Below are 56583 nucleotides of genomic sequence, written 5' to 3' on the forward strand. Positions count from 1 at the left end.
CGGCGACCGGCAGCGGCTCGACCAGGGCGACCAAGGTCCAGCCCGACTGCGGCGTGAGTGGGTTGTCCGGGCTCGCTACATGCACCCAACCATTGGTGTCACGGGCGAACAGCAGGTGCGCGCGGTCGCCATGCAGTGCCTGATAATTTTCCCAGTCGAAGCCCTCGGTCAGGTGGGTGCTGTACAGCTCGGCGCCGCGGTGCAAGTGATTCGCCAGTTGCTGGTAGGTCATCGCGCTTGAACCGAGCAGGTGGCCGCGGTGCTCCTCGCTGGCCCGGTGCTTGTCACTGCGCTGTTTCTCCAGGCCGCTGGCGAGTACGAACAGGCGGCTGTGGCCGAAATCATGGCGAAAGCGGGCGCAGGCCAAGGCGTTGATCTCGCCGGCCGGCGACAGCCCCAACAGGTGGCCGAGGCCGACCAGGTCCAGGTGTGCATCGGCATGCTGCGAGGCGGGGTTGCCAAAGTAGGTCGGCAAGCCGTCCATGCGCGCGGCGCGGATGTTTTCCCAGCTCGAATCGGTCAGCAGTACACGGCAACCCAATTGCTGCAGGGCTTTGCCGAGGGTGCGCGCAGGCCCGTTGGCGCCGACGATGAGAAAGCCGCTGGGGGCGGGCTCGGCGACCTTGAGCAGGCGCGCCAGCGGCCTTGCCGTGGCGCTCTGCAGCACCACGGTGCCGATGATCACGGCGAAGGTCAGGGGCACCAGCAACAGCGCATCCTGATGGCCGGCCTCGTGCAGGCGGATCGCGAAGATCGCCGATACCGCGGCGGCGACGATGCCGCGCGGGGCGATCCAGGCCAGCAAGGCCCGCTCGCGCCAGTTCAGCGAGGAGCCCAGCGTCGACACGAAGACGTTCAGCGGCCGTGCCAGCAACTGGATCACCAGCAGCAGCGCCAGCACCGCCGGGCCCAGCCCGAGCAAGGCGTGCAGGTCGAGGCGCGCGGCCAGCAAGATGAACAGGCCGGAGATCAGCAGCACGCTGAGGTTCTCCTTGAAGTGCAGGATCTGCCGCACATCCACCCCGCGCATGTTGGCCAGCCACATGCCCATCAGCGTCACCGCCAGCAGCCCTGATTCGTGCACGATCTGGTTGGCGGCGATGAAGATGCCCAGCACCGCTGCCAGCGACGCCAGGTTGTGCAGGTACTCCGGCAGCCACTGTTCGCGCATGACCTGGCCCAGCAACCAGCCGCCGGCAGCGCCCAGTGCAGTGCCGCAGAAGATCACCCCGGCAAAGGTACCCAGGCTCTGGATCAGGCCATTGCCATCGGCACTGGCAATGATGAAGCTGTACACCACCACGGCCAGCAGCGCGCCAATCGGGTCGATGACGATGCCTTCCCAGCGCAGGATATTGGCGATTGTCGCCTTTGGCCGCACTACCCGCAGCATGGGCACGATCACTGTCGGCCCGGTGACCAGGGTCAAGGTGCCGAACAGGATCGCCAGCGGCCAGTCGAACCCCAGCAGCCAGTGGGTCGCCAGCGCGATCACCAGCCAGGTCGACAGCGCGCCAACGGTGACCAGGCGGTGCACCACGCTGCCGATATCGCGCCACTGCGACACGTGCAGGGTGAGGCTGCCCTCGAACAGGATCAGCGCCACGGCCAGGGACACCAGCGGCATCAGCAACGGGCCGAACAACGCCTGCGGGTCGAGCCAGCCGAGCAGCGGGCCGACAGTGATGCCGGTCAGCAGCAGAAAGAGGATGGCCGGCAGTTTCAGGCGCCAGGCGAGCCACTGGCAGGCCAGGGCGGCGGCGCCGATGCCACCGATGCTGAGAAGGATCTGCTGTTCGTTCATGCGGGCTCCCTATGCTGGCGCTGTTATGAAAGACTAAGCGTCATTTCGTCGTTTGCCACCGAGTTTTCATGCCCGCCCTAGACCACCCCCTTATTGACCAGTTTCTTGATGCCCTGTGGCTGGAAAAAGGCCTGTCGGACAACACCCGGGTCTCCTATCGCAGCGACCTGGCGCTGTTCAACGGCTGGCTCCAGGAACACACCGTGGCCTTGCCCGACGCCGGTCGCGAGCTGATCCTCGATCACTTGGCCTGGCGCCTCGACCAAGGCTACAAACCGCGCTCCACCGCACGCTTTCTCTCTGGCCTGCGTGGCTTCTTTCGCTACCTGCTGCGCGAAAAGCTGGTGGCGATCGACCCCACCTTGCAGGTGGAGATGCCGCAGTTGGGCCGGCCTTTGCCGAAATCCTTGTCCGAAGCCGACGTCGAAGCACTGCTGCAAGCGCCGGACCTCGGCGAAGCCATCGGCCAGCGCGACCGCGCCATGCTCGAAGTCCTGTATGCCTGCGGCCTGCGGGTTACCGAACTGGTCAGCCTGACCCTCGACCAGGTCAACCTGCGCCAAGGCGTATTGCGGGTCATGGGCAAGGGCAGCAAGGAGCGGCTGGTACCGATGGGTGAAGAGGCAGTGGTGTGGCTGGAGCGCTACCTGCGCGATGGCCGCAGCGAGCTGTTGAACGGCCGCCCCAGTGATGTGCTGTTCCCCAGCCTGCGCGGCGAGCAGATGACCCGCCAGACCTTCTGGCACCGAATCAAGCACCACGCACGGGTTGCCGGTATCGACAAGGCGTTGTCACCCCACACCTTGCGCCATGCCTTCGCGACCCATCTGCTCAACCACGGTGCCGACCTGCGCGTGGTGCAGATGCTGCTGGGCCACAGCGACCTGTCGACCACGCAGATCTACACCCACGTGGCCAAGGCCCGTTTGCAGCAGCTGCACGCCCAGCATCACCCGCGTGGATGAATGATTTTCATGTTCCGCCGGCCGGTATCCGCAGACCCCTTCAACGGTGGTGTGATGTGGTAGGCTTGAGCGGTTTGCACCAAGGGCCGCACGGTCACCGTGTTTTTTTGCAGGTGACGCCCTCCGGCCCCTGTCCGCCTTCAGGAGTTCCCATGCGTTTGACCCAGATTTTCGCCGCCGCCGCGTTGGCGCTGGCCAGTACCTTTGCCGTTGCCGCGGCAACCGACAGCAATGCCGGTGCCGAGCAGGCCATCCGCAAGTCGTTGCAGAACCTCGAACTGGAAGTGCCCGTAGAAAGCGTTGCCAGCAGCCCGCTCAACGGCCTGTATGAAGTCAAGCTGCAGGGCGGCCGTGTGCTGTACGCCAGCGCTGACGGCCAGTTCGTCATGCAGGGCTACCTGTACCAGATCCAGGACGGCAAGCCGGTCAACCTGACCGAGAAGACCGAGCGTCAAGGTGTCGCCAAGCTCATCAATGGCATTCCAGCCGCCGAGATGGTGGTTTATCCTGCCAAAGGCGAGACCAAGTCGCACATCACCGTGTTCACCGATACCACCTGCCCGTATTGCCACAAGCTGCACGCCGAAGTGCCGGAGCTGAACCGTCGCGGTATCGAAGTGCGCTATGTCGCCTTCCCGCGTCAGGGCCTCGGTTCGCCGGGTGACGAGCAGTTGCAGGCAGTCTGGTGTTCCAGCGACCGCCGCGCGGCGCTGGACAAGATGGTCGATGGCAAGGAAATCAAGGCGGCCAAGTGCGCCAACCCGGTCAGCAAACAGTTCCAGCTGGGCCAGTCGATCGGCGTCAACGGCACGCCGGCGATCGTCCTTGAAAGCGGCCAGGTGATCCCGGGCTACCAGCCGGCGCCGCAAGTGGCCAAGTTGGCCCTGGCCGGCCAGCAGCAAGCAGCCAAGTAATCTATTCAGTACGCCGTCGTCATGGGGTGACGGCATGTTTCACGGTCGGCGCAGGTGCCGGCCGTTCAATGGGGAGTTCACAGTGAAACCGGTCAAAGTAGGCATCTGTGGGTTGGGGACCGTCGGTGGCGGAACCTTCAATGTACTTCAGCGCAACGCCGAGGAGATTGCCCGCCGTGCCGGGCGCGGTATTGAAGTGGCCCAGATCGCCATGCGCTCGCCGAACCCGAACTGCCAGATTACCGGTACCCCCATTACCGCTGATGTGTTCGACGTTGCGAGCAACCCGGAGATCGACATTGTCATCGAGCTGATCGGTGGCTATACCATCGCCCGTGACCTGGTACTCAAGGCCATCGAAAACGGCAAGCACGTGGTCACCGCCAACAAGGCGCTGATCGCCGTGCACGGCAACGAAATCTTCGCCAAGGCCCGCGAGAAGGGCGTGATCGTCGCCTTCGAAGCGGCGGTTGCCGGCGGCATCCCGGTGATCAAGGCCATCCGTGAAGGCTTGTCGGCCAACCATATCAACTGGCTGGCCGGCATCATCAACGGCACTGGCAACTTCATCCTCACCGAAATGCGCGAGAAGGGCCGTGCCTTCCCGGACGTACTGGCTGAAGCCCAGGCCCTGGGCTATGCCGAAGCCGACCCGACCTTCGACGTCGAAGGCATCGATGCTGCGCACAAGCTGACCATCCTGGCCTCCATTGCCTTTGGTATCCCGCTGCAGTTCGACAAGGCCTACACCGAGGGCATCACCCAGCTGACCACCGCTGACGTGAACTACGCCGAGGCCCTGGGCTATCGCATCAAGCACCTGGGTGTGGCACGCCGCACGGCCGAAGGTATCGAGCTGCGCGTGCACCCGACGCTGATCCCGAGCGACCGCCTGATCGCCAACGTCAATGGCGTCATGAACGCAGTCATGGTCAACGGCGACGCCGCTGGCTCGACCCTGTACTACGGCGCCGGTGCCGGTATGGAGCCGACCGCTTCGTCGGTGGTGGCCGACCTGGTCGACGTGGTCCGCGCCATGACCTCCGACCCGGAAAACCGCGTGCCGCACCTGGCCTTCCAGCCCGATTCGTTGTCGTCGCACCCGATCCTGCCGATCGAGGCCTGCGAAAGTGCCTACTACCTGCGCATCCAGGCCAAGGATCACCCCGGTGTTTTGGCCCAGGTGGCCAGCATCCTGTCGGAGCGTGGCATCAACATCGAATCGATCATGCAGAAGGAAGCCGAAGAACAGGATGGCCTGGTGCCGATGATCCTGCTGACCCACCGCGTGGTCGAGCAAGGCATCAACGACGCCATCGTCGCTCTGGAAGCCCTGCAGGATGTGGTTGGCAAGGTCGTGCGCATCCGCGTCGAACAGCTTAATTAACGAAGAGTGCCGACGGGCCGCGCCAGCGGCCCCGGCCCCAGTCTCGAAGGTTTGCACCATGCGCTATATCAGCACCCGCGGCCAGGCACCGGCCCTGAACTTTGAAGATGTGCTGCTGGCTGGCCTTGCCAGCGACGGCGGCCTGTACGTCCCTGAAAACCTGCCACGCTTCACCCAGGAAGAGATCGCCTCCTGGGCTGGCCTGCCTTACCACGAACTGGCCTTCCGTGTGATGCGCCCGTTCGTTGCCGGCAGCATCGCCGATGCCGACTTCAAGAAGATCCTCGAAGAAACCTACGGCGCGTTCGCTCACGCGGCCGTGGCGCCGCTGCGCCAGTTGAATTCGAACGAGTGGGTCATGGAGCTGTTCCACGGCCCGACCCTGGCCTTCAAGGACTTTGCCCTGCAGTTGCTCGGCCGCCTGCTCGACCACGTGCTGGTCAAGCGCGGCGAGCGTGTGGTGATCGTTGGCGCCACCAGCGGTGATACCGGTTCTGCCGCCATCGAAGGTTGCCGCCGTTGCGACAACGTCGACATCTTCATCCTGCACCCGCACCAGCGTGTGTCGGAAGTACAGCGTCGGCAGATGACCACGATCTTCGGCGACAACATCCACAACATCGCCATCGAAGGCAACTTCGACGACTGCCAGGAGATGGTCAAGGCCAGCTTCGCCGACCAGTCGTTCCTCAAGGGCACCCGCCTGGTGGCAGTCAACTCGATCAACTGGGCGCGGATCATGGCCCAGATCGTCTACTACTTCCACGCAGCCCTGCAGTTGGGCGGGCCAGCCCGCTCGGTGGCGTTCTCGGTGCCTACCGGTAACTTCGGCGACATCTTCGCCGGTTACCTGGCGCGCAACATGGGCCTGCCGATCAGCCAGCTGGTGGTGGCCACCAACCGTAACGACATCCTGCACCGCTTCATGAGCGGCAATCAGTACGTCAAGGAAACCCTGCACGCGACCTTGTCGCCGTCGATGGACATCATGGTGTCGTCCAACTTCGAGCGCCTGCTGTTCGACCTGCATGGCCGCAATGGCGCTGCCATTGCCGAGCTGATGGCAAACTTCAAGCAGGGTGGCGGCTTCAGCGTCGACGAAGACCGCTGGACCGAGGCGCGCAAGCTGTTCGACTCGCTGGCCGTCAGTGACGAGCAAACCTGCGAGACCATCGCCGAGGTGTTCGCCAGCACCGGTGAAGTGCTCGACCCGCATACCGCGATCGGCGTCAAGGCCACCCGTGAGTGCCGCCGCAGCCTGGACACGCCAATGGTGGTGCTGGGTACTGCGCACCCGGTCAAGTTCCCGGAAGCGGTAGAGAAGGCCGGTGTGGGCAAGGCGCTGGAGTTGCCTGCGCACCTGGTCGACCTGTTCAGCCGCGAAGAGCGCTGCACGGTGCTGGCCAATGACCTGAAGGCCGTTCAGGGCTTTGTCAGCCAGCACGGTAACCGCGGCAAGCCGCTTTAACGCCAGGGCCGCCACATAACCTATCGCCGGCAAGCCGGCGATAGGTCGCGCAGCAGCATCGTTCTGCTGCTGTCTCCTTGCGCTGTTTCAGACTTTTCCTATTTAAACCGCTCGACGTCTTGCCTAGATTTGTGGGTCCTTCCTTCAGGAGCGGCTCATGTCCAGGCCTTACGTGCTGATTCACCAGGCACGCCCTTCCCACCAGATTCTTCTGCATCAGGCCTTCAACGCCCAAGGCATATTCGACGTGCGCATCATCGAGGACGCGGGCGACCTGCGCGCCTGCCTGTCCGCTGGCCGCTGCCCTGACTTGCTGATACTTGACCACGCGATGCCCACAAAGGCAGGGCATGCCGTATTGAAACGCCTCGCCGGCATGCCTGCGTTGCGCGCCTTGATGTTCGTGGGGCAGGCAGCACCCGACCAGCACAATCTTGCCCTGGAGGCCAAGCGACGGGGGCTTTGGGTGGTTGCCGAGCTGCCCTGGCCGCTGTCCATGACGCACCTGCAGCGTGCGCTTCAGTGTCTGGGCAGGCGTACTCAAACTGTCACGTCTGCACCGCATGCTCACTGAAACAGCGCCGGCGTCTCGAACTTTAGGCTGCGCTTGTTGGTCAGTTTCTCTATAGCCCACCACGCAGCGAGTGATCCGGATGGAAAGAATCTGCAGACTGCTCAACGAAGCCCTGACCCCTTATCAAACCCACCTGGGCATCGCCGATGCCAATGGCAATCGTCAATTGACCGTGTTTGACAGCCTTGCAGGCATCACCCTGCAGCGCACGGTAAGCCTGCGCCAGTTGCAGGAGCAGCGCCTGCTGATTGACGTGGTGGATGGTCTGCACCGTGATCTGCAGATTGCCGAAGGGCGATTGCAGCCTTGTGTCATTGCTGCGTTGCAACAGCGTCAGCAACCTCAGGGAACCTTTGCCTGACCCGGCTTTCAGACACAGTAAGGGCAGCCAGCCAGCGCTTTGCTCCGGTGTTGGCAGGCTGTTCCGGGAAGTCTCCAAGGAATTTCGATTGGCCCCGGGCGTCCTCCCCAGCGTCCGGGGTTTCTTTTTTTTGCGTGATTCACGCCGGCATGGGCAAAGGCCTATTCGCCTTTGAAAAACTGCTTGCTCTGCTCCAGGTAGTCTTCCTGCAACTGCGGGTCCAGCCACCGTGCATACAGCCCCGGCAACGTGTCCCGACGCAGCGTGGGCAGCAGCTGGTCGATGTGCGCAATGGCCTCGCGCCCCAGTGGCGAGTTCGAGCAACCCACATGCAGAAACTGGTAAGGGTTCACGCCTTGCACAGGGTGGAAGTGGTAATCCGCCAGTAACCCGCCTTGCTGCTGGATCAGGTAACGCACCTCTGGCCAGTACCCCATCACCATGTGCAGGCGGCCCAGTCGCTGCATCTGCAGTTGGTTGGCAGTGGCATCGTTGCCATAGTGGCGGCTGAGCGACGCGTCTGGCAGCTGACGCAAAACCTCATCGATCTGCGTGCCATAGCTGCGCTCGGCGACGATACCGAGCTTCAACGAGGTCTGGTTCAACAGCCCTTGCAAATCGACTTCGTGGCCTGTGAGAAACGGCGCAAGCAGTGCCTCGTCTTCCTTGCGGACCACCAGCCCGCCGCTCATTACACCCAGTAACGGCATGGAAAAATGCACGTATCCGGCACGTTCCTGCGTCCACAGCAGGGTCGGGTCGCAGGTGAAGCTGCTGGCGTCCTGAAGCATCTGGATACCCCGCGCGCGGTTGACCCGGACGATGCTGTGATCGTATTCGGGCATCTGCGCGATCAACTGCGGCAGCAGGCGATCAACCACCCCCTGGCCTTTCTCCGGGCCTTCGAAAATGGTGAACGGCGGCAGGTCTCGAACCAGCCACCAGATACGCTCCTTGGCCGCGGCGGGTAATATGGCCAGTGCGGGCAGTAGCCCGCACAGCAGGAGCAGGGGGCGCAACCAGCGGGCAACTCGCATCGGCGGCAGCAGAGGTCAGACCGCGCCTGCTGCGCGCAGGCCGGCGATGGCGGCTGCGTCGTAGCCCAGGGCAGCGAGCAGTGCTTCGGTGTGTTCACCCAGCGCCGGCCCGACCCATTCGGTGGAGCCGGGCGTTTCCGAAAGCTTGGGCACGATGCCTGGCATCTTGAAGGGTTTGCCGTCTGGCAGGCGTGCCTGCAGAAACATCTCCCGTGCCAGGTATTGCGGGTCATTGAACATGTCTTCGGCCGAATAGATGCGGCTGGCTGGCACTTCGGCGGTGGTGAGCACCTGCATGAGCTGGTCCAGCGGCTGGCTGTTGGCCCAGCGGTCGATTACCCCGTACAGCTCGTCCCGGCGCAGGTCGCGGCCATCGTTGGTGGCCAGCGTGGGGTCATCGGCCAGGTCGGCGCGGCCGATGGCCTGCATGAAGCGCTTGAAGATCGCATCGCCGTTGGCGCCGATCTGCACATGCTTGCCATCGGCACTGGTATGGATGGAGGAGGGGGTGATGCCCGGCATGATATTGCCGGTGCGCTCACGGATGAAACCAAAGACGTCGAATTCCGGGACCATGCTTTCCATCATGGCGAAGATCGCCTCGTACAGCGCCACGTCCACTACCTGGCCCTGGCCGCCGTTGACTTCCTGGTGACGCAAGGCCATCAACGCGCCGATCACTCCCCACAAGGCGGCAATCGAGTCACCGATGGAAATACCCGTGCGCACCGGCGGGCGGTCATCGAAGCCGGTGATGTAGCGCAGGCCGCCCATGGACTCGCCCACGGCGCCAAAGCCCGGCTGGTCTTTCATCGGCCCGGTCTGGCCGAAACCGGACAGGCGCACCATGACCAGGCGCGGGTTGAGCGCGTGCAGCACGTCCCAGCCCAGGCCGAGTTTTTCCAGCACGCCGGGGCGGAAGTTTTCGATCAGGATGTCGGCGTCGGCCAACAGGCGTTTGAGGATATCGAGGCCTTCCGGGTGCTTGAGGTTGAGGGTCAGCGACTGTTTGTTGCGCGCCTGCACGAACCACCACAGCGACGTGCCTTCGTACATCTTGCGCCATTTGCGCAGCGGATCGCCGCCATCGGGGGACTCGACCTTGATCACCTCGGCGCCGAACTCGGCACAGATACGCGAGGCGAACGGGCCAGCGATAAGGGTCCCGAGTTCGATGACTTTAAGGCCGGCGAGGGGTTTGCTGGGCGTAAGCATGGGGCATCCGTGGCAACTGGGCAGAGCCGTGGTTTTATCATAGCTCCGAAGCCGCAGATACTGCCGCGGCGCAACGAAGGGCAGGATCGGTTAGACTGTGTCACTTTTCTTTGCGCAAGAAGCCCGTCGACCATGGCCCAGCCGTCCACCACCTACAAATTCGAACTGAATCTGACCGACCTCGATCGCAGCGTGTACGAAAGCGTCAAGCAGACCATTGCTCGTCACCCGTCGGAAACCGAAGAGCGTATGGCGGTGCGTCTGCTGGCTTATGCGCTTTGGTACAACGAGCAGCTGTCGTTTGGTCGCGGCCTGTCGGATGTCGATGAGCCGGCATTGTGGGAAAAGAGCCTGGACGATCGCGTTTTGCACTGGATCGAAGTCGGCCAGCCGGACGCGGACCGCCTGACCTGGTGTTCCCGCCGCACCGAGCGCACCAGCCTGCTGGCCTACGGTAGCCTGCGAGTGTGGGAGAGCAAAGTGGTACCTGCGGTCAAGAACCTGAAGAACCTGAACATTGCCGCTGTGCCGCAAGAGGTGCTGGAGACCCTGGCCACCGACATGCCGCGCAGCATCAAGTGGGACGTAATGATCAGCGAAGGCACAGTGTTCGTCACCGATGACCGTGGCCAGCACGAAGTGCAGCTGCAGTGGCTGCTTGGCGAGCGCGGCTGAGCCGAAGCCCTTATGCGTATCGAACCTCGCCCCCTGCCGTCGACCCTGCCATTTCTGGGTAACCTGCCACCCTTGCTGACCCGCCTGTATGCCGCCCGCGGCGTGCAGAGCGAGGCCGAGCTGGACAAGAGCCTGGCGCGGCTGCTGCCGTACCAGCAGCTCAAAGGCATCGAGGCGGGGGTAGACCTGCTGGTCGAAGCGCTCGACCAGCGCCAGCGCATCCTCATCGTTGGCGACTTCGATGCCGACGGCGCCACCGCCAGTACCGTGGGTGTGCTGGGCCTGCGCTTGCTGGGCGCGGCCCACGTCGACTACCTGGTGCCCAACCGCTTCGAATTCGGCTATGGCCTGACCCCGGAGATCGTTGAGGTCGCGCTGCAGCGCCAACCGCAATTGCTGATCACTGTCGACAACGGTATCTCCAGTGTCGACGGCGTGGCGGCAGCCAAGGCAGCGGGGCTCAAGGTGCTGGTCACCGATCACCACTTGCCGGGCGAGCAGTTGCCCGACGCCGATGCGATCATCAACCCGAACCAGCCGGGCTGCGACTTCCCGAGCAAGTCGTTGGCCGGGGTCGGGGTAATCTTCTATGTGCTCATGGCCTTGCGCGCACGCTTGCGCAGCCTGGGGCGCTACCAGAACCAAGCACAGCCGAACATCGGCGAGCTGCTCGACCTGGTGGCGCTGGGCAGTGTCGCCGACGTGGTGCCGCTGGACGCCAACAACCGCATTCTGGTGCACCAGGGCCTCGAGCGCATTCGTGCCGGCCGCGCACGGCCGGGGCTCAAGGCGATTCTGGAAGTGGCCCGCCGTGACCACCGGCGCATCACTTCGACTGACCTGGGGTTTATCCTTGGCCCGCGTTTGAACGCGGCCGGGCGCCTGGACGACATGAGCCTGGGCATCGAGTGCCTGCTGTGCGAAGACGCGGCCTTGGCCCAGGACATGGCCCAGCAGCTGGACGATCTCAACCAGGACCGCAAGTCCATCGAGCAAGGCATGCAGCGTGAGGCGCTGGCCCAGCTGAAGGATTTGCCGGTCGAGTCCATGCCGTATGGCCTGTGCCTGTTCGACGCCGACTGGCACCAGGGCGTGATCGGGATTCTCGCCTCGCGCCTGAAGGAGCGCTATCACCGGCCGACCATCGCCTTTGCCGATGCTGGCGACGGCATGCTCAAGGGTTCGGCGCGCTCGGTGCCCGGTTTTCATATCCGCGATGCGCTGGATGCGGTGGCGGCGCGTTATCCGCAGCTTATCAGCAAGTTCGGCGGCCATGCCATGGCAGCGGGGTTGTCGCTGCCTGAGGGCAACTTCCCGGCCTTTGCCGAGGCATTCGACGAAGAAGTACGGCGCCAGCTTTGCGAAGACGACCTCACTGGCCGATTGCTGTCCGATGGCAGCCTGGCGGTGGAGGAATTCCACCTCGACCTGGCCAAGGCCCTGCGCCATGCCGGGCCTTGGGGCCAGCACTTCCCGGAGCCGCTGTTCCATGGTGTGTTCCAGTTGGTCGAGCAGCGCGTAGTGGGTGAGCGGCACCTGAAGGTGGTGCTCAAGAGCGAGTGCGGTTCGGTGCGGCTCGATGGCATTGCCTTCGGCGTCGACCGCGAGGTGTGGCCGAACCCGACGGTGCGCTGGGTGGAGCTGGCGTACAAGCTGGATGTGAACGAGTTTCGTGGCAATGAAAGTGTGCAACTGATGATTGCCCACATGGAGCCGCGTTGACGGCAAGGTGCTTGCCCTCCAAAGCCATGCCTCAGTCACCTCACAGCAAATCCCACGGAACCTCCCCCCCACCCAATCTGGTCTAGTCTGAACATAGACCGGACCCGGGCCACGGACGTGTAATTGAGTGCCCGGGCCGGATCACCATTGGAGTCCTTGGGAGGTGCCCTCATGAGCTTGCTGCTCGAGCCTTACACCCTGCGTCAGCTGACGCTGCCCAACCGCATCGCGGTCTCGCCGATGTGCCAGTATTCCGCCGTCGATGGCCTGGCCAACGACTGGCATCTTGTCCACCTGGGCAGCCGCGCCGTCGGTGGCGCCGGCCTGATCATTGCCGAAGCCACAGCGGTAACCCCTGACGGGCGTATCACCGCCGAAGACCTCGGCCTGTGGAATGACGAGCAGATAGCCCCACTGCAGCGCATCACCCGTTTCATCACCGCCCAGGGCGCCGTGCCAGGCCTGCAACTGGCCCACGCCGGGCGCAAGGCCAGCACCCATCGGCCCTGGTTGGGCAAGCATGGCAGCGTAAAAGTCGAAGAGGGCGGCTGGCAGCCGGTCGGGCCGTCGAAGATCGCCTTCGACCCTGAACATGCGGTGCCTCACGAGCTGTCGCCAGGGGAGATCGCCGGCATCGTGCAGGCGTTCGCCGACGCCGCCCGGCGCGCCCTGACAGCGGGGTTCAAGGTGGTCGAGGTGCATGCGGCGCACGGCTACCTGCTGCATCAGTTTCTCTCTCCGCTGAGCAACCAGCGGCGTGACGACTATGGCAGTTGCTTTGAAAACCGTATCCGCCTGACCCTCGAAGTCACCCAGGCGGTGAGGGACGTCTGGCCTGCCGAGCTGCCCGTGTTCGTGCGGGTATCAGCGACCGACTGGGTCGAAGACGGCTGGAACCCGGACGAAACCGTAGAGCTGGCCCGTCGTCTGCGGGCGCTGGGGGTGGACCTGATCGATGTTTCCTCCGGCGGCACGTCGGTCAACGCCGAGATCCCTACGGGGCCTGGCTACCAGACCCGCTTTGCCGAGCGTGTGCGCAAGGAATCGGAGATTGCCACTGGCACGGTGGGCATGATCACCGAACCGGCGCAGGCCGAGCATATCCTGCGCACCGGGCAGGCCGATGTCATCTTCCTGGCGCGCGAATTGTTGCGTGACCCCTATTGGCCGCTGCATGCCGATGATGACCTGGGGGGCAACAAGGCCACCTGGCCGGCGCAGTATCAACGGGCTACCAGCCGGGCCAACCCGATCCATGAGTCGGATTTACGGGACTGATAATGACCCCCGTGGCAGCGGGCTTGCCCCGCGAACACGGGCGCAGCCCGCGCCATCCTTCGCGGTGCTTGCTTCGCGGAGCAAGCCCTCTCCCACAGGCTCCTGCTAACGCCGCGGTGGTCTCAATGCTTGATCATCACATGCCGCACGCAGGTGTAGTCCTCCAGCCCATACACCGACATATCCTTCCCATAACCCGAATGCTTCTGCCCGCCATGGGGCATTTCGCTGACCAGCATGAAATGGGTATTCACCCACGTGCAGCCATACTGCAGCCGCGCCGCCAGGCGATGAGCGCGGCCGGTGTCGCTGGTCCACACCGATGATGCCAGGCCATAATTGGAGTCATTGGCCCATTCCAGCGCTTGGGCCTCGTCAGTAAAACGGGTCACCGACACCACTGGGCCGAACACTTCGTTGCGCACGATCTCGTCATCCTGCAGGGCATCGGCCAGTACGGTCGGCTCGAAAAAGAAGCCGTCGCCGTCAATCGCCTTGCCGCCGGTCACCAGGCGGATATGTGGCTGGGCAATGGCACGCTGCACCAGCCCGGCAACCTTGTCGCGGTGTTGCGCGCTGATCAGTGGCCCCAGCTCGGTGTCCTCGGCATCCTGCAAACCGTGCTTGAGGCTGGCGACGGCGTCGCCCAGGCGCTGCACGAACTGCTCGTAAATACCCTCCTGCACATACAGGCGGCAGGCTGCAGTGCAGTCCTGGCCGGCGTTGTAGAAGCCGAACGTGCGGATACCGTCGATGGCGGCGTCAATGTCGGCATCGTCGAACACCAGCACCGGCGCTTTGCCGCCCAGCTCCATGTGCATGCGTTTCACGCTGTCGGCCGTGGCGCTGATGATGTGCGCGCCGGTAGGGATCGAGCCGGTCAGTGACACCATGCGCACTTTCGGATGGGTAACCAGTGGCGTGCCGACTGTCTGGCCGCGGCCGAAGAGAATGTTGAGCACGCCGGGCGGCAGCAGGCCCTGGGCCAGTTCGCCCAGGCGCAGCGCGGTCAGCGGCGTCAGTTCGGACGGTTTGATTACCACCGTGTTACCGGCGGCCAGTGCCGGTGCGACCTTCCAGGCCAGCATCATCAGCGGGTAGTTCCACGGCGCGATCGAGGCGACCACGCCCAGCGGGTCGCGGCGGATCATCGATGTGTGCCCCGGCAGGTACTCACCGGCCGCCGAGCCGCCCAGGCAGCGCGCTGCGCCGGCAAAAAAACGGAAGACATCGGCGATCGCCGGTATTTCGTCATTCAGTGCCGCGCTGAAAGGCTTGCCGCAATTCTGCGATTCGAGCCGGGCCAGTTCTTCGCCATGCTGCTCGATGGTGTCAGCCAGCGCCAGCAGCGCCAGGGAACGGTCTTTGGGGCTGGCCTGCGACCAGCTGTCGAAGGCCAGGTCGGCGGCACGCACGGCGCTGTCGACCTGGGCCTCGGTGGCCTCGTTGATCTGCGCCAGGGCGCTGCCCAGGGCGGGGTTGAGCACGGTCCAGGCCGGCCCGTCGCCAGCTACCAGGCGACCGTTGATCAGCATGTGCGTTTGCATGAGGGACTCCTCCAGGGTCATTTGCCGCTGCCCGCCACGCTTTCGCCGCCGCGGGTCAGGTAATAGGCGCCAAGGATCGGCAGCATGGTCACCAGCATCACCAGCATGGCGACCACGTTGGTCACCGGCACGTCGCGTGGGCGGCTGAGCTGGTTGAGCAACCAGATCGGCAGGGTGCGTTCGTGGCCGGCGGTGAAGGTGGTAACGATGATTTCGTCGAACGACAACGCGAAGGCCAGCATGCCGCCTGCCAGCAGCGCCGAGCCGAGGTTGGGCAGGATGATGTAGCGGAAGGTTTGCCAGCCGTCTGCGCCAAGGTCCATCGAGGCCTCGATCAAGCTTTGCGAGGTCCGCCGCAGACGGGCGATGACGTTGTTGTAGACGATCACCACACAGAAGGTGGCGTGGCCGACCACGATGGTGAACAGGCCAGGCTCGATGCCCAGGCGCTTGAACGCCGAGAGCAGGGCGATACCGGTGATGATGCCAGGCAGGGCAATCGGCAGGATCAGCATCAGCGAAATACCTTCCTTGCCAAAAAAACTGCGCCGGTACAGCGCTGCCGAGGCCAGGGTGCCGAGCACCAGGGCGATCAACGTGGCCAGGCAGGCGACCTGCAGCGACAGCTTGATGGCTTCGAGCACGTCGGGGCGGGCGAAGGCCACGGTGAACCACTTCAGGGTGAACCCCTTGGGTGGGAAGCTGAACGCTGCGTCTTCGGTGTTGAAGGCGTAGAGGACGATGATCAGGATCGGGAAGTGCAGGAACAGCAACCCGCCCCAGGCCGCCAGGCGCAGACCCATTGATGCATGTTCAGAGTGCATCGAATGCCCCCAGGCGCTTGACGATGGAGAGGTACAGCGCAATCAGCACGATGGGCACCAGGGTGAACGCGGCGGCCATCGGCATGTTGCCGATCGCCCCTTGCTGGGCGTAGACCATGCTGCCGATGAAGTAGCCGGGCGGGCCGACCAGCTGCGGCACGATGAAGTCGCCCAGGGTCAGCGAGAAGGTGAAGATCGAGCCTGCGGCAATACCGGGGATCGACAGCGGCAGGGTCACCTGCCAGAAGGTTTGCCCGGGCCTTGCCCCCAGGTCTGCCGAGGCCTGTAGCAACGATGGCGGCAGACGCTCCAGCGAGGCCTGGATCGGCAGGATCATGAACGGCAGCCAGATGTACACGAACACCATGAAACGCCCCAGGTGTGATGTCGACAGGGTGCTGCCGCCAATGCCTGGCACCGTCAACAGCGCCTGCAGCAGGCCATCCAGGTGCAGCAACTGGACGAACCACTGGGCCACGCCGCCCTTGGCCAGCAGCAGGGTCCAGGCATAGGTCTTGACGATGTAGCTGGCCCACATCGGCATCATCACAGCGATGTAGAAGAATGCCTTGGTTTTGCCGCTGGTGTAGCGCGCCATGTAATAGGCAATGGGGAAGGCCAGTACCGCGCTGGCCAGCGACACCGCCACGGCCATGCCCAGGGTGCGCAGGATGATGTCGAAGTTCGACGGGTTGAACAGCGCAGCGAAGTTGCCCAGGGTCAGGTCCGGGGTCACCGCCATGGTGAAGTCGTCGAAGGTATAGAAGCCTTGCCACAGCAGGTTCAGCAACGAGCCCAGGTAGATCGCCCCGAACCAGGTCAACGGCGGGATCAGCAGCAGCGTCAGGTAGAGGTTGGGCCGCCGGTACAGCAGGTTGGCAAAGCGGCGCAACGGGCCTGGGTTGGCAAGACGCGCGTTCATCTCAGCGGCCCTCGTCGAGCACGGTTTCCAGCAGTGCCGTCATCGCTTCACGGGGCCAGCGCGCCTGCACCCGCTGGCCGGCCTGCCAGGTTTGCGCGTGGGCCTGCCAGCGGTCGTTGGCCTGGCTCACCGTCAACAGCTGGCCGCTGTCCAACTGCAGTTCGAAGCGGGTGGCGCTGCCCTGGTACTGCACATCGTGCAGCAGGCCGCTGACCTGCACCTCATGGCTGTCGGCGGCTTGTTCACCCAGGCGGATATGCTCGGGGCGGATGGAAAACGGCGCAGGGCTGCCGTTGAGCTGCTCGGCCAGCTCGCCACGCACCACATTCGAGGTGCCGACGAATTCGGCGACGAAGGTAGTAGCCGGCTGCATGTACAGGTTGCGCGGGGTGTCGACCTGTTCGATGCGGCCGCGGTTGAACACCGCCACGCGGTCGGACATCGACAGGGCTTCGGTCTGGTCGTGGGTGACGAAGATGAAGGTGATGCCCAGCTGGCGCTGCAGCTTTTTCAGTTCGCCCTGCATCTGTTCGCGCAGCTTCAAGTCCAGCGCCCCCAGCGGTTCGTCGAGCAGCAGCACCCGTGGGCGGTTGACCAAGGCGCGGGCGAGGGCGACGCGCTGGCGCTGGCCGCCGGACAGCTGCGCCGGTTTGCGCGCACCGTAACCGGTCAGCGCCACCATGGCCAGGGCCTCGTCGGCGCGGGCATGCCGTTCGGCCTTGGCCACGCCTTTGACCTTGAGGCCATAGGCGATGTTGTCGCGCACGTTCATGTGCGGGAACAGCGCATAGTCCTGGAACACGGTATTGACGTCGCGTTGGTAGGGCGGCACCCCGGCGGCTTCCACGCCATGGATGCGAATCGAACCGTTGTCGGGGTGCTCGAAGCCTGCGATCAGGCGCAGGCAGGTGGTCTTGCCCGACCCGGAGGGGCCGAGCATGGAGAAGAACTCGCCATCCATGATGTCGATGCTGACCTGGTCGACGGCCTTGACCTCGCCGAAGGTGCGGGAAACCTGGGTGAACTGGACTGCTAGGGGCATGGCCGGTACTCAGTTGTTGCTGTGTTGCCTGTACCGGATCTTTCGCGGGGCTGCAGCGCGAATAGGCCGGTACAGGCTCAATCGACCTCAGCGCCCGCCCATGATCGCGATGTAGTCCTGCGTCCAGCGGCTATAAGGCACGAACTTGCCGCCCTGCGCCTGCGGCGTCTTCCAGAAGGCGATCTTGTCGAAGTTGTCGAAACCATTGGTCTTGCAGCCTTCGGCGCCCAGCAGTTCGCTGCCGGTGCAGGCCGCCGGCACCGCTGGCAATGAGCCGAACCAGGCGGCCACATCACCCTGCACCTTCGGTTGCAATGACCAGTCCATCCACTTGTAGGCGCAGTTGGGGTGTTTGGCCTCGCTGTGCAACATGGTGGTGTCGGCCCAGCCCGTGGCGCCCTCCTTGGGTATGGTAGAGGCCACCGGCTGGTTCTCTGCTTTCAGGCCGTTGACCATGTAGCCCCAGGAGCTGGAGGCGGCCACGCCTTCGTTCTTCACATCGCTCATCTGCACCGTGGCGTCATGCCAGTAGCGGTGGATCAGCGGCTGTTGCTGGCGCAACAGTTCGAGCACGGCCTTGTACTGGGTTTCGTTCAGTTCGTAGGGGTCCTGGATACCCAGTTCCGGCTTGGCCGACTTCAGGTACAGCGCCGCATCGGCGATGTAGATCGGCCCGTCGTAGGCTTGCACGCGGCCTTTGTTCGGCTTGCCATCGGGCAGGTCCTGCGGCTCGAAGACCACACCCCAGCTGGTTGGCGCCTGCTTGAACACCTGCGTGCTGTACAGCAGCACATTCGGCCCCCACTGGTATGGGGTGCCGTAGGCTTGCTTGTCGACCACGTACCAGCCACCGTTTTGCAGGCGCGGGTCGATGTTCTTCCAGTTGGGGATCAGCGCAGTGTTGATCGGTTGCACCCGCTTGCCGGCGATCAGCCGCAGCGACGCATCGCCCGAGGCCGTGACCAGGTCGTAGCCGCCCTTGGTCATCAGGCTGACCATTTCATCAGAGGTGGCGGCCGTCTTGACGCTGACCTTGCAGCCGGTTTCCTTTTCAAAGCCGGTGACCCAATCGTAGGCTTTGTCGCTTTCACCGCGCTCGATGTAACCGGGCCAGGCGACGATATCCAGGCGCCCCTCGCCGGCCCCCAGGGCCTTGAGCGGTTCGGCGGCCTGCAGGCTGGCGCTGGCCAGCAACGCGCCGGTCAGGGCGCCGAGCAATGCGGTGTTGTGCGCTGACATGGTGTTCCCTCTTATTGGAGATCTTGGTCGGGGCAGTCATCAAGCAAGCCGTGAAACGCTTGTTATAAGCGTAGTGCGATTGTGCGAGGTATTGGCGATATCGAGTCTAGTTGGCTTTTTGCTGGCCAATGCAACATCCGGAAGCAAATCCCCCCGTGGCGATCGCTCGGGCAAGGCTTAATCTGGCTGTCCTTTTGCAACGTCTGGAGGCACTTCAATGAACACCCGCGGACTGCTCGATCAACTGCTCAAGTCTGGCCAGCAACTGCTCGACAGCCAGGCCGGCAAAGCGGGCTCAGGCAAGCCAGGCGCGGGCGCCGGCGGCCTCGGCAGCCTGTTGTCCGGTGTCGGCGGCGGCGCTTTGGGGGCAGGGGCGCTGGGCCTGTTGCTGGGTAACAAGAAGGCCCGCAAATACGGCGGCAAGGCCCTGACGTACGGTGGCCTCGCTGCACTCGGGGTGTTGGCCTACAAGGCCTATGGCAACTGGCAGGCGCGCCAGCAGGGGGCAGGTCAAGCGCCCGAGCCGCAGACCCTCGACCGCCTGCCGCCGGCCCAAGCCGAGCAGCACAGCCAGGCGGTGCTGCGGGCGCTGGTGGCAGCGGCCAAGTCCGATGGCCATATCGACGAGCGCGAGCGGGCCTTGATCGAAGGCGAATTCACCCGCCTGGACACGGACGGCGAACTGCAGCAATGGCTGCACGCCGAGCTGAACAAACCGCTGGACCCGGCCGAGGTGGCGCGTGCCGCGCAAACGCCGGAAATGGCCGCCGAGATGTACCTGGCCAGCGTGATGATGGTCGACCAGGAGCATTTCATGGAACGTGCCTACCTGGACGAACTGGCCCGCCAGTTGCGCCTGGACCCAGCCTTGCGCCAGGAACTGGAGAACCAGGTACGGCTTGGCGCAGGCCAATAGCACACGGCTTGGCTTGTCCATCAGGCAAGGATGCCTGAATACCCCGCATTTCAGCCGCAAAAGCGTAGGATGCCTGGGCTATACTTCGGCGATTTTCCCCGCTCGTTGTGAATTCCTGAGGGCTGAATGTGAAGAACTGGACGTTGCGCCAACGGATCCTGGCAAGTTTCGCCGTGATCATCGCCATCATGCTGCTGATGATCGTCGCCGCCTACTCGCGGTTGGTGGCGATCGAAAGTGCCGAGCAGGCAGTGGGCACCGACAGCATCCCCGGGGTCTACTACAGCTCGATGATTCGCAGTGCCTGGGTCGACAGCTACGTCACCAGCCAGCAGCTGGTGGGTTTGTCCAACCATCGCGAAATCACGTCGGCGGACTTGGAGCTGTTCAAGAGCTTCGAGGATCGCCTCAAGCAACATATGGCCAGCTACCAGGAGACCATTCAGGACCGCGATGACCAGACGCGTTTCGATAGCTTCGTGCAGCTGGAAGAAAACTACATCAAGATCGTCGGCCAGGTGCTGGACACCTACCGCCAGCGCAATTATGTCGAAGCCGAACGGCTGATCAACGAGGTGCTCACCCCGGCCTGGGTCGATGGCCGCCAGCACCTGAACGATGTGATCGAGAACAACCGGGCCTCGGCCGAAGCCGCCACCCACGACATCGTCAGCGCCGTGAGCACGGCCAAGGGCAGCATGATGATTTCGCTGCTGCTGGCAATCGTTGCCGCCGGCATCTGCGGGCTGCTGCTGATGCGCGCCATCAGTGCGCCCATGCAGCGCATCGTCCACGCCCTCGACCGGCTGCGCTCGGGTGACCTGAGCATGCGCCTGAGCCTGGACCGCAAGGACGAGTTCGGCGCCATCGAAAGCGGTTTCAACGAGATGGCCGAGGCGCTGGCCAACCTGGTGTCCCAGGCCCAGCGTTCATCGGTGCAGGTGACCACCTCGGTGACCGAGATCGCCGCCACCTCCAAGCAGCAGCAGGCCACCGCGACCGAGACCGCCGCGACCACTACTGAAATCGGCGCCACCTCGCGGGAAATCGCCGCCACCTCGCGTGACCTGGTACGCACCATGACCGAGGTCACCTCTGCCGCCGATCAGGCTTCGAGCCTGGCCGGCTCCGGCCAGCAAGGCTTGGCCCGCATGGAAGAGACCATGCACCAGGTGATGGGCGCCGCCGACCTGGTCAATGCCAAGCTCGGCATCCTCAATGAGAAGGCCAGCAATATCACCCAGATGGTAGTGACCATCGTCAAGGTGGCCGACCAGACCAACCTGTTGTCGCTCAATGCCGCCATCGAGGCTGAAAAAGCCGGCGAGTACGGTCGTGGCTTCGCCGTGGTGGCCACTGAAGTGCGCCGCCTGGCCGACCAGACTGCCGTGGCCACCTACGACATCGAGCAGATGGTGCGCGAGATCCAGTCGGCTGTCTCGGCCGGGGTAATGGGCATGGACAAGTTTTCCGAAGAAGTGCGCCGCGGCATGTTCGAGGTCCAGCAGGTGGGCGAGCAGCTCAGCCAGATCATCCATCAGGTGCAGGCCCTGGCGCCGCGTGTGTTGATGGTCAACGAAGGCATGCAGGCCCAGGCCACCGGCGCCGAGCAGATCAACCAGGCACTGGCCCAGCTCAGCGATGCCAGTACCCAGACGGTCGAGTCGCTGCGCCAGGCCAGTTTTGCCATTGACGAGCTCAGCCAGGTGGCCGCAGGCCTGCGCGGCGGCGTGTCGCGCTTCAAAGTCTGACGGCGATGAACGACTTGCAACCCCACGCTGCTCGGGCGAGCGACGCCAAGGGCACGTTGTACCTGCTGTTTCGTATCGCTGATCAGCGCTTTGCCCTGGACGTGCACGAGGTGGTCGAGGTGCTGCCGCGTCGGCCGCTGAAGCCGATCGCCCAGGCGCCGGCGTGGGTCGCAGGTATTCTCGCGCACCGCGGCGCGCTGGTGCCGGTGGTCGACCTGTCGGCGCTGAGCTTTGGCCAGGCAGCAGCGCAACGTACCAGCACGCGTCTGGTGCTGGTGCGTTACCGGGGCAACCTGCAACTCGGGCTGATCCTTGAGCAGGCGACCGAAACCTTGCGCTGCCGCCGCGAAGAATTCCAGCCGTATGGCCTGGACAATGCCGACGCTCCCTACCTGGGCCCGGTGCGCCAGGACCACCTGGGCCTGTTGCAACTCATCGAAGTCGATGACCTGCTGACGGACGCCGTGCGCGAGCTGGTGTTTGCCGATCACAGCGGTGCACCAGGGCAAGGAGTGCCGACATGACTGAACAGCGTTTCTTCCGCTACCTGCGCGAGCGCATCGGCCTGGATGTGGAGTCGGTGGGGGCGTCCATGGTCGAGCGCGCCTTGCGCCAGCGCTGCGTTGCCGTGAACGCGGCAGACCTGGACGATTACTGGCTGCGCCTGCAGCAATCGGCGGACGAGCAACAGGCATTGATCGAGGCGGTCATCGTCCCCGAGACCTGGTTCTTCCGATACCCCGAATCGTTCACGGCCCTGGTCGGGCTTGCCCATAAACGCCTGGCCCAGCTGGCCGGCGCACGCCCGGTGCGGCTGCTCAGTCTGCCGTGCTCGACCGGCGAAGAACCCTATTCACTGGCCATGGCGCTGCTGGATGGCGGCATGAGCCCTGGCTCGTTCATGATCGACGGCATCGATATCAGCCCCATTTCGGTGGCCAAGGGCGAACAGGCGGTTTATGGGCGCAATGCCTTTCGCGGCAGCGACCTGGGTTTTCGCGAGCGCTTTTTCGATGCGCTCGATGACGGCCACCGCTTGCAAGGCCGGGTGCGCCAGCAGGTCAGCCTGCAGGTAGGCAATGTGCTGGATCCGGCACTGGCCAGCCGCGATGGCCTGTACGATTTCGTGTTCTGCCGCAACCTGTTGATCTATTTCGACGTGCCCACGCAGCAGCGGGTGTTCGAGGTGCTCAAGCGCCTGACTCACGCGCAGGGCGTGCTGTTTATCGGGCCTGCCGAAGGCAGCTTGCTGGCGCGGCTGGGGATGCGCCCGTTGGGCATTGCGCAGTCGTTCGCCTACGTGCGCCAGGAGGGCGACAGCGCGCCGGTCGCCACGCCGAGCGCGCCACCCGCCAGGCGCACGCTGCCGCCTTTGGCCATGCCCGTGTACCCGCCGCCCACCCCGTCACTGACGCGGCCGTTGCGGCCCCTTGTGGCCGCTGCCAAGGCGCCACTGCCGCACGACAGCATGGGCGAGAGCGAGGCCGAACTGCTGGCCAGCATTGCCCGGCATGCCAACGCCGGTGCCAGTGCGCAGGCGCGCGCCGCTTGCCAGCGTTACTTGAGCCAGTTCGCGCCGACCGCGCAGGTTTACTACTGGCTGGGGTTGCTCAGCGATACCGAAGGCGATGCCGGCCAGGCGCTTACCCATTATCGCAAGGCCCTGTACCTCGAACCGCAGCACCCCGAAGCCCTGGTACACCTGGCGGCGTTGCTCGCGGCCCAAGGCGACCTGGCCGGCGCGCAGCGTTTGCAGGCGCGTGCCGCACGGGTCGGTCGGGAGTCTGAACGATGAGGGGGGAATCCGCGATGCAACTGCTTGCCCAGGCCGACGAGCGCATCGACGACTGCTGGAACCGCATCGGCGTGCACGGTGACAAACAGTGCCCGCTGCTGGAGCAGCACATCCATTGCCGCAACTGCGACGTCTATGCCGCTGCCGCCACGCGCCTGCTCGACCGTTACGCCCTGCTGCAGGATGACCAGGCCGTTGCGGCGCAAGCCGCCGAGCAATCTGTCGGCCACTCCCTGCTGTTGTTCAGGCTCGGCGAAGAATGGCTGGCCCTGGCGACCGCCTGCCTGGCAGAGATCGCGCCCTTGCAGGCGGTGCACTCGCTACCGCACCAGCGTTCGCGGGTATTGCAAGGCGTCGCCAACGTGCGGGGCGCGTTGGTGCCGTGCCTTTCGCTGGCTGACCTGCTGGGGGGGCAACCGACTGCCGGGCAACAGCGCAGCGGCCGCGAGATGCCGCGCATGCTGATCCTGGCCGCCGAAGGTGGGCCGGTGGTGATGGCAGTCGAAGAGATCGACGGCATTCATCGGCTTGACCCGGCGTTGCTGGACAGCGGCCAGGACACCACGCGCTTCACCGCAGCGGTGCTGCAGTGGCGTGGCCGCAGCGTGCGCGTGCTGGACGATCAACAATTACTGTCTGCCGTGCAGCGGAGCCTGTCATGACCCCAGAGCAAATGCGCGACGCATCGTTGCTCGAGCTGTTCAGCCTGGAGGCCGAGGCGCAGACCCAGGTACTCAGCGCCGGCCTGATGGCCCTGGAGCGCAACCCCACCCAGGCCGACCAGTTGGAAGCCTGCATGCGCGCGGCCCACTCCCTGAAGGGGGCCGCGCGCATTGTCGGGGTAGACGCTGGCGTCAGCGTTGCCCATGTAATGGAAGATTGCCTGGTGGCTGCCCAGGAAGGCCGCTTGCGGCTGGGTGCCGAGCATATCGATGCGCTGCTGCAGGGTACCGACCTGTTGATGCGCATCGCCACGCCAGGCGACACCGCCGCGCAAGCGACGCTGCCGGTGTTTCTCGCACAGATGGCCAGCTTGCTGGACCCAGGCGCCGCGCCAGCGCATAGGCCAGCGGCCCTGCCGACAGTGTCTGTACGAGCAACGCCCATCGAGCCCTTGGCGGAGCCCATGGAGGCGGAGTTCGAGCTTGAACCCGTGCCCCGGCGCAAGGCTGGCAAACGCGCTGGCGAAGGCGCAGAGCGGGTGCTGCGGGTCACCGCCGACCGCCTCAACAGCTTGCTCGACCTGTCCAGCAAGTCGCTGGTGGAAACCCAGCGGCTCAAGCCTTACCTGGCCACCTTGCAGCGCCTCAAGCGCATGCATGGCCAAGGCATGCAGGCCCTCGATGGCTTGCGCATGCAACTGGAAGACAGTGGCCAGAGCAGCGAAGTGCTCGAAGCCCTGGCCCAGACCCAGCGCCTGTTGGCCGAAACCCAGCAGATTTTGCAGCAGCAGGCCGCCGACCTTGACGAATTCGGCTGGCAGGCCAGCCAGCGCGCACAATTGCTCTATGACACCGCCCTGGCCTGCCGGATGCGGCCTTTCGCTGACGTACTGGCCGGGCAGAGCCGCATGGTCCGTGACCTTGGGCGCTCCCTGGGCAAGCCGGTGCGCCTGGTCATCGAAGGCGAAAAAACCCAGGTCGACCGCGATGTGCTGGAAAAACTCGAAGCACCGCTGACCCACCTGCTGCGCAATGCGGTCGACCACGGCATCGAACTGCCCGAGCGGCGCCTGCTGGCAGGCAAGGCGCAGGAGGGCGTGATTCGCCTGCGCGCCTCGCACCAGGCCGGCATGCTCAGCCTAGAGCTGATCGACGATGGCGCCGGTATCGACCTTGAGCGCCTGCGCAGCGCTATCGTCGAGCGTGCCATGTCGCCGGCCGACACGGTGGCCCGGATGAGCGAGGCGGAGCTGATGACGTTCCTGTTCCTGCCCGGTTTCAGCCTGCGCGACACCGTGACCGAGGTGTCGGGGCGCGGGGTTGGCCTGGATGCCGTGCAGCACATGATCCGCGAGCTGCGCGGCTCGATCGAGTTGACGCAATTGGCGGGGCAGGGCTGCCGCTTCCACCTGCAGGTGCCGCTGACCCTGTCGGTGGTGCGCAGCCTGGTGGTGGAGGTGGGCGGCGAAGCGTATGCCTTCCCGCTTGCGCATATCGAACGCACCTTGGAGGTGACCGCCGAACAGATCGTGCAGATCGAAGGGCGCCAGCACTTCTGGCACGAAGGGCGACACATCGGCCTGGTGGCGGCAAGCCAGTTGCTCAACCGCCCGGCAGGGCAGGACGATGAGCGCAGCCTGCGGGTGGTGGTGATCCGCGAGCGCGAGCAACTCTACGGGGTTGCCGTAGAACGCTTGATCGGCGAGCGGGTGCTGGTGGTGATGCCCCTCGACCCGCGCCTGGGCAAGGTCCAGGACATCTCCTCCGGTGCCTTGCTCGACGACGGCTCGGTGGTGTTGATCATCGACGTCGAAGACTTGCTGCGCTCGGTGGAAAAACTGCTCAGTACCGGCAGCCTGGAGCGCATCGAGCGGGGCAGCAGTGGCGCCCGTGGCGCAGCGCGCAAGCGCATTCTGGTGGTCGACGACTCGCTCACCGTGCGCGAGCTGCAGCGCAAGCTGCTGGGCAACCGCGGTTACGACGTGGCGGTGGCGGTAGATGGCATGGACGGCTGGAACGCGTTGCGCGGCGACGACTTCGACTTGTTGATCACCGATATCGACATGCCGCGCATGGATGGCATCGAGCTGGTCACCCTGGTGCGCCGGGACCAGCGCTTGCAATCGCTGCCGGTGATGGTGGTGTCGTACAAGGACCGTGAGGAAGACCGACGGCGAGGCCTGGATGCTGGCGCCGACTACTATTTGGCAAAGGCCAGTTTCCACGACGATGCGTTGCTGGATGCTGTGGTGGAGTTGATCGGAGGTGCCCAGGGGTGAAGATCGCCATCGTCAATGACATGCCCATGGCGGTCGAGGCGTTACGCCGGGCGCTGGCCTTCGAGCCTGCGCACCAGGTGATCTGGGTGGCGGGCAACGGCGCCGAGGCGGTGCAGCGCTGCGCCGAGCAGCTGCCTGACCTGATCCTCATGGACCTGATCATGCCGGTGATGGATGGGGTGGAGGCGACGCGGCGGATCATGGGCGAAACCCCCTGTGCCATCGTGATCGTCACGGTCGACCGCAAACAGAACGTGCACCGGGTATTCGAGGCCATGGGCCATGGCGCCCTGGATGTGGTCGATACCCCGGCCCTGGGGGCGGGCGATGCCCGAGAGGCGGCGGCGCCGTTGCTGCGCAAGATCCTCAACATCAGTTGGCTGATCGGCCAGCAGCGCAGCCCGGCCGCGCGCCCGGTTGCCACGCCCTTGCGCGAAGCATCACAGCGCCGGGGGCTGGTAGCCATTGGCTCGTCGGCGGGCGGCCCGGCTGCCCTGGAGGTGCTGCTCAAGGGCTTGCCCCCTGCATTTCCGGCGGCCATCGTGCTGGTCCAGCATGTCGACCAGGTGTTTGCCGCCGGCATGGCCGAATGGCTCAGCAGCGCAGCAGGCCTGCCGGTGCGCCTGGCCTGCGAGGGCGAGCCGCCGCAACCGGGGCAGGTGTTGCTGGCGGGCACCAACCACCATATCCGCCTGCTGAAAAACGGCCAGCTGGCCTACACTGCCGAACCGGTCAACGAAATCTACCGGCCCTCGATCGATGTGTTCTTCGAGAGTGTGGCGCGCTACTGGAGCGGCGATGCCGTAGGTGTGCTACTCACGGGCATGGGCCGCGATGGTGCCCAGGGCCTGAAACTGATGCGCCAGCAAGGTTTCCTGACCATCGCCCAGGACCAGGCCAGCAGTGCCGTGTACGGCATGCCCAAGGCCGCCGCAGCGATCGACGCGGCGGTGGAAATCCGCCCGCTGGAGCGAATAGCCGGGCGCTTGATGGAATTCTTTGCAAAATGACGATATGTATTGAATCACGCCGCCTGGCCGGCAGTGATCAGGTGAATAGGGATGAATGATCTACCGATCGAAGGTTTCGCGACCGCCAACGAAAATTCGGCGATGGTCCTGTTGGTCGACGATCAGGCGATGATCGGCGAAGCGGTGCGTCGTGGCCTGGCCCACGAAGACAACATCGACTTCCACTTCTGCGCCGACCCGCACCAGGCCGTGGCACAGGCCATGCGCATCAAGCCGACGGTCATCCTGCAGGACCTGATCATGCCGGGCCTGGATGGGCTGACCCTGGTGCGCGAGTACCGCAACAACCCGGTTACCCAGGATATCCCGATCATCGTGCTGTCGACCAAGGAAGACCCGCTGGTCAAGAGCGCGGCGTTTGCTGCGGGGGCCAACGACTACCTGGTCAAGTTGCCAGACAACATCGAGCTGGTGGCGCGTATTCGCTACCACTCACGCTCCTACCTGACCTTGCTCCAGCGTGACGAAGCCTACCGCGCCCTGCGTGTGAGCCAGCAACAGTTGCTCGATTCCAACCTGATGCTGCAGCGGCTGATGAATTCCGATGGCCTGACCGGGCTTTCCAACCGGCGCCATTTCGACGAGTACCTGGAGCTGGAATGGCGCCGGGCCATGCGCGAGCAGCAGCAGCTGTCGTTGCTGATGATCGACGTCGACTACTTCAAGGCCTACAACGATAACTTCGGTCACCTGGCCGGTGACGAGGCGTTGCGCCAGGTGGCCGAAGCGATTCGCGGCTCGTGTTCGCGGCCGACCGATCTGCCGGCGCGCTATGGGGGCGAGGAGTTTGCCCTGGTGCTGCCCAATACATCCCCGGGGGGCGCGCGGCTGATTGCCGAGAAATTGCGCCAGACCGTGGTGGGGTTGGGTATTGCCCATACGGCGCCAGCGGCTGATGCGCGGTTGACCGTGAGCATTGGCCTGGCGACGCAGACGCCGGCGGTTGGCGGGCATTGCCGGCAGCTGATTTCGGCGGCGGACAAGGGCTTGTACCAGGCCAAGAACAGCGGGCGTAATCAGGTGGGGGTTGCCTGAGGGCGAGATCGAGCGCCGCCCGCGCGGCGCTCGATCTCCCAGGCGCCGAAAGCCTATAGCCCAACACATCGTAAATCCCCCAAACCTACCGCCCGGCGGGTCTGCCGCCCCGCGTCTGAGTCAGTTATACTCGCAGGCTTTTCACCGAATTCGCACGAGAGCCTCCCCCCATGGAAATCCAACCGATCCTGAACACCATCAAGGACCTCACCGAGCGTTCCCAGTCCATTCGGGGGTATCTTTGACTACGATCACAAGCATGACCGCCTGATCGAAGTCAACCGCGAGCTGGAAGACCCCAGCGTCTGGAACAAGCCTGAGTACGCCCAGGAACTGGGCCGTGAGCTTGCGTCGCTGAAAACCATCGTCGGCACACTGGATGAACTCGCCGGTGGCCTGAGCGATTGCCGCGACCTGCTGGACATGGCCGTCGAAGAGAACGACGAAGGCGCCGTCGACGACGTGGTCGCCGAGCTGCAGCGCCTGGAAGAATCCCTCGCCCAGCTGGAATTCCGCCGCATGTTCAGCGGCGAGATGGACATGAACAACGCTTACCTGGACATCCAGGCCGGTTCCGGCGGCACCGAAGCCCAGGACTGGGCCAACATCCTGCTGCGCATGTACCTGCGCTGGGCGGACAAGCGCGGCTTCGATGCCACCATCATGGAACTGTCCGAAGGTGAAGTCGCCGGCATCAAGGGCGCTACCGTGCACATCAAGGGCGAATACGCCTTCGGCTGGCTGCGTACCGAAATCGGCGTACACCGCCTGGTGCGCAAGAGCCCGTTCGACTCCGGCGCTCGTCGCCACACCTCGTTCTCGGCCGTGTTCGTATCGCCTGAAATCGACGACAAGGTCGAGATCGAGATCAACCCGTCCGACCTGCGCATCGACACCTACCGCTCCTCCGGTGCCGGTGGTCAGCACGTCAACACCACCGACTCGGCGGTGCGTATCACCCACGTGCCGACCAACACCGTGGTCAGCTGCCAGAACGAACGCTCCCAGCACGCCAACAAAGACACCGCCATGAAAATGCTGCGGGCCAAGTTGTACGAGCTGGAAATGCAGAAGCGCAGCGCCGCTTCCCAAGCCCTGGAAGACAGCAAGTCGGACATCGGTTGGGGCCACCAGATCCGCTCGTACGTGCTCGACGCGTCGCGGATCAAGGACCTGCGCACCAACGTTGAGCGCAGCGACTGCAACAAGGTGCTCGACGGCGACATCGACGAATACCTCGAAGCCAGCCTGAAACAGGGCCTGTAAGCTTCACTCCTGCTGAGAAGACCCTCGCCTGCGGGCGAGGGCAATGAATTCCCTGATGGAAGATGTGACCACATGAGCGACCTCAATAGCGCACCGCAAGACCTGCAACAGGAAGAAAACGCCCTGATCGCCCTGCGCAAGGAAAAACTTGCCGCAGAGCGCGCCAAGGGCAATGCCTTCCCCAATGACTTCCGTCGCGACAGCTACTGCAACGACCTGCAGAAGCAGTACGCCGACAAGACCAAGGAAGAACTGGAAGCTGCAGCGATTCCGGTCAAGGTTGCCGGGCGCATCATGCTCAACCGTGGCTCGTTCATGGTCATCCAGGACATGACCGGCCGTATCCAGGTCTACGTCAACCGCAAGACCCTGCCAGAAGAAACCCTGGCCGCCGTCAAGACCTGGGACCTGGGCGACATCATCAGCGCCGAAGGCACCCTGGCCCGTTCCGGCAAGGGCGACCTGTACGTCGAGATGACCAACGTGCGCCTGCTGACCAAGTCGCTGCGTCCGCTGCCCGACAAGCACCACGGCCTGACCGACACCGAACAGCGCTACCGTCAGCGTTACGTCGACCTGATGGTCAACGAAGAAACCCGCCACACCTTCCGCGTTCGCTCGCAGGTGATCTCGCACATCCGCAAGTTCCTGATCGAGCGCGACTTCCTCGAAGTCGAAACGCCGATGTTGCAGACCATCCCCGGCGGCGCCGCGGCCAAGCCGTTCGAAACCCACCACAACGCCCTGGACATGGCCATGTTCCTGCGCATCGCGCCGGAGCTGTACCTCAAGCGCCTGGTGGTCGGTGGCTTCGAGAAAGTCTTCGAGATCAATCGCAACTTCCGTAACGAAGGCGTTTCAACCCGGCATAACCCCGAGTTCACCATGCTCGAGTTCTACCAGGCCTACGCCGACTACAACGACAACATGGACCTCACCGAGGAACTGTTCCGCGAGCTGGCGCAGCTGGTGCTGGGCAGCACCGACGTACCGTACGGCGACAAGGTGTTCCACTTTGGCGAGCCGTTCGTGCGCCTGTCGGTGTTCGACTCGATCCTCAAGTACAACCCCGAGCTGACCGCCGCCGACCTGCAGGACGTCGACAAGGCCCGTGACATCGCCAAGAAAGCCGGTGCCAAGGTGCTCGGCCATGAAGGCCTGGGCAAGTTGCAGGTGATGATTTTCGAAGAGCTGGTCGAGCACAAACTGGAGCAGCCGCACTTCATTACCGAATACCCGTTCGAAGTCTCGCCGCTGGCCCGCCGCAACGACGACAACCCGGCCGTGACCGACCGCTTCGAGCTGTTCATCGGTGGCCGCGAGATCGCCAACGCCTACTCCGAGCTCAACGATGCCGAAGACCAGGCCGAGCGCTTCCTGGCCCAGGTGGCCGAGAAAGATGCCGGTGACGACGAAGCCATGCACTACGATGCCGACTTCGTCCGTGCCCTGGAGTACGGCATGCCGCCGACCGCCGGTGAAGGCATCGGCATCGACCGCCTGGTGATGCTGCTGACCAACTCGCCGTCGATTCGCGATGTGATCCTGTTCCCACATATGCGTCCGCAGGCCTGAGTGATCTGAGAAAGCCGCCTCTAGGGGCGGCTTTTTCGTGCCTGAAGCTTTATGTTGTCAGTGCGCGCTTTTTCGCGGGTAAACCTGCGCAAGGGCCGTCGCAGCCAGCACACCGTCCGTGAGGTAACCCCGTGTCCCCCGTAATCGCCCCGCAAGGCGCCGCCGGCATCGCCACCGCCGTCGCCGAAAGCGTGCAATACCAAGGCCGCAAGACTGCCCGCCAAGGCAGCGAGCAGCGCCGCCAACTGATCCTCGACGCCGCCATGCGCATCGTCGTGCGCGATGGTGTACGTGGTGTGCGCCACCGCGCGGTGGCCGCCGAGGCAGGTGTGCCATTGTCGGCCACCACCTATTACTTCAAGGACATCGAGGACCTGCTCACCGATACCTTCGCCCAGTACGTCGAGCGCAGCGCCGCCTACATGGCCAAGCTCTGGGCCAACACTGAGGTAGTGCTGCGCCAGATGCTGGCCCAGGGTGATGGCAGCCCGCAGGCGAGGGCGCGGCTGGCCGACGAAGTGGCGCGCATGACCGCTGACTATGTGTCCCGCCAGTTGCTCAATCGCCGCGACTTCCTCATGGCCGAGCAGGCGTTCCGCCAGGAGGCGCTGCTGTGCCCACGTCTGGCCGAACTGGTGTGCGCCCACGAGCAGATCCTTCTGCACGGTACTCGACAGTTGCTGCAGGTGGTCGGGTCGCGGCAACCGGAACAGGACGCCCAGATGTTGACGGCGATTATCGAGCAGATGGAATATCAGGGCCTGCTCAAGGATGCGAACGCGCAAGCCGATGGGCAGATGCTCGCTATGCTTACCCGTTACCTGCACCTGGTGTTGGCATTGGCCTGAGCACAGACCTGAATTTTCAAGGAGAACCTGATGAAAGCCTGGCGTGTGGTGTTGTTGACTCTGTCATTCCTGCTGCTAGGCGGTTGTCTGGTGACCTTTGACGAGCCGTTGCCGAGCAACCAGGCCGCGCCCAAGGCTCTGCTCGGCAAATGGAGCAGCAAGGACGCCTGGGGCGAGCCGCTGAAACTTGCGATCAGCCGCAGTGGCGGCGATGCCTACAAGGCCGTGGCCACGGCCAAGGGCAAGGCCCCCGAAGCGTATGTGTTCACCGTGTCGCGCCACGGCAATCGCTGGTACCTCTCGGCCGGCGTGCCCAAGCGCCTGGGCGGTAATTTCCTGATTGGCGGTTTCGAAGTCATCGATGGCAAGGAACTGGTGGTGTACAACCTCGATGTCGAGCAGGTGCAGCAGGCTGTCGAGAAGAAAGAACTGACTGGGCGCAGCACCGAGGTGCCGGAAGACAATGGTGAGGGCGTGCTGATCGACAGCCCATCGGCGCGGGTGCTGGCCTATCTGGACGACCCGGCCAACTCCGACCTGTTCGTCGAGGTGGCGCGCTTCCAGCGCAGCGGCAAGTAGTTGCCTGTACTGCCCTCTAGCAAGGAGTCCTCAGTGGACGAGTACCAACAGACCATCCGTGCACTGTCCGACCGCATCGTCGCGGCGCAGACCCCCATTCGTGTGCTCGACGCGGTGAAGTGGGACGACAACATCCGCCACGGCTTCCTCAAGGCCAAGGGCAAAGAGCCACCTGCCGTAGACCGCGCCTATTACCAGTCGCGCCCGTTGTCGTTCGACTCCAGTGCGGTCAAGGCCGAATTCCAGAGCATCGAGCGCGACATCACCCGCCGGCTGGGCCAGTTCAACCCGGTCGGGCAGATCATGCGGCGCATGTGCAAGGAGTACCGCATGGTGGTGCGCATGCTCGAGGCGCGTGGCACCGAAGACTTCGGGCTGATCTCGCAGGAGCTCTACGGCGCCGCCTCCGACGCCTTCCATGCCGGTGACCCGACCCTGGCCGACCTGGGCCTGATGCTTTCGGACTACCTGAACAACATCGATGGCCGTGGCGACCTCAAGGACGAGCCGAAGAACCTGACCGCCAAGGAGGCCGTGGACATCCTCCAGCGCCGCCTGAACAAGGTGTTCGGCGAGGCCGAAGAAACTATCCGTGTGTTCGAGTCCGACGGCATCGTCGCCGACGCAGCGGCGGGGGCCGACTACATCAAGGTGCGCGCCGACGCCATGTTCAACAGCCGCGACGTGCGTGCGCTGGAGGTGCACGAGGGGCTGGTGCATGTCGGCACCACGCTCAATGGCCTCAACCAGCCGATCTGCACCTTCCTGGCCAAAGGGCCACCCTCGTCGACGGTGACCCAGGAAGGGCTGGCGATTCTCATGGAGGTGATTGCCTTCGCCTCTTACCCCAGCCGCCTGCGCAAGCTCACCAACCGCACGCGCGCCATCCACATGGTCGAGGAAGGCGCCGATTTCCTCCAGGTATTCGAGTTTTTCCGCGCCCAGGGCTTTGAAATGGCGCAGAGCTACAGCAACGCCAGCCGGGTGTTCCGCGGCTCGGTGCCCAATGGGCTGCCATTCACCAAGGACTTGTCCTACCTCAAGGGCTTCATCATGGTTTACAACTACATTCAGTTGGCCGTGAAGAAGGGCAAGCTCGAGCAGATCCCGCTGCTGTTCTGTGGCAAGACCACCCTGGAAGACATGCGCACCCTGCGCCAACTGGTCGAGGAAGGGCTGGTGGAACCGCCCAAGTACTTGCCCGAACAGTTCCGTGACCTCAACGCGCTGTCGGCCTGGATGTGCTTCTCCAACTTCCTCAACCACCTGAGCCTGGATCGCATTGAAGCCGACTACGCGAACATTCTCTGAGCGCTGCCGCCTGCTGGTACTCGGTGTGCTCCTGCTGGGCCTGAGCGGGTGCAGCAGCCTGCTGTTCTACCCCGAGCCGGGCCAACCGTTCACGCCGGAAAGGGCCAAGCTGGAATACCGTGACGTTACTCTGACCACCGCCGACGGTTTGCGCCTGCATGGCTGGTGGCTGCCGGCCAAGGCCGGTGTCGAGGTCAAGGGCACGGTGTTGCACCTGCATGGCAACGGCGGCAACCTGGCCGGCCATCTGGGGGGCAGCTACTGGCTGCCGGAGCAGGGCTACCAGGTACTGATGGTCGACTACCGGGGTTATGGGCTGTCTCAGGGCAAACCGGGTTTGCCGGAGGTCTACCAGGACATTGCGGCGGCCATGGGCTGGCTGGACCAGGCGCCCGAGGTCAAGGGCAAGCCACTGGTGCTGCTGGGGCAGAGCCTGGGCGGCGCCATGGCCATCCACTACCTGGCGGCCCACCCCGAACAGCGCCAGCGCTTCAGCGCGCTGGTGTTCGATGGCGTGCCGGCCAGCTACCGTGCGGTCGGGCGGTTTGCCCTGAGTACGTCGTGGATGACCTGGCCGTTGCAGGTGCCGCTGTCGTGGCTGGTGCCCGACAGTGACAGTGCGATCCGTTCGGTCGAGCGCCTGGACGGCCCGCCGAAGCTGTTCTTCCACAGTATCGACGACCACCTGGTGCCGATGGACAACGGCATCCGCCTGTACCAGCACGCGCCACCGCCGCGGGTACTGCAACTGACCCGTGGCGGCCATGTGCAGACCTTCGCTGACCCGGTGTGGCGCCAGGTAATGCTGCGCTTTTTGGACGACCCGAGTCATTTCAACGGCCTACGGCGGCTTGCCGAAGTGCCCAATTACCCTGACGAGAAGAACAAGCAATGAGTGAAGAACGCAACGCCATCCCGCTGATCCTGACCGGCGTCGGCAGCATCATCGTGACGGTGGGGGCCCTCTGGTACTACGGTTACCTGCATTTCGCCAAGCCTGAAGACGCCCTGTTGCTGCAGGATTTCACCATGCTCAAGACCCTGCCAGGCGAGGATTACAAAGTCTCGCTCGACCCGGCCCCACAGGTGGCCCAGTGCGTGGACGGTGTGCTGGTGCTGTTCGATACCCAACAGAAAGGCCTGACCGGCGTGCTGGTCGACGACCGCAAGCGTGCGGTGCGTTGCATGGGCGAGGACACACCGCAGCAGGTGCAGTGAGCTGCGATCTGCGTTGCTGCACCTGACCTTTCGCGGGCAGACCAATGAAAAACGAAAAACCCCGCCATCAAGGCGGGGTTTTTTCTTTCAACTAGCCAGCCTTACTGCGCCTGGCTCACCGAGCGCGGTGCCACCGGCTGGTTGTCGTTGGAGATGGTCACCTCTACCCGACGGTTCTGTGCACGGCCCGAGTTGCTGCCGTTGTCGGCCACCGGGTACTCCTTGCCGTAGCCCTGAGCGACGATGCGTGCTGGGTCTACGCCTGCACGTACCAGCGCCATGCGCACGGCAGCGGCGCGGCGCTCGGAGAGGGTCTGGTTGTAGTTGGCCGAGCCGACGCTGTCGGTGTAGCCCTCTACGATCACCTTGCGCTCCGGGTTTTCCTGAAGGAACTGGGCCAGTTTGGTCACGTTGGGGTAGGCGTTGCTCTTGAGCACGGCCTTGTTGAAGTCGAACAGCACGTCGCCGAAGGTGACCAGCGTACCGCGGTCGGTCTGCTTGGCATTGAGGCTGTCCTGCAGCTTGGCGATCTGCGCATCGCGGGCATCCAGTTTGGCCTGGGCGCGTTGGGCGGAGGCGTTTTTCAGTTCGCCTTCGGCGGTGCGCAGGGCGATGGTCTGCTTGGCGACCTCGACCCGCTGGTTGGTCAGGTAGGCGAGTTGGTCGACCTTTTTCTGGTCCTCGCGATCCATGTAGGCCTTGTCGGCTTTGTTCAGCCAGTCCTGGGCATCCTTGGTTTCCAGCGCCGCGACCTTGCTCGACTGCGGGTCGCTCTGCAGCGCGGAGAAGTTGGTGCGGGCCGATTCAAGGTTGGCGTTCGGGTCGTGCGAGCAGGCAGCAAGACCGACGCTCAGGGCCAGCAGGGCGGGAATCATGACGTGTTTGCGCATAGTGTTCATCCTTTGATCGAGTGCGAAGGCTAAGGGAAGTCGGGCAGGGCTCACTGAGCGCTGCGCAGGCCTTCCTCACGTACGTCCTGAACGCCCTGGCGGGCATCCTGCACGGCCTTCTGGGCCTTGGCCGCCTGAGCCTTGCGTTCGGCGAGGCGGGCGTCCCATTCGGCTTGTTCGGCCAGACGCTTGGCGTCGTCGTAGTTCTTGTCATGCATGGCGATTTCAGCCTGCTTGAACTTGTCCTGGGCCGCTTTCATTTCAACGGCGGCGAACTCGGTACCGCCGGCACTGACGGCAGAGTTCACGGCGGACTGGGTAACGGCATACTGCTCGGTGGGCGGGTTGCCCGCACAGCCGGCCAGGACCAGGCTACTGCCCAGGGCCAGCGCGGCCAGCTTGAACCCGCGCACATGAGTGGATGAGGGTTTGAAAGTGCGGGTCTTCATGGTGGTCAGCTCCATTGGATCACTCCTGATAACGACGATGTCCGTAGCAGTCCATCGCTTATTCCCTGACAGTTGCCGTGTACTTCAGCTGAACGGTGCACGAGGGCAGTGTGCAGGGTTTTAGCGTGATGGCTATTTGCTCGGACTCGGGCGTTTTTCGAATAGTTCAGAAAAAAGTGCCGTTGACGGATAACTTTTTCTGACTGATTGGTCAGTGAGGTTTACCTGGAACTTTCAGCGCCATGGGCGGTATTCCGGGCCTTGCAGGCCCGGAAACAGGGGGTGGGGTGGTTATGTTTCGCTGTCATCAGCAGTGCTGCTGAGTTCCTGCAGGTGACGGCGAGACAACGACAGAAAACGCGGGGTAGGGCCGATGTCTTCGAACAGTGGGTCACCTTCTTCATCGGTGGCGATAACCTGGCGCCCCTGTACATAAGGGAAGCTGGCTTCCAGTTCCTCAAGGGCTGCCGCCACCAATTCGCCGAGCAGTTCTTCGGCGGTACGTTTGGGGTACATGTCGATCAGCGCGGCCAGGCGCGCCTCCGACTCCAGGTCCAGATGCAGTACATGGCCGGTACGGCTCAGGGTACCTGCGGCATTCTGTTCCCAGTGCTGGGCGAGTTCACGGATTTTCATGATGACCTCTGTCAACGCCTCGAAAGGCTGCATTGCATCGGAGTGCTCTGCTTGCACTTTAGTTTGCTTTGCCGATCGCGGCTTGGCTGGGGCGCTTGCCATCGACGCTTGGCTGTGGGCACTCTTGGCCCAGTGCTGTTTCCTGAACGAGTGCGCCAAGGCTGCGCCACAGAGAGGGCCAATGACCGATATCGATGTGCGTTTGCGTGAAGATGTCCATGTGTTGGGGGAGTTGCTCGGCGAAACCATTCGTCAGCAGCACGGGGATGCGTTTTTGCAGAAGATCGAAGCCATTCGTCACAGCGCCAAGGCCGACCGCCGGGTGGCTGGCGAGCAATTGAGCTCGACCCTGGCGGACCTGGCCGATGAAGACTTGCTGCCAGTGGCCCGGGCGTTCAACCAGTTTCTCAACCTGGCCAACATGGCCGAGCAGTACCAGTTGATCCGCCGTCGCGATGCCGACCAGCCAGAGCCATTCGAAGCGCGGGTGCTGCCCGAGCTGCTGGCACGCCTGAAGCAGGCCGGGCATGGCAACGACGCCTTGGCCCGGCAGTTGGCCAAGCTCGATATCCAGCTGGTGCTGACGGCCCACCCCACCGAGGTCGCGCGCCGCACCTTGATCCAGAAGTACGATGCCATCGCCGCTCAGTTGGCAGCCCAGGACCATCGCGACCTGACCCCTGGCGAGCGCCAGCAGGTGCGCGAGCGCCTGCGCCGGCTGATCGCCGAAGCCTGGCACACCGAAGAGATCCGCCGTACCCGGCCCACCCCGGTGGACGAGGCCAAGTGGGGCTTTGCGGTGATCGAACATTCCTTGTGGCAGGCCATCCCCAACCACCTGCGCAAGATCGACAAGGCGCTGCACGATGCCACCGGGCTGCGCCTGCCGCTGGAGGCCGCACCGATCCGCTTCGCCTCCTGGATGGGCGGCGACCGCGACGGCAACCCCAATGTCACGGCCGCAGTCACCCGCGAAGTGCTGTTGCTGGCGCGCTGGATGGCGGCCGACCTGTTCCTGCGCGATATCGACGCCTTGGCTGCAGAATTGTCCATGCAACACGCCAGCAGCGCGCTGCGTGAGCGGGTCGGCGACAGCGCCGAACCTTACCGCGCCGTGCTCAAGCAATTGCGTGAGCGCCTGCGGGCGACCCGCGCCTGGGCGCATGCCGCCTTGACCAGCAGCCAGCCCGCCGGTGCCGAAGTGCTGGTGGACAACCGCGACCTGATCGCGCCGCTGGAGCTGTGCTATCAATCGCTGCATGAATGCGGCATGGGCGTGATCGCCGAAGGGCCGCTGCTCGACTGCCTGCGCCGTGCCGTGACCTTTGGCCTGTACCTGGGGCGCCTGGACGTGCGCCAGGACGCTGCCCGGCACCGCGATGCCCTGACCGAGATCACCGATTACCTGGGCTTGGGGCGCTACGCCGAGTGGGATGAAGAGCAACGTATCGCGTTCCTCCTGGCCGAACTGAAAAACCGCCGGCCGCTGCTGCCGGCGCACTTCCAGCCCCAGGCGGAAACCGCCGAGGTGCTGGCCACCTGCCGGGAAATTGCGGCGGCGCCGGCCGCTTCGTTGGGCTCCTATGTCATCTCCATGGCCGGTGCCGCGTCGGATGTGCTGGCGGTGCAACTGCTGCTCAAGGAAGCCGGGCTGACCCGCCCGATGCGCGTGGTACCGCTGTTCGAGACCTTGGCCGACCTGGACAACGCCGGCCCGGTGATGCAGCGCCTGCTTGGCCTGCCGGGCTATCGCGCCGGCCTGCGCGGCCCGCAGGAAGTGATGATCGGCTATTCCGACTCCGCCAAGGACGCCGGCACCACGGCAGCCGCCTGGGCGCAGTACCGGGCCCAGGAAAACCTGGTGCGCATCTGCCGCGAGCATCAAGTCGAGTTGTTGTTGTTCCACGGCCGTGGCGGCACCGTTGGCCGTGGCGGCGGCCCGGCGCACGCGGCGATCCTGTCGCAGCCACCGGGCTCGGTGGCTGGGCGGTTCCGCACCACCGAGCAGGGCGAGATGATCCGCTTCAAGTTCGGTTTGCCTGGCATTGCCGAACAAAACCTCAACCTGTACCTGGCGGCCGTGCTGGAGGCCACCTTGTTACCGCCACCCCCGCCGCAGCCTGCCTGGCGTGAGGTGATGGACCAACTGGCTGCTGATGGGGTGCAGGCGTATCGCAGCGTGGTGCGCGACAACCCCGATTTTGTCGAGTATTTCCGCCAGTCGACGCCGGAGCAGGAGTTGGGGCGCCTGCCTTTGGGCAGCCGCCCGGCCAAGCGCCGCGCCGGCGGCATCGAGAGCCTGCGGGCCATCCCGTGGATCTTCGGCTGGACCCAGACGCGCCTGATGCTGCCAGCCTGGCTGGGCTGGGAAACCGCCTTGAACAATGCCTTGCAACGCGGCCAGGGCGAACTGTTGGCGCAGATGCGCGAGCAATGGCCGTTTTTCCGCACCCGTATCGACATGCTGGAGATGGTGCTGGCCAAGGCCGATGCTCAAATCGCCGAGGCCTACGACGAACGTCTGGTGCAACCGGACCTGCTTCCTTTAGGTGTGCACCTGCGCGACCTATTGTCGCAGTCCTGCCAGGTGGTACTGGGCTTGACCGGGCAGCCGGTGCTACTGGCGCACAGCCCCGAAACCCTGGAATTCATCAGCCTGCGCAACACTTACCTGGACCCGCTGCACCGCCTTCAGGCCGAGCTGCTGGCGCGTTCGCGCAGGCGCGAAGCCGCTCTGGACAGCCCGCTGGAGCAGGCCTTGCTGGTCACCGTGGCGGGCATCGCCGCGGGCCTGCGCAACACCGGCTGAGGCCGCGTCTGGTTTGCCAGGCGCAGGTGTGAGGAGGGAGGCCATCAGGAATGGGGAGGGCGGTTGCGCCGAGCGCAACCGCTTGCCGGGCAGGTCGCAAGTGGCGCATTCCTGCAACTTTGGGACGCTTGTCTGGCTGCCGGGCGCTGTGTATCTTGAGCAGCCTTCTGACCGATTTATGGTCATACCCGATTTTCCGGACTTGGCCCTGGTTGCCGAATCCATTGAATTTCATAAAAAAATTTGAGGAGCACGAGATGCGCGTAATTCTGCTGGGAGCTCCCGGGGCCGGTAAAGGTACTCAGGCAAAGTTCATCACCGAGAAGTTCGGTATTCCACAGATCTCCACCGGTGACATGCTGCGTGCCGCCGTCAAGGCCGGTACCCCGCTGGGCCTGGAACTGAAGAAAGTCATGGATGCCGGCCAGCTGGTCTCCGACGATCTGATCATCAGCCTGGTAAAGGAGCGCATCGCCCAGCCGGATTGCGCCAACGGCTGCCTGTTCGACGGCTTCCCACGGACCATTCCGCAAGCCGAAGCCATGGTCGCCGCCGGTGTCGACATCGACGCCGTGGTCGAAATCGCCGTTGACGATGAAGAAATCGTTGGCCGTATGGCCGGTCGCCGTGTGCACCTGGCGTCGGGCCGCACCTACCACATTCAGTACAACCCGCCGAAAGTGGCAGGCAAGGACGACGAGACCGGCGAAGACCTGATCCAGCGCGACGACGACAAGGAAGAAACCGTGCGTCATCGCCTGTCGGTCTACCACACCCAGACCAAGCCGCTGGTCGAGTTCTACCAGAAGCTGTCGGCTGCAAATGCTGGCAAGCCGAAGTACAGCCACATCGAAGGTGTCGGTTCGGTCGACGCCATCACCGCCAAGGTACTGGCAGCCCTGAGCTGATCCATCGCCTTGCATCACAACGGCCCGCTTGCGGGCCGTTGTCGTTTATACTGGCGCTCTTTTCCCTGCACCTGGAAACCCGTTCGATGACCACCCTGCTGGCCCTGGATACCGCCACCGAAGCCTGTTCCGTCGCCTTGTTGCATGACGGCAAGGTAACCAGCCATTACGAGGTGATCCCACGTCAGCACGCGCAGAAGTTGCTGCCGATGATCAAACAGCTGCTGGCTGACTCGGGTGTGGCCTTGAATGCGCTGGACGCCATCGCGTTCGGCCGTGGCCCGGGGGCCTTCACCGGCGCGCGGATCGCCATCGGTGTGGTCCAGGGCCTGGCGTTCGCCCTCGAGCGCCCGGTGCTGCCGGTGTCCAACCTGGCCGCGCTGGCGCAAGGTGCGTTGCGCGAGCAGGGTGCGCAGCACGTGGCGGCCGCCATCGATGCGCGCATGGACGAGGTGTACTGGGGCTGCTACCAGGCCATCGCTGGCGAAATGCGCCTGGTCGGCCAGGAAGCGGTACTGCCGCCCGAGCGCGTGGCGCTGCCCGACGCCAGCACCGCCGAGTGGTTCGGTGCCGGTACCGGTTGGGGCTATGCCGAGCGCCTGGCTGTGCACGTCGCCGCCAGCAATGCGGCGGCGTTGCCCAATGCCCTGGATATCCTCAGCCTGGCCAGCTTTGCCTGGGCGCGCGGCGAAGCGATCGGCGCCGAGCAGGCGCAACCTGTGTACTTGCGCGATAATGTAGCGACACCCAAGAAGCGCTGAGTGTTGTTCGTCGGTTATCGCCGATGACGCTAAAACCTTTCTCGCGAACTGTGGTCCAGTTATCACTCAAGCATTAGCGACGTAACTCTGATGCTGCTAAATTGCCATCATCGGTTCTGAGTGTTCACGCCATGCGTATCGACGGTTTCTCATCGCAGTCCTACCCGATCAAGCGCACACCGCGCAAAGCGTCGGTGCGCGATGAGGCCATCGAAGATGCCGACATCATCGACAGCGGCGAGCAGGGTGAGCTGGCCCAGGAGGCGGCCGTTCGCCGTCGCAGCGGTGGCCTGCCAGCCCGTCAGCAAGACATGATCTTCCCTCGCGCCCGTGACCGGCGTACCGCCACTGCGTTGGCGAGCTACCTGAGCACGGCCGGTTTTACCGATTGGGACATGGAAGTGCTGGGGCTCGACCTGTACATTTGAGGGATGATTCCTTCTCTTCTGCCTTATTTTCTGGGTTGTCCGTCATGGAGCGAAAACGCCTGGCGCGACTACCTGTACCCCGCCGATGCCCGAGCCGCTGAGTACCTTGGCCTGTACAGCCAGGTGTTCAACGCGGTCGAAGGCAATACCACCTTCTACGCCAGCCCCGCACCCGCCACCGTGGCACGCTGGGCGCAGACGATGCCGGCGCACTTTCGTTTCACCGCCAAATTCCCCCGCGAGGTCAGCCATGGGGGAGACCTGCGCGATCAGCTGGACGCGGCCGCTGCCTTCACCCGTTTGATGGCACCGCTGGGTGGACGAGTATCGCCTTACTGGCTGCAGTTGCCTGCGTTATTCGGGCCTTCGCGCCTGGCAGAGTTGAGCCATTTTCTGGATCAAGTGGGTGTGCCGTTGGCCGTCGAAGTGCGCAACGAGGCTTTTTTTGCGCGCGGTGAAGAGGAGCGGCAGCTCAACCGGCTGTTGCTCGAGCGTGGTGTCGAGCGCATCTGCCTCGACCCGCGGGCGTTGTTCAGTTGCACCTCGCGCGAGCCCGCCGTGCTGCATGCCCAGGCCAAGAAACCCAAGGTGCCGCCACGCCCGGCCGCCTTCAGCCAGCATCCGCAGGTACGTTTCATTGGCCATCCGCAGCTTGAAGCCAACGAAGCCTTCCTGACGCCCTGGGTGGCCAAGGTGGCCAGTTGGGTCGAGGAAGGTCGTAGCCCCTACATCTTCCTGCACACCTCGGATAACCGCCTGGCCGCGGCGTTGGCCCAGCGTTTTCATCAACGTCTGATGCAGCGCCTGCCTGGCCTTGCACCTTTGCCGGAATTGCCACGCGCCCCTGAGGTCGAACAGCTGGGACTACTCTGACCACTCCTGACTGCCTGAGGTTGAGACCATGGATGTGCAAACCCTGCGAGCCGAAGCCTTCAAGGCACTGCACGAACGCGACAGGGCCTTCGTCATCCCCAACCCGTGGGATGCCGGCTCCGCCAAGCTGCTCGCCAGCCTGGGCTTCGAGGCGCTGGCCACGACCAGCGCGGGCCTGGCGTTCAGCCTGGGCCGACCGGATGCCGAAGGTGCCTTGAGCCTGGACGAAACCCTGGATAACGCCGGGGCTATTGTCGATGCCACGGCCTTGCCGGTAGCCGCCGACCTGGAGAACGGCTTCGGCGACCTGCCCGAAGACTGCGCACAGAGCATCCTGCGGGCCGCCGAGGCGGGTCTTGTAGGGGGTTCCATCGAAGACGCCAGCGGGCGCAGTGAAGCCCCTATCTATGACCATGGCCTGGCTGTAGAACGCGTCCGCGCGGCGGTTCAGGCAGCGCGTAGCCTGCCGTTTCCGTTCACCCTGTGCGCCCGTGCAGAAAACCTGCTGCACGGGCGCCTGGACCTGGATGACACCATCCTGCGCCTGCAAGCTTATGCCGAGGCCGGGGCCGATGTGCTCTACGCGCCAGGGCTGCGCACCGTCGAAGAAATTCGCGCGGTGGTGCAGGCGGTGGCGCCCAAGCCGGTCAATGTGCTGATGGGGCTGGCGGGCGTGACCCTGAGCGTCAACCAGTTGCAAGACCTTGGGGTGCGCCGCATCAGTGTCGGCTCGTCGCTGGCCCGTGCGGCGCTGGGGGCTTTCCACCGGGCCGCGTTGGAGATTCGTGACGAGGGTACGTTCGGCTACGGTGAACAGGCGCTGCCCTTTGCCCAGCTCAACGACCTGCTCCGCCGCTGAATCGCCATGCGTGCCTTGCTGGTACTGTTGCTGGGCCTGTCACTGCTGGCAGGCCTGGCCTGGCATTTTGGCTGGCGCCTGCCGGCTGCCTGGAACCCCTGGGCGCCGCTGGACGTGCGCCAGCCGCCGAACCTGCTCACCACCTTCAAGCTGTCGCGCCTGCGCGATGACCCCGCGCTATGCCGTCAGGCACTGGAAACCAGCGATCTGCGGTACCGGGCGCAAGCCGACAGCCCGGCCTCGGCCAATTGCCCGCTGCGCAACGTATGGCGCATCAAGGGCGGTCAGGCGCGGCTCAGCAGCAGCTTCCTGGCCAGTTGCCCGTTGGCGGTGGCTTACGCGCTGTTCGAGCAGCATGGGCTGCAACCGGTGGCGCAGCGGGTATTGGGGCAGCGGGTGACGCAGGTCGACCACCTGGGCAGTTTTGCCTGCCGCAATGTCTATCACCGCAAACAAGGCCGGCTCAGTCAGCACGCCACCGCCAATGCCCTGGACATCAGTGGTTTTCGCTTGCAGGACGGGCAGCGCATCGTACTGGCTCGGGACTGGCAAGCGGGGGGGCAGAAAGCTGATTTCCTACGTCAGGTGCAGCAGGTGGCCTGTGAACGCTTCAGTACCGTGCTGGGGCCAGACTACAACGCCGCGCACCACAATCACTTCCACCTCGATATGGGCCGCTGGCAGATCTGCCGCTGAGCTTGCGCAACCTCAGGCGTGAACGCGAACGTTGTTCAGCACCACCGGGCGCGCCCAGTGGATGTCGAACGCCAGGTCATTCTGCTGCTTGGCCAGCGTGGTTTCGTCGAAAGGCTCGGGGGCCGGGTCCAGCAGGTTCGTCTCGAACTCGGCGATAGGCAGGAACAGCGGGCGCGGGGAGGGGCCTGGGCCGGGCTCGGCAAGCGGGTGACCCTGGCTCATGACCACCGGGCGCAACCAGCTGTTGCTCAGGTCGAGTTCACGCTGCTGCTCTATCAGCTCGATGGCGCTGAACGGCTCGGCGGCGGGCTCCAGCAGGTTGGCTTCCAGTTCGGCCTTGGGCAGGAACAGTGGCTCGGGCGGTGCGATTTCGGTGTCGTGCACCGGCAGCGCACGCTGGGCATCGATCAGCGCCAGCGCCCTGGCACCGCCGACCGGCTCGCCGCTGTGCTGATCGTACTGGACGAACGACTGGCTGACGCTGTCCGCTTCCTCTGCCTGTTGCTCGGCCATGGCGCGGGCAAAGAAATCCTGCCACAGGTGGCTGACGCCCCCGAGTGTCTGGGTATTCTGTTGACCGTAGTGGCCGACAGGCGACAGGTAGGTCAAACCGATGGGAAGAGTATCTGTCATGGCAGTCGCGCGCGTTGTGCTCTGGCAGAATAGCGGGATATTGCCTGTATCGGCCGTGGTTGCCGATTCATAAGGGCGTGGTTTGATTTTTTAGGTGTGGACGATGGAAGAGCAAGGCACGGGTATCAGGGTCGAAGCGATGTCGGCAGAGTATGCGCAACAGGCTATGGCGTGGGCCGAGCGCCTGGGCCTGCCGCTGCAGGACGATGCCGCGGGTTTCGCCGTGCAGGTGGGCGCTGAAGGCTTGCAGATCCAGCAACTGGGCCCGCAGGCGCCTGGGCCGGTGCGGGTGGACTTCGTCGAAGGCCAGGCCGCGCATCGGCGCCAGTTTGGCGGTGGCAACGGCCAGATGATCGCCAAGGCAGTGGGCATCGCCCAGGGTGTACGACCGCAGGTGCTCGATGCCACGGCAGGGCTGGGCAAGGATGCATTTGTGCTGGCCAGCCTGGGGTGCCAGATGACCCTGATCGAACGCCAGCCGCTGATTGCCGCATTGTTGGAAGACGGCCTGGCGCGGGCGCGGGCGGATGACGAGGTGGGCCCGATCGTTGGGCGCATGTGCCTGCTGACCGGCAACGCCATCGAGCGCATGCGTGCCTGGGAAGGGGAGCCGCCGCAGGTGATCTACCTCGACCCTATGTTCCCGCACCGGGACAAAAGCGCGCTGGTGAAGAAGGAGATGCGCGTATTCCGGCCACTGGTCGGTGATGACCTGGATGCCCCGGACTTGCTAGAAGCCGCTTTGGCGCTTGCCAGCCACCGGGTGGTGGTGAAACGGCCACGCAAGGCGCCTATCATCGACGGGCCGAAGCCAAGCCACAGCCTGGAGGGCAAGTCGAGCCGGTATGACATTTACCCGAAGAAGGCCCTGAAGGCCTGACCGGAATGCATGCCGATTCGTGTGTTGTCGGCCAATCAGGGGTGGAAGGCGCGTATGAACACCCCCACCACCTCCCGCACATGCGCCTCGGCTTCATCCCCTTCCAGCGGCCCGGCGCAGCCGAGCAGCAACCGATAATCCGGTGCGCCCTTGACCAGGCAGAAGAAGTGCTCCGCCGCGCGCAACGGGTTGTCGATGCGCAGTAACCCGCGCTCATCCGCCCCGCGCAGCAGCGCTTCCATTCCCGCCAGCACGCGCTTGGGCCCAGCTTCGTAGAAGTACTCGCCAAAGCTTGGGTCCAGGCTGCCTTGGGCCATGATCAGGCGGCTGAGCTTAACTGCTTCGTCACTGCTGATCAGCGCCTGGAAGTTACGGGCAATGGTCAGCAGCACCTCGTCCACCGGTGCCCCCTCGGGGTACTCGAACAGCAGGTCCGGTAGCTGGATCTGGCAGGTGGCCATGACCGCCGAGCAGAACAGCGTCTGCTTGTCGGTGAAGTGGCTGTACACCGTGAGTTTTGAAACACCTGCCGCCGCAGCGACCGCATCCATGCTGGTGTTGGCATAGCCAAGGCTGAGGAACAGTGTCTTGGCCGCTTCGAGGATCGCCTCGCGTTTGGCCAGGTCCTTGGGCCGGCCTGGTCCGATGGGTGCGTCGTTGGGCATTGGAGTCTGCATCTTGTTGAAGAGTCGCCCATCTTAGCGGGTCGGACGCCTTTCGGTGAAAGTGTCCATGCAATACGTGCTGTCTGTCACTGGACAGTTGTGTTGGGGCGGGAGGTGTTTGGCGGGGGATTTATAGCGCTTTTGAGATCGAGCGCCGCCCGCGCGGCGCTCGATCTCACAGGCGCCAGAGGCCTCAAGCCCCACCTTGCAAAAACCACCACAGACACCCTTCCCGGCGCCGATTCCCTGATTTAATATACCCGTCAGTATAAATATTCGATGTGCTCTTCGCGAAAGGATTCATCATGTTGCGCCATGCCTTGTCCATCGCTCTGCCCACTGCCGTCGCGCTGCTCCTTGCGGCGTGCGGCCAGGAAGCCGCGCCACCTGCCGCGCCGCGCCCGGCACTGGTGATTCAACCACAGCCGGCCGAAGCAGCTGCCGACAGCTACCCCGGCGAAGTGCGCGCGCGCTTCGAACCGGAGCTGGCCTTCCGCATTACCGGCAAAGTCAGCAAACGCCTGGTCGAAGAGGGCCAGCGGGTCAAGGCCGAGCAGCCGCTGGCCGAGCTGGACCCACAGGATGTGCGCCTGCAACTGGAAGCCAATCGTGCCCAGCTGGCCGCCGCCGAGGCCAACCTGTCGCTGGTGCGCGCCGAGCGTGATCGCTACCAGAAGCTGCTGGATCGGCAGATGGTCAGCCACTCCCAGTACGACAATGCCGAAAACCTGTACCGCGCTGGCATGGCCCGCCTGAAACAAGCCAAGGCCGAGTTCGATGTGGCCGGCAACCAGGCCGAGTACGCAGTGCTGCGTGCGCCGCAGGCCGGTGTCATCGCCAAGCGCCAGGTCGAAGTCGGCCAGGTGGTCGCGGCCGGGCAGACCGTGTTCACCTTGGCCGCAGACGGCGAGCGTGAGGTGGTCATCGGCCTGCCGGAGCAGCAATTTTCCCGTTTTGCCGTGGGCCAAGGCGTCAGCGTGGAGCTGTGGTCGCACCCAGGCGAGCGCTTCGACGGGCGTATCCGTGAACTCTCGCCGGCAGCCGACCCACGTTCGCGAACCTTCGCCGCACGCATCGCCTTCACCTCGGCCAAGGCGCCCGCCGAGCTGGGCCAGAGCGCACGTGTTTTCATCGCCCATGAAGGGCTGATCCCACTGGCAGTGCCGTTGTCGGCGGTCACTGCAGAAAACGGCCAGGCCTATGTCTGGCGGGTCGGCCAGGACCGCCGCCTGGAGCGCACGGTGGTGCGCCTGGGGCCGTATGGCTCTGACAGTGTACCGGTGCTCGAAGGCTTGAAACCGGGCGACTGGGTGGTCGCCGCCGGGGGCCATGTGCTGCGCGAGGGGCAGGAGGTGCGCCCCGTGGATCGCACCAACCGTGTAGTGAACCTGACGGCCAAGGAGTAAGTCCCGATGGGTTTCAACCTTTCCGCCTGGGCGCTGCGCAATCGCCAGATCGTACTGTTCCTGATGATCCTGCTGGCTGCCATTGGCGCCATGTCCTACACCAAGCTGGGCCAGAGCGAGGACCCGCCGTTCACCTTCAAGGCCATGGTCGTGCGCACCGTGTGGCCCGGCGCCACCGCCGAGGAAGTGTCGCGCCAGGTCACCGAGCGCATCGAGAAGAAGCTGATGGAGACCGGCGAGTACGAGAAGATCGTCTCGTTCTCCCGCCCGGGCGAGTCGCAGGTGACCTTCATGGCCCGCGACTCGCTGCATTCCAAGGATATCCCGGAGCTGTGGTACCAGATCCGCAAGAAAGTCGCGGACATCCGCCACACCTTGCCGCCGGAAATCCAGGGCCCGTTCTTCAATGACGAATTCGGCACCACGTTCGGCAATATCTACGCGCTGACCGGCACGGGCTTCGATTATGCGGTGCTCAAGGACTACGCCGACCGCATCCAGATCCAGCTGCAGCGGGTCAAGGATGTGGGCAAGGTCGAGTTGGTCGGGCTGCAGGACGAGAAGGTCTGGATCGAGCTGTCCAACCTCAAGCTGGCGACCCTCGGCGTGCCACTGGAAGCCGTCCAGCAGGCCCTCCAGGAGCAGAACGCGGTCAGCACGGCGGGCTTCTTCGAGACGCCCAGCGAGCGCCTGCAACTGCGGGTCAGCGGCCGCTTCGACAGTGTCGAGCAGATTCGTCAGTTCCCGATTCGGGTGGGCGATCGCACCTTCCGCATTGGTGACGTAGCCGAGGTGCACCGCGGCTTCAACGACCCACCCGCGCCGCGCATGCGCTTCATGGGTGAAGACGCCATCGGCCTGGCCGTGTCGATGAAGGACGGCGGCGACATCCTGGTGCTGGGCAAAGCCCTGGAGGGTGAGTTCGAGCGCCTGGCGCGCAACCTGCCGGCCGGTATGGAGCTGCGCAAGGTCTCTGACCAGCCGGCTGCAGTCAAGGCCGGCGTCGGTGAGTTCGTCCAGGTACTGGTCGAGGCGCTGGTCATCGTCCTGCTGGTGAGCTTCTTCTCTTTGGGCTTGCGCACCGGGCTGGTGGTGGCATTGGCCATTCCGTTGGTACTGGCCATGACCTTTGCCGCCATGCACTACTTCGGCATCGGCTTGCACAAGATTTCGCTCGGTGCGCTGGTGTTGGCGCTGGGCTTGCTGGTGGACGACGCGATCATTGCCGTGGAGATGATGGCGATCAAGATGGAGCAGGGCTACGACCGGTTCAAGGCGGCCAGCTATGCCTGGACGAGCACGGCCTTCCCCATGCTGACCGGTACCTTGATTACCGCTGCCGGCTTCTTGCCGATTGCCACGGCGGCGTCGAGCACGGGCGAGTACACCCGTTCGATCTTCCAGGTCGTGACCATCGCGCTGCTGACCTCCTGGGTTGCGGCGGTGGTGTTTGTCCCTTATCTGGGCGAACGCCTGCTGCCGGACCTGGCCAAGCTGCATGCTGCCCGTCATGGCAGCGATGGGCATGCGCCGGACCCTTACGCCACGCCGTTCTATCAGCGCGTACGGCGTGTGGTCGAGTGGTGCGTGCGGCGTCGCAAGACCGTCATTCTGCTGACCCTCGCAGCGTTCGTCGGCAGCATCCTGCTGTTCCGCTTCGTGCCGCAGCAGTTCTTCCCGGCGTCCGGGCGCCCAGAGCTGATGGTCGACCTGAAGCTGGCCGAGGGCGCGTCGCTGGCCAATACCGCCGAGCGGGTCAAACAACTGGAGGTGCTGCTCAAGCAGCAGGACGGTATCGACAACTATGTGGCCTATGTGGGCACCGGGTCGCCGCGCTTTTACCTGCCGCTGGACCAGCAGCTGCCGGCTGCCAGCTTTGCCCAGTTCGTCGTGCTGGCCAAATCGATGGAAGAGCGCGAACGGCTGCGCAGTTGGCTGATCGATACCGTCGACCAGCAGTTCCCCGACTTGCGCGCCCGCGTCACGCGCCTGGAAAACGGCCCACCCGTGGGTTACCCGGTGCAGTTCCGGGTGACCGGCGAGCATATCGAGAAGGTGCGCGCCCTGGCCCGCGAAGTGGCCGACAAGGTGCGCGAGAACCCGCACGTGGTAAACGTGCACCTGGACTGGGAGGAGCCAAGCAAGGCGGTGTTCCTGGCCATCGATCAGGACCGCGCCCGCGCCCTTGGCGTGAGCACCGCGCACCTGTCGAGCTTCTTGCGCAGCTCGCTGACCGGCACCACGGTCAGCCAGTACCGCGAGGACAACGAACTTATCGAGATCCTGCTGCGCGGCACGCAGAAAGAGCGTGGCGACCTGGCTAACCTGGGCAGCCTGGCGCTGCCCACCGACAACGGCCAGAGCGTGGCGCTGTCGCAGGTAGCGACCCTGGAGTACGGCTTCGAAGAAGGCATCATCTGGCACCGCAACCGCCTGCCAACGGTGACCGTGCGTGCCGACATCTACGATAAGGAGCAGCCGGCGACCCTGGTGCGACAGATCGAGCCGACGTTAAGCGACGTCAAGGCCAAACTGCCGGATGGCTACCTGCTCGAGGTGGGCGGTACCGTGGAAGATTCCGAGCGCGGGCAGAAATCGGTGAATGCCGGTATGCCGCTGTTCATCGTGGTGGTGTTGAGCCTGTTGATGATCCAGTTGCGCAGTTTCTCGCGCACGGTGATGGTGTTCCTTACCGCGCCCCTGGGGCTGATTGGCGTGACCTTGTTCCTGCTGGTGTTCCGCCAGCCGTTCGGCTTCGTGGCCATGCTCGGCACCATTGCCCTGGCCGGGATGATCATGCGCAACTCGGTGATCCTGGTGGATCAGATCGAACAGGACATCGCCTCGGGGATGGAGCGTTGGCAGGCGATCATCGAGGCTACGGTACGGCGCTTCCGGCCGATCGTGCTGACGGCACTGGCGGCGGTGCTGGCGATGATCCCGTTGTCGCGTAGCGTGTTCTATGGGCCGATGGCGGTGGCGATCATGGGCGGGTTGATCGTTGCGACGGCGTTGACGTTGCTGTTCTTGCCGGCGTTGTATGCGGCGTGGTTCAGGGTCCGGAAGGGCTGAGGCCGCTGGGAGGGCTTTGCCCTCCTTTCGCGACACAAGGCCGCTCCTGCGCAGGAGCGGCCTTGTCGTCTTGGCATCACAGTGCGCCAAATACCTTTTTGGCCAGGCTGGTAGCGGCCTCGGCCGGGTTCTGGCGAATGCTCTGCTCCTGCTTGGCGATCATTTCAAACAGGCCATCCAGGGCCTTTTCGGTCACGTAGCTCTCGACATTGGCGCTCTTGGCACTGCCCAGCCCCAGGGCTGAAGCTTGACCGGCAAAGTTGTTGTATTGCTGAACCACGCCAACCTTGTCGGTCGCTGCCTTGACGATCGGCAGGAACTTGGCGCGGATCTGCTCGCGGCTGCTCTTGTTCAGGTACTGGGTGGCAGAGTCGTCGCCACCGCTGAGGATGCCCTTGGCATCGGTCACGCTCATGTTCTTCACCGCATCCACCAGGATTGCCTGGGCTTGCGGTACCGCCGCCTCTGCGGCCTTGTTCATGCTGTCTTCCAGGGCTGTAACCTGGTCACCCTTGCCGAACATCTTCATGGCCTTGGCGGCCTTGCCGAGGTTGCCCGGCAACTCGATGCGCACGTCCGGGTTGTTGCTGAAGCCGCCGGGGGCACTCAGCTGCTTGACGGCAATCTGCGCGCCCTGGGTCAGGGCGTCTTTCAGGCCACCGCTGGCGTCCTTCTGGGTCAGGTCGCCAAGCGACAGGGCCAGCGCGCTGGCCGACAGCAACAGGCCGGCGCACAGGGCGGTGAAACGCAGGGAGGAGCGAATCATGAAGCTTTCCTTTTGAACAGAAATAGGCGGGTATCAGCGCACGGGGTCGACTTTGACCCGTACTGGCTGCACGTCGCTGCCATCCAGCGTGACGCCGTGATGCTCGGTGTTGATGAACAGCAGCTTGCCGTCCAGTTCGATACGGGCACTCACCGCATAGCGGTGGCCAGGCTTGACCTGGGCCGGGTCGTAGGTGAGGTGGAACGGCAGTGGCACGTTGCCTTTGACCGGGCCGGCCTGGCGCGCCAGGGTGACGGCAGGGGCGTCCATCAGCGACACATCCTGCAGCTCCACGCTGAGGGTGGCGGTGGGCGGCAGGGCGATGCGCTGCAGGTAGAAGACTTCACCCTCAAGGCTCGCCTGGGGCGACGGGGTGTGGCTGGAGCAGGCTGCGAGCAGGGATGCACAACACAGCATTACGAGCTTTTTCATGGAATCTCCGTTGTCCGTGGCGTTGGCTTGTGGCCAACGCCACGGACTTTAACGGATTTGCGCGGTAGATGAAGCCTTAGAGGGCCGAAGTTTCCAGGGCATCGTCGCGATGCAAGGCTACCTGGCGGATCGACAGCCGCAGCTCTGCCGAGAGCACACGCTTGGCGACCCCTTCGGCCAGCTCGGCGAGCTTCTCGTGATAGCCCAGCTTGCCTTGCGCGTCCGCTTGCAGCACCCCTTGCTCGATCAACGTCTGGATGAAGTGGCGGAACAGGCTCTTGTCGAAGAACTCCGGGGCATTCAGGCCATGCAGGATCGACAGGCGCTGGGCCATCATCACGCAGAGGTCTTCCAGTGCTTCGGCGCTCAGGCTGTGTTGGCCGCTGTTGAGCAGCAGCGAGGTGGCCATGTAGAAGCGCTGCAGGGTCTGGGTGATGTTGCGGGCCAGCAAGGTCAGCAACACGAACGGGCGCGAGCTGGGGGCCGGGCGCAGGTATACATCGTTTTCCTGGCGCAGCAGCCCTTGCGCGACCAGCGCCGCTAGCCATTGGTCGATCACCTCGTCCAGTTGCTCGGGTGCCCAGCGCAGGAACAGCTCGGCCTGCAGGTATGGGTACAGCGCTTTGACATACTGGCCAAGCAGTTCACGGCTCATCCGCGAGCTGCTGAGGAAGAAGCTCGCCAGCAGCGCCGGCAGGGCGAAGATATGCAGGACGTTGTTGCGGTAATAGGTCATCAGCACCGCATCGGCTTCATCCAGGTACAGGATGCGGCCCAAGGCGTCCTTCTGCTCAGCCAGCAGCTTCATGCCCTTCACGTGCTCGATCAGCGCCATGCCGTCGCCTTCGGGCAAGGTGGTGTGGGGCGAATACGGTACTTGGCGCAACAGCGCCAGGTACAGGTCGAGCACGCGGCACAGGGCGCGTTCGTCGAGGGCGTGACGGCTGGTGGACAGAAGCGCCAGGGCCACCAGGTTGACCGGGTTGATCGCCGCAGCCCCATTGAGGTGGCGGGCTACGGTTTCACCCAGGCGTGTGGTGGTTTCATTCAACCAGGCTGGGCGGAACTGCGGGCCATGCTCCTGCTCGCGCCAGCCGGGTTGCTGTGCATCGAGAAAGCCGGCCAAACGGATCGGCTCGCCAAAGTTGACATAGACCTGGCCAAAACGCTGCTTGAGCGCGCTGAACACCTTGAAGATGTCGAAGATTGATTCCTTCTTCTTGCTGGCGCCGCGCAACTCGCCCAGGTAGGTGCGGCCTTCGAGCACGCGCTCGTAGCCGATGTACACCGGCACGAAGACGATCGGCGTGCGCGAAGAGCGCAGGAAGCTGCGCAGGGTGATCGCCAGCATGCCGGTGCGCGGCTGCAGCATGCGCCCGGTGCGCGAACGGCCGCCTTCGACGAAGTACTCCACCGGGAAGCCCTTGCTGAACAGCGTGTGCAGGTACTCGTTGAACACAGCGGTATAAAGCGGGTTGCCCTTGAAGGTACGGCGCATGAAAAAGGCCCCGCCACGGCGCAGCAGGCTACCGACCACCGGCATGTTGAGGTTGATGCCGGCCGCCACGTGCGGTGGGGTGAGGCCGTTTTTGAACAGCAGGTAGGACAGCAGCAGGTAGTCGATGTGGCTGCGGTGGCAGGGCACGTAGACGACTTCGTGGCCAGGGGCGATGCCCTGCACCTGCTCGATGTGGTTGACCTTGATGCCGTCGTAGATCTTGTTCCAGAACCAGCTCAGTACCACTTCAAGGAAGCGGATCGCGGTGTAGGTGTAGTCCGAGGCGATCTCGTTGCCATAGCGCAGTGCCTGGGCTTCGGCCTTGGCCAGCGGGATGCCCTCACGCTCGGCCTCATCGCTGATGGCCTGGCGCACCTGCGGGGCATGGACCAGGCCTTTGACCAGGTTGCGTCGGTGCGAGATGTCCGGGCCGATGACTGCCGTCTTGAGGTTGCGAAAGTGCACGCGCATCAGGCGCTGGGCCATGCGCACGGTGCGTTCATGGCCTTTGTTGTGCTGCACCAGTTCGCGCAGGTGGATCGGGGCAGAGAACTGCACGCGGGTCTTGCGCCCCAGTATCAGCACGGTCAGCAGCCGGCGTAGGCGCCCGGTGACCGCCCAGCTGTCGGCGAACAGCAGCTTCCATGGGCTGGACTCACTGGCGGGGGTTTGGCCCCAGAACACGCTCACCGGGATGATCTGCGCATCTTCCTCGGCATGCTGGCTTACCGCTGCGACCAGGCGTTCGAGGGTGGGCGGGGCGCCGCTCTTGTCCTGGCGGCCCAGCCAGTCGGGGTCGGGCGTCAGGTAGAAGAACGCCGCCGGTTCCTGCAATGTGCCCACGGCCACCGGTAGCACCGGGCGTGGCAGCCCCGCTTTGGTGCATTCGCGGTCGAGTACCGCCAGGTCAGTCAGTGAGGGCGAAGGCAGGGCATAGAACACCGGGCGGCTGCGGTCGAGCTTGAGCGTCAGCGACGACTGGTTGATGGTCTCGGAGCGCACCCACAGGTACAACAGGCGACGCAGGGCGCCGAAGATCAGGCGGCGCAGGGGGGAACGGGTCATGGGGTGTGTGCCCTGGGAATGATTTTCAGGTGAGTATCCAGCCATTTAGTCTGCCGTATGTGCGTAAGTTCAGCAAAAATCGGCAAAAAGTGGAGGCGTCATCAATTTTTTTTAATCTGTGTCATATACTCGGCCTGCCACTTGCAGGATATTTCGGCAAGCGGCGTCGGCACGTGGTGATGACTGCGTGCCTACAAGGCGATCTTCACAATAAAAATCCGGAGTAGTTCAGATGTCGTCTCGTGAGACTGGGAATGTAAAGTGGTTCAACGATGCCAAGGGCTATGGCTTCATTCAACGCGAAGGTGGTGCGGATGTGTTCGTCCACTATCGCGCGATCCGCGGTGAGGGGCATCGTACCCTGGTCGAAGGGCAGCAGGTCGAGTACGCCTGCGTGCAGGGCCAGAAAGGCCTGCAAGCCGAGGACGTAGTAGGGCTCTGAGCCTCAAGCTGTAAGCCTCAAGCTGCAAGTGACCGTGTACTTGCAGCCTGATGCGATCCGTCTTGGCGCTTGCAACTTAAAGCTTGCAGCTCAAGAAGTGCGCCAGGTGATTTCCTCTTCACCGTCGGCGCTGATGCGGACCCAGCGATCGGCATCTTCTTCACCGTCTTCCTCGACCCAGCCACCCGGTGCACAGCGGACTTCGACGCCGAGTGCGGCGTGCGCCGCGCGGGCGCAGGCGATGTCATCAGCCCACGGGGTCTGGTCGCTTTCCAGGTAAAGGCTGTTCCATTTCCCCACAGCCTTGGGTAACCAGGTGACTGGAATGTTAACGGCCTTGCACTTGAAGGTCTGGCCTTTCTGCTGCCACTCGCTGCACGGGCCCACGGCCTGGGCCAGCCAGTCGGCAATCTGCTTGTGGTCGACGTCGGCGTCCTTCAGGTAAATCTCGATATCAGGTTGGCGCATAAGGGCTCCGGGTGTGCTCAGTCTTGGCGCACGAAATAGTCATAACGCATGGAAACCGTGACCTCGAACGGCTCGGGCTGGACGATCACCTGTGCCCGTTTTTCGGCGCTGGCGCGCCAGCCGTGCGGGGTCATGGCCAGCAGGTCGGCGCGTGCCTTGGGCGCCGCGAGGCTCAGGCGGAACTCGAGGGTTTCGCTGTGCGCGTGAGCCATGCCCTCCGGCACCAGGGCCAGGTGCTTGTCATCGGCATACGGACGCACTTCATCGTAGAGCACTTCGCGCAGCTCCATCAGGTGGCCGCTGGTCGGGCCGACCCGCATCAAGCCGCCACCGGGGCTGAGCAGGCGTTTGGCTTCGGCCCAGTCCAGCGGGCTGAACACGCTGGCGATGAACTGGCAGCTGGCATCTGCCAGGGGCACGCGGGCCATGCTGGCGACCATCCAGGTAACCGCTGGATCACGCCGGCAGGCGCGCTTGACCGCCTCGCGCGAGATGTCCAGGGCATAGCCGTCGGCATCGGGCAGGGCGTTGGCGAGCTGCGCGGTGTAATAGCCTTCACCGCAACCGATGTCCAGCCAGGCACCGGGCCGGCGCTCGGCGGCCAGCTCGGCCAGGCGGCGGGCCACCGGGGCATAGTGGCCGGCGTCGAGGAAGTCGCGACGGGCTTCGACCATGGCCTGGTTGTCACCGGGGTCACGGCTGTTCTT

Annotated in this window: 53 protein-coding genes (2 of these 53 running past the window's edge); 35 read left to right on the plus strand and 18 right to left on the minus strand. The window is 64.2% G+C overall.

The annotated features are described in order from the left end of the window. A protein-coding gene (locus HU766_RS05535) for a sodium:proton antiporter (protein WP_186654339.1) crosses the window boundary here: on the minus strand, positions 1-1804 show its 5' portion. It extends 23 nt beyond the left edge of the window; the window shows 1804 of its 1827 coding nt (coding positions 1-1804); the start codon lies at positions 1802-1804; the stop codon falls past the left edge of the window. A 68-nt stretch (positions 1805-1872) separates the two neighbouring features. On the opposite strand from HU766_RS05535, the gene xerD reads away from it, so the two are divergent. From xerD to HU766_RS05565, 6 genes are all read left to right on the plus strand, one after another. Further along, the gene (xerD, locus tag HU766_RS05540) at positions 1873-2769 is read left to right on the plus strand and encodes a site-specific tyrosine recombinase XerD (RefSeq protein ID WP_186654342.1); all 897 of its coding nucleotides are present in this window, start codon (positions 1873-1875) and stop codon (positions 2767-2769) included. A 152-nt stretch (positions 2770-2921) separates the two neighbouring features. Continuing rightward, a complete protein-coding gene (locus HU766_RS05545; protein WP_033700954.1) occupies positions 2922-3683 on the plus strand; it encodes a thioredoxin fold domain-containing protein in 762 nt (253 codons plus the stop codon). A gap of 82 nt (positions 3684-3765) precedes the next feature. Further along, complete coding sequence (locus HU766_RS05550) at positions 3766-5070, plus strand: homoserine dehydrogenase (RefSeq protein WP_033700953.1); 1305 nt, start codon at positions 3766-3768, stop codon at positions 5068-5070. A 58-nt stretch (positions 5071-5128) separates the two neighbouring features. Further along, positions 5129-6538 (plus strand): threonine synthase, encoded by a 1410-nt coding sequence (gene thrC, locus HU766_RS05555; RefSeq protein ID WP_186654343.1) that lies wholly within the window; start codon positions 5129-5131, stop codon positions 6536-6538. 157 nt (positions 6539-6695) lie between these two features. Further along, the gene (locus HU766_RS05560) at positions 6696-7112 is read left to right on the plus strand and encodes a histidine kinase (RefSeq protein WP_186654347.1); all 417 of its coding nucleotides are present in this window, start codon (positions 6696-6698) and stop codon (positions 7110-7112) included. A gap of 79 nt (positions 7113-7191) precedes the next feature. Beyond that, positions 7192-7473: a DUF3509 domain-containing protein gene (locus HU766_RS05565; protein ID WP_033700949.1), complete on the plus strand. Its 282-nt coding sequence runs from the start codon at positions 7192-7194 to the stop codon at positions 7471-7473. A 161-nt stretch (positions 7474-7634) separates the two neighbouring features. Here the strand turns inward: HU766_RS05565 and HU766_RS05570 are convergent, their stop codons facing one another. Both HU766_RS05570 and HU766_RS05575 read right to left on the minus strand, forming a co-directional pair. Then, entirely contained in the window at positions 7635-8510 is an 876-nt protein-coding gene (locus HU766_RS05570) for a TIGR02285 family protein (RefSeq protein ID WP_186654348.1), read from the minus strand. A gap of 15 nt (positions 8511-8525) precedes the next feature. After that, positions 8526-9725, minus strand: a complete 1200-nt coding sequence (locus HU766_RS05575) for a CaiB/BaiF CoA-transferase family protein (protein WP_186654350.1) — start codon at positions 9723-9725, stop codon at positions 8526-8528. Positions 9726-9857: 132 nt separating this feature from the next. On the opposite strand from HU766_RS05575, the gene HU766_RS05580 reads away from it, so the two are divergent. The 3 genes from HU766_RS05580 (at position 9858) to HU766_RS05590 (ending at position 13400) form a co-directional block, all read left to right on the plus strand. Continuing rightward, on the plus strand, positions 9858-10400 hold the full coding sequence (locus HU766_RS05580; protein ID WP_186654353.1) for a YaeQ family protein: 543 nt from the start codon (positions 9858-9860) through the stop codon (positions 10398-10400). Between the two features lie 12 nt (positions 10401-10412). Continuing rightward, entirely contained in the window at positions 10413-12122 is a 1710-nt protein-coding gene (gene recJ / locus HU766_RS05585) for a single-stranded-DNA-specific exonuclease RecJ (protein WP_186654355.1), read from the plus strand. 171 nt (positions 12123-12293) lie between these two features. Further along, a complete protein-coding gene (locus HU766_RS05590; RefSeq protein ID WP_186654358.1) occupies positions 12294-13400 on the plus strand; it encodes an NADH:flavin oxidoreductase/NADH oxidase in 1107 nt (368 codons plus the stop codon). Between the two features lie 122 nt (positions 13401-13522). On the opposite strand, the gene HU766_RS05595 is transcribed toward HU766_RS05590, so the two are convergent. From HU766_RS05595 to ydcS, 5 genes are all read right to left on the minus strand, one after another. Continuing rightward, positions 13523-14947 carry a gamma-aminobutyraldehyde dehydrogenase gene (locus HU766_RS05595; protein WP_186654361.1) on the minus strand — a complete coding sequence of 475 codons (1425 nt, stop codon included), beginning with the start codon at positions 14945-14947 and terminating at the stop codon, positions 13523-13525. A gap of 17 nt (positions 14948-14964) precedes the next feature. After that, positions 14965-15771: an ABC transporter permease gene (locus HU766_RS05600; protein WP_033700942.1), complete on the minus strand. Its 807-nt coding sequence runs from the start codon at positions 15769-15771 to the stop codon at positions 14965-14967. Continuing rightward, positions 15761-16693: an ABC transporter permease gene (locus HU766_RS05605; RefSeq protein ID WP_095064075.1), complete on the minus strand. Its 933-nt coding sequence runs from the start codon at positions 16691-16693 to the stop codon at positions 15761-15763. Before HU766_RS05605 ends, HU766_RS05600 begins: the two co-directional genes overlap by 11 nt. Before the next feature lies 1 nt (position 16694). Next, on the minus strand, positions 16695-17735 hold the full coding sequence (locus HU766_RS05610; RefSeq protein ID WP_186654363.1) for an ABC transporter ATP-binding protein: 1041 nt from the start codon (positions 17733-17735) through the stop codon (positions 16695-16697). A gap of 87 nt (positions 17736-17822) precedes the next feature. Further along, positions 17823-18974 carry a putative ABC transporter substrate-binding protein YdcS gene (ydcS, locus tag HU766_RS05615; RefSeq protein ID WP_186654365.1) on the minus strand — a complete coding sequence of 384 codons (1152 nt, stop codon included), beginning with the start codon at positions 18972-18974 and terminating at the stop codon, positions 17823-17825. Positions 18975-19191: 217 nt separating this feature from the next. Between ydcS and HU766_RS05620 the strand changes: the two genes are divergently transcribed. From HU766_RS05620 to HU766_RS05690, 15 genes are all read left to right on the plus strand, one after another. Beyond that, the gene (locus HU766_RS05620; RefSeq protein WP_186654369.1) at positions 19192-19890 is read left to right on the plus strand and encodes a tellurite resistance TerB family protein; all 699 of its coding nucleotides are present in this window, start codon (positions 19192-19194) and stop codon (positions 19888-19890) included. A 128-nt stretch (positions 19891-20018) separates the two neighbouring features. Continuing rightward, the gene (locus HU766_RS05625) at positions 20019-21641 is read left to right on the plus strand and encodes a methyl-accepting chemotaxis protein (protein WP_186654373.1); all 1623 of its coding nucleotides are present in this window, start codon (positions 20019-20021) and stop codon (positions 21639-21641) included. A gap of 5 nt (positions 21642-21646) precedes the next feature. Then, on the plus strand, positions 21647-22165 hold the full coding sequence (locus tag HU766_RS05630) for a chemotaxis protein CheW (protein WP_047581546.1): 519 nt from the start codon (positions 21647-21649) through the stop codon (positions 22163-22165). Next, positions 22162-23436 (plus strand): CheR family methyltransferase, encoded by a 1275-nt coding sequence (locus HU766_RS05635; RefSeq protein WP_186654377.1) that lies wholly within the window; start codon positions 22162-22164, stop codon positions 23434-23436. The genes HU766_RS05630 and HU766_RS05635 overlap by 4 nt, the downstream gene beginning before the upstream one ends. Then, positions 23433-24098, plus strand: a complete 666-nt coding sequence (locus tag HU766_RS05640) for a chemotaxis protein CheW (protein ID WP_186654379.1) — start codon at positions 23433-23435, stop codon at positions 24096-24098. Before HU766_RS05635 ends, HU766_RS05640 begins: the two co-directional genes overlap by 4 nt. Next, positions 24095-26377, plus strand: a complete 2283-nt coding sequence (locus HU766_RS05645) for a hybrid sensor histidine kinase/response regulator (RefSeq protein WP_186654382.1) — start codon at positions 24095-24097, stop codon at positions 26375-26377. The genes HU766_RS05640 and HU766_RS05645 overlap by 4 nt, the downstream gene beginning before the upstream one ends. Continuing rightward, on the plus strand, positions 26374-27387 hold the full coding sequence (gene wspF / locus HU766_RS05650) for a Wsp signal transduction system protein-glutamate methylesterase WspF (protein ID WP_186654384.1): 1014 nt from the start codon (positions 26374-26376) through the stop codon (positions 27385-27387). Before HU766_RS05645 ends, wspF begins: the two co-directional genes overlap by 4 nt. A 51-nt stretch (positions 27388-27438) precedes the next feature. After that, on the plus strand, positions 27439-28443 hold the full coding sequence (gene wspR, locus HU766_RS05655) for a Wsp signal transduction system regulator diguanylate cyclase WspR (RefSeq protein WP_186654387.1): 1005 nt from the start codon (positions 27439-27441) through the stop codon (positions 28441-28443). Between the two features lie 170 nt (positions 28444-28613). Then, positions 28614-29709, plus strand: a protein-coding gene (gene prfB, locus HU766_RS05660; protein WP_143500723.1) for a peptide chain release factor 2 whose coding sequence is annotated in 2 segments (ribosomal slippage) — positions 28614-28685 and positions 28687-29709 — 1095 coding nt in all. Because the reading frame shifts where the segments join, the coding sequence is not laid out codon by codon here. A gap of 72 nt (positions 29710-29781) precedes the next feature. Next, a complete protein-coding gene (gene lysS, locus HU766_RS05665) occupies positions 29782-31284 on the plus strand; it encodes a lysine--tRNA ligase (protein WP_033700926.1) in 1503 nt (500 codons plus the stop codon). Between the two features lie 143 nt (positions 31285-31427). After that, the gene (locus HU766_RS05670) at positions 31428-32132 is read left to right on the plus strand and encodes a TetR family transcriptional regulator (protein WP_186654680.1); all 705 of its coding nucleotides are present in this window, start codon (positions 31428-31430) and stop codon (positions 32130-32132) included. 30 nt (positions 32133-32162) lie between these two features. Further along, positions 32163-32711, plus strand: a complete 549-nt coding sequence (locus HU766_RS05675; RefSeq protein ID WP_186654390.1) for a hypothetical protein — start codon at positions 32163-32165, stop codon at positions 32709-32711. A gap of 33 nt (positions 32712-32744) precedes the next feature. Further along, a complete protein-coding gene (locus HU766_RS05680; protein ID WP_033700922.1) occupies positions 32745-34022 on the plus strand; it encodes a flavohemoglobin expression-modulating QEGLA motif protein in 1278 nt (425 codons plus the stop codon). Then, positions 33994-34917: an alpha/beta hydrolase gene (locus HU766_RS05685; RefSeq protein ID WP_047581562.1), complete on the plus strand. Its 924-nt coding sequence runs from the start codon at positions 33994-33996 to the stop codon at positions 34915-34917. The genes HU766_RS05680 and HU766_RS05685 overlap by 29 nt, the downstream gene beginning before the upstream one ends. Beyond that, complete coding sequence (locus HU766_RS05690; protein ID WP_033700920.1) at positions 34914-35240, plus strand: hypothetical protein; 327 nt, start codon at positions 34914-34916, stop codon at positions 35238-35240. The genes HU766_RS05685 and HU766_RS05690 overlap by 4 nt, the downstream gene beginning before the upstream one ends. A gap of 101 nt (positions 35241-35341) precedes the next feature. Here the strand turns inward: HU766_RS05690 and HU766_RS05695 are convergent, their stop codons facing one another. The 3 genes from HU766_RS05695 to HU766_RS05705 form a co-directional block, all read right to left on the minus strand. Further along, on the minus strand, positions 35342-36130 hold the full coding sequence (locus HU766_RS05695; protein ID WP_033700919.1) for an OmpA family protein: 789 nt from the start codon (positions 36128-36130) through the stop codon (positions 35342-35344). A gap of 50 nt (positions 36131-36180) precedes the next feature. Next, a complete protein-coding gene (locus HU766_RS05700) occupies positions 36181-36594 on the minus strand; it encodes a DUF4398 domain-containing protein (RefSeq protein WP_186654392.1) in 414 nt (137 codons plus the stop codon). A gap of 276 nt (positions 36595-36870) precedes the next feature. Further along, positions 36871-37215 (minus strand): pilin assembly protein, encoded by a 345-nt coding sequence (locus HU766_RS05705; RefSeq protein WP_186654394.1) that lies wholly within the window; start codon positions 37213-37215, stop codon positions 36871-36873. 181 nt (positions 37216-37396) lie between these two features. On the opposite strand from HU766_RS05705, the gene ppc reads away from it, so the two are divergent. From ppc to HU766_RS05740, 7 genes are all read left to right on the plus strand, one after another. Then, the gene (ppc, locus tag HU766_RS05710) at positions 37397-40024 is read left to right on the plus strand and encodes a phosphoenolpyruvate carboxylase (RefSeq protein WP_186654398.1); all 2628 of its coding nucleotides are present in this window, start codon (positions 37397-37399) and stop codon (positions 40022-40024) included. Between the two features lie 257 nt (positions 40025-40281). Further along, entirely contained in the window at positions 40282-40932 is a 651-nt protein-coding gene (adk, locus tag HU766_RS05715; protein WP_186654400.1) for an adenylate kinase, read from the plus strand. An 86-nt stretch (positions 40933-41018) separates the two neighbouring features. Beyond that, positions 41019-41693, plus strand: a complete 675-nt coding sequence (tsaB, locus tag HU766_RS05720) for a tRNA (adenosine(37)-N6)-threonylcarbamoyltransferase complex dimerization subunit type 1 TsaB (RefSeq protein WP_186654409.1) — start codon at positions 41019-41021, stop codon at positions 41691-41693. A 131-nt stretch (positions 41694-41824) separates the two neighbouring features. Further along, on the plus strand, positions 41825-42121 hold the full coding sequence (locus tag HU766_RS05725) for a hypothetical protein (protein WP_186654412.1): 297 nt from the start codon (positions 41825-41827) through the stop codon (positions 42119-42121). 3 nt (positions 42122-42124) lie between these two features. Next, the gene (locus HU766_RS05730; protein ID WP_186654414.1) at positions 42125-42994 is read left to right on the plus strand and encodes a DUF72 domain-containing protein; all 870 of its coding nucleotides are present in this window, start codon (positions 42125-42127) and stop codon (positions 42992-42994) included. A gap of 28 nt (positions 42995-43022) precedes the next feature. Then, positions 43023-43853 carry an isocitrate lyase/phosphoenolpyruvate mutase family protein gene (locus tag HU766_RS05735; protein WP_186654416.1) on the plus strand — a complete coding sequence of 277 codons (831 nt, stop codon included), beginning with the start codon at positions 43023-43025 and terminating at the stop codon, positions 43851-43853. 6 nt (positions 43854-43859) lie between these two features. Continuing rightward, positions 43860-44549 carry an extensin family protein gene (locus HU766_RS05740; protein WP_186654419.1) on the plus strand — a complete coding sequence of 230 codons (690 nt, stop codon included), beginning with the start codon at positions 43860-43862 and terminating at the stop codon, positions 44547-44549. A gap of 12 nt (positions 44550-44561) precedes the next feature. On the opposite strand, the gene HU766_RS05745 is transcribed toward HU766_RS05740, so the two are convergent. Then, a complete protein-coding gene (locus tag HU766_RS05745) occupies positions 44562-45182 on the minus strand; it encodes a hypothetical protein (RefSeq protein WP_033700909.1) in 621 nt (206 codons plus the stop codon). 103 nt (positions 45183-45285) lie between these two features. Here HU766_RS05745 and HU766_RS05750 point away from each other — a divergent pair, with 103 nt between their 5' ends. Then, positions 45286-46062: a class I SAM-dependent methyltransferase gene (locus tag HU766_RS05750; RefSeq protein WP_186654421.1), complete on the plus strand. Its 777-nt coding sequence runs from the start codon at positions 45286-45288 to the stop codon at positions 46060-46062. Positions 46063-46097: 35 nt separating this feature from the next. Here the strand turns inward: HU766_RS05750 and HU766_RS05755 are convergent, their stop codons facing one another. Next, a complete protein-coding gene (locus HU766_RS05755) occupies positions 46098-46739 on the minus strand; it encodes a TetR/AcrR family transcriptional regulator (protein ID WP_186654423.1) in 642 nt (213 codons plus the stop codon). A gap of 293 nt (positions 46740-47032) precedes the next feature. Between HU766_RS05755 and HU766_RS05760 the strand changes: the two genes are divergently transcribed. Both HU766_RS05760 and HU766_RS05765 read left to right on the plus strand, forming a co-directional pair. After that, entirely contained in the window at positions 47033-48133 is a 1101-nt protein-coding gene (locus HU766_RS05760; RefSeq protein WP_186654426.1) for an efflux RND transporter periplasmic adaptor subunit, read from the plus strand. Positions 48134-48139: 6 nt separating this feature from the next. After that, entirely contained in the window at positions 48140-51205 is a 3066-nt protein-coding gene (locus HU766_RS05765; protein ID WP_186654428.1) for an efflux RND transporter permease subunit, read from the plus strand. A gap of 76 nt (positions 51206-51281) precedes the next feature. On the opposite strand, the gene HU766_RS05770 is transcribed toward HU766_RS05765, so the two are convergent. The 3 genes from HU766_RS05770 to plsB form a co-directional block, all read right to left on the minus strand. Beyond that, positions 51282-51971 carry a DUF4197 domain-containing protein gene (locus tag HU766_RS05770; protein ID WP_033700903.1) on the minus strand — a complete coding sequence of 230 codons (690 nt, stop codon included), beginning with the start codon at positions 51969-51971 and terminating at the stop codon, positions 51282-51284. Between the two features lie 33 nt (positions 51972-52004). Further along, a complete protein-coding gene (locus HU766_RS05775) occupies positions 52005-52403 on the minus strand; it encodes a YbaY family lipoprotein (protein ID WP_033700902.1) in 399 nt (132 codons plus the stop codon). Positions 52404-52479: 76 nt separating this feature from the next. Next, entirely contained in the window at positions 52480-54966 is a 2487-nt protein-coding gene (plsB, locus tag HU766_RS05780; RefSeq protein ID WP_186654438.1) for a glycerol-3-phosphate 1-O-acyltransferase PlsB, read from the minus strand. Positions 54967-55198: 232 nt separating this feature from the next. On the opposite strand from plsB, the gene HU766_RS05785 reads away from it, so the two are divergent. Then, positions 55199-55408, plus strand: a complete 210-nt coding sequence (locus HU766_RS05785; protein ID WP_027595776.1) for a cold-shock protein — start codon at positions 55199-55201, stop codon at positions 55406-55408. Positions 55409-55498: 90 nt separating this feature from the next. Here HU766_RS05785 and HU766_RS05790 read toward each other — a convergent pair whose 3' ends face one another. Both HU766_RS05790 and HU766_RS05795 read right to left on the minus strand, forming a co-directional pair. Beyond that, positions 55499-55876: a hypothetical protein gene (locus HU766_RS05790; RefSeq protein WP_186654443.1), complete on the minus strand. Its 378-nt coding sequence runs from the start codon at positions 55874-55876 to the stop codon at positions 55499-55501. 17 nt (positions 55877-55893) lie between these two features. Then, on the minus strand, positions 55894-56583 hold the 3' portion of the coding sequence (locus HU766_RS05795; protein WP_186654446.1) for a putative RNA methyltransferase. 123 nt of this gene lie beyond the right edge of the window; only the last 690 of its 813 coding nucleotides appear in the window; its start codon lies beyond the right edge, outside the window — the gene reads right to left on this strand; its stop codon occupies positions 55894-55896.

It is taken from the genome of Pseudomonas sp. SWRI77 (genome assembly GCF_014269105.1).
In the GTDB taxonomy this organism is placed as follows: Bacteria; Pseudomonadota; Gammaproteobacteria; order Pseudomonadales; family Pseudomonadaceae; genus Aquipseudomonas; species Aquipseudomonas capeferrum.

Coding starts and splice junctions, on each gene's coding strand:
- HU766_RS05640 (WP_186654379.1), top strand. CDS start 23,433: ATGAGGGGGGAATCCGCGATGCAACTGCTTGCCCAGGCCGACGAGCGC.
- xerD (WP_186654342.1), top strand. CDS start 1,873: ATGCCCGCCCTAGACCACCCCCTTATTGACCAGTTTCTTGATGCCCTG.
- HU766_RS05705 (WP_186654394.1), bottom strand. CDS start 37,215: ATGAAAATCCGTGAACTCGCCCAGCACTGGGAACAGAATGCCGCAGGT.
- tsaB (WP_186654409.1), top strand. CDS start 41,019: ATGACCACCCTGCTGGCCCTGGATACCGCCACCGAAGCCTGTTCCGTC.
- HU766_RS05635 (WP_186654377.1), top strand. CDS start 22,162: ATGACTGAACAGCGTTTCTTCCGCTACCTGCGCGAGCGCATCGGCCTG.
- ppc (WP_186654398.1), top strand. CDS start 37,397: ATGACCGATATCGATGTGCGTTTGCGTGAAGATGTCCATGTGTTGGGG.
- HU766_RS05675 (WP_186654390.1), top strand. CDS start 32,163: ATGAAAGCCTGGCGTGTGGTGTTGTTGACTCTGTCATTCCTGCTGCTA.
- HU766_RS05790 (WP_186654443.1), bottom strand. CDS start 55,876: ATGCGCCAACCTGATATCGAGATTTACCTGAAGGACGCCGACGTCGAC.
- HU766_RS05745 (WP_033700909.1), bottom strand. CDS start 45,182: ATGACAGATACTCTTCCCATCGGTTTGACCTACCTGTCGCCTGTCGGC.
- HU766_RS05700 (WP_186654392.1), bottom strand. CDS start 36,594: ATGGAGCTGACCACCATGAAGACCCGCACTTTCAAACCCTCATCCACT.
- HU766_RS05695 (WP_033700919.1), bottom strand. CDS start 36,130: ATGCGCAAACACGTCATGATTCCCGCCCTGCTGGCCCTGAGCGTCGGT.
- thrC (WP_186654343.1), top strand. CDS start 5,129: ATGCGCTATATCAGCACCCGCGGCCAGGCACCGGCCCTGAACTTTGAA.
- HU766_RS05620 (WP_186654369.1), top strand. CDS start 19,192: ATGAACACCCGCGGACTGCTCGATCAACTGCTCAAGTCTGGCCAGCAA.
- plsB (WP_186654438.1), bottom strand. CDS start 54,966: ATGACCCGTTCCCCCCTGCGCCGCCTGATCTTCGGCGCCCTGCGTCGC.
- HU766_RS05770 (WP_033700903.1), bottom strand. CDS start 51,971: ATGATTCGCTCCTCCCTGCGTTTCACCGCCCTGTGCGCCGGCCTGTTG.
- HU766_RS05600 (WP_033700942.1), bottom strand. CDS start 15,771: ATGCACTCTGAACATGCATCAATGGGTCTGCGCCTGGCGGCCTGGGGC.
- lysS (WP_033700926.1), top strand. CDS start 29,782: ATGAGCGACCTCAATAGCGCACCGCAAGACCTGCAACAGGAAGAAAAC.
- HU766_RS05730 (WP_186654414.1), top strand. CDS start 42,125: ATGATTCCTTCTCTTCTGCCTTATTTTCTGGGTTGTCCGTCATGGAGC.
- HU766_RS05610 (WP_186654363.1), bottom strand. CDS start 17,735: ATGCCCCTAGCAGTCCAGTTCACCCAGGTTTCCCGCACCTTCGGCGAG.
- HU766_RS05590 (WP_186654358.1), top strand. CDS start 12,294: ATGAGCTTGCTGCTCGAGCCTTACACCCTGCGTCAGCTGACGCTGCCC.
- HU766_RS05785 (WP_027595776.1), top strand. CDS start 55,199: ATGTCGTCTCGTGAGACTGGGAATGTAAAGTGGTTCAACGATGCCAAG.
- HU766_RS05740 (WP_186654419.1), top strand. CDS start 43,860: ATGCGTGCCTTGCTGGTACTGTTGCTGGGCCTGTCACTGCTGGCAGGC.
- HU766_RS05565 (WP_033700949.1), top strand. CDS start 7,192: ATGGAAAGAATCTGCAGACTGCTCAACGAAGCCCTGACCCCTTATCAA.
- ydcS (WP_186654365.1), bottom strand. CDS start 18,974: ATGTCAGCGCACAACACCGCATTGCTCGGCGCCCTGACCGGCGCGTTG.
- HU766_RS05595 (WP_186654361.1), bottom strand. CDS start 14,947: ATGCAAACGCACATGCTGATCAACGGTCGCCTGGTAGCTGGCGACGGG.
- HU766_RS05760 (WP_186654426.1), top strand. CDS start 47,033: ATGTTGCGCCATGCCTTGTCCATCGCTCTGCCCACTGCCGTCGCGCTG.
- HU766_RS05750 (WP_186654421.1), top strand. CDS start 45,286: ATGGAAGAGCAAGGCACGGGTATCAGGGTCGAAGCGATGTCGGCAGAG.
- wspR (WP_186654387.1), top strand. CDS start 27,439: ATGAATGATCTACCGATCGAAGGTTTCGCGACCGCCAACGAAAATTCG.
- HU766_RS05570 (WP_186654348.1), bottom strand. CDS start 8,510: ATGCGAGTTGCCCGCTGGTTGCGCCCCCTGCTCCTGCTGTGCGGGCTA.
- HU766_RS05560 (WP_186654347.1), top strand. CDS start 6,696: ATGTCCAGGCCTTACGTGCTGATTCACCAGGCACGCCCTTCCCACCAG.
- HU766_RS05735 (WP_186654416.1), top strand. CDS start 43,023: ATGGATGTGCAAACCCTGCGAGCCGAAGCCTTCAAGGCACTGCACGAA.
- HU766_RS05630 (WP_047581546.1), top strand. CDS start 21,647: ATGAACGACTTGCAACCCCACGCTGCTCGGGCGAGCGACGCCAAGGGC.
- HU766_RS05725 (WP_186654412.1), top strand. CDS start 41,825: ATGCGTATCGACGGTTTCTCATCGCAGTCCTACCCGATCAAGCGCACA.
- HU766_RS05775 (WP_033700902.1), bottom strand. CDS start 52,403: ATGAAAAAGCTCGTAATGCTGTGTTGTGCATCCCTGCTCGCAGCCTGC.
- HU766_RS05545 (WP_033700954.1), top strand. CDS start 2,922: ATGCGTTTGACCCAGATTTTCGCCGCCGCCGCGTTGGCGCTGGCCAGT.
- HU766_RS05575 (WP_186654350.1), bottom strand. CDS start 9,725: ATGCTTACGCCCAGCAAACCCCTCGCCGGCCTTAAAGTCATCGAACTC.
- HU766_RS05765 (WP_186654428.1), top strand. CDS start 48,140: ATGGGTTTCAACCTTTCCGCCTGGGCGCTGCGCAATCGCCAGATCGTA.
- HU766_RS05690 (WP_033700920.1), top strand. CDS start 34,914: ATGAGTGAAGAACGCAACGCCATCCCGCTGATCCTGACCGGCGTCGGC.
- HU766_RS05755 (WP_186654423.1), bottom strand. CDS start 46,739: ATGCAGACTCCAATGCCCAACGACGCACCCATCGGACCAGGCCGGCCC.
- adk (WP_186654400.1), top strand. CDS start 40,282: ATGCGCGTAATTCTGCTGGGAGCTCCCGGGGCCGGTAAAGGTACTCAG.
- recJ (WP_186654355.1), top strand. CDS start 10,413: ATGCGTATCGAACCTCGCCCCCTGCCGTCGACCCTGCCATTTCTGGGT.
- HU766_RS05605 (WP_095064075.1), bottom strand. CDS start 16,693: ATGAACGCGCGTCTTGCCAACCCAGGCCCGTTGCGCCGCTTTGCCAAC.
- HU766_RS05645 (WP_186654382.1), top strand. CDS start 24,095: ATGACCCCAGAGCAAATGCGCGACGCATCGTTGCTCGAGCTGTTCAGC.
- HU766_RS05580 (WP_186654353.1), top strand. CDS start 9,858: ATGGCCCAGCCGTCCACCACCTACAAATTCGAACTGAATCTGACCGAC.